The organism is Thauera sp. 2A1, from assembly GCF_009469595.2.
Taxonomy (GTDB): domain Bacteria; phylum Pseudomonadota; class Gammaproteobacteria; order Burkholderiales; family Rhodocyclaceae; genus Thauera.
This window is the reverse complement of the sequence record NZ_SSXV01000031.1, coordinates 1-54,084: the sequence shown is the minus strand read 5'-3', so window position 1 is coordinate 54,084 and position 54,084 is coordinate 1. Positions and strand designations below refer to the sequence as shown.

Here is a 54,084-nt window from a genome sequence, read left to right as displayed (position 1 = left end):
CGGGCTTTGACGATATTCGCCGCCTTACCCCGCTGTGCCGCCTCATATCCGCTTCCTGTTCGTCAGGCCAGCGCTTTGCCTTCGGCTTCCTCCAGATTCGCAGTTACCCGCGACACCCTTGCCGTTCAGCTAACTCTTCCCCTTGCCGGGCGAGTAGAGGACTTTCACCTCCAAGTGGGTGCGCCCTGCCGGGCGCACGAAAAAAAACGCCGGCTTGCCGGCGTTCTTGTTTGTCGGGGCGCACGCACAGTGCGCCGCAGACCGGCCTTACGCCAGCGCCTTGCCGACGATCTCCTGCACGTCGGCAGAAAGCCCTGGCGCCGCCAGCACCCGCTCGAGCTGTGGCCGGATGCTGGCCTGCAGGGCGGGCGTGTAGTGCCGCCAGTTTTCCAGCGCCCTCGCCATGCGCGCGGCCACCTGCGGATTTTTCCGATCCAGTTCGATCACCTGCTCGGCCCAGAAGGCGTGGCCGCTGCCGTCCGCCGCATGGAACTCGGCGGCATTGGCACGGAAGAAGGTGCCCAGCAGCGCATACACCTTGTTGGGGTTCGACAGGCTGAACGCCGCATCGGACAGCAGCGCCCGCACCCTCGCCAGCGTCGGCGCTGCGGCGTCATCCCAGCGCCAGGCACCGGCCTGCAGCGCGAACCACTTGTCGAGCACCAGCGCATCGCCGCGATAACGCTCGTGGAATGCGGCCAGCGCGGGCTCGCGCGCCGGGCTGGCACTTTGCACCAGCGCAGCGAGCGCGCCGAAGCGCTCGGTCATGTTGGTCGCCGCCGCATAGCGCGCACTCGCCGCCGCCAATCCGCGCGCGTCGCCCGCCGCCGCAAGATAGCGCAGCGCGAGATTGCCGAGCGCCCGCCGACCGGCGTCGGCAGGGTGATAGCGGTAGGGACCGGGAACGTGCATCGACTCGACCAGCCTCAGCCAGTGCTCGGCCAGCACGCCGCCCAGCGTGCGCATCGTCAGAACCAGGGCCGCGCGCAGCGCGGCGGGATCGGCTGGCGCCATGCGCTCGAGCAGATAGCTCTCGGTCGGCAGCGAGGCCGCCTGGGCGCGGAAGGCGGGGTCGAGCGCGGGATTGTTCAGCAGCGCGCGGAATGCGGCGATGAAGGCTTCGGGCACCGCACCCGCCTGTCCGCCGGCGAGCCCGAGGATCACGCGTTCGGCGTAGCGCTGGGCCGCGTCCCAGCGGTTGAACGGGTCCGCGTCATGGGCCATGCGGAAGGCCAGGCGCGCGTCGTCCTCGTCCAGTTCCAGGATCACGGGCGCCGAGAAGCCGCGCAGCAGCGAAGGCACGGGCTCGGCGTCCAGGCCGGTGAAGCGGAAGCGCTGCTCGGCCTCGGTCAGCGCCAGCACGCGAGTGCCGGCACCCGCCTGCGATTCCCCTTCGAGACGCAGCGCGCGGTCCCGGCCGTCGGGGCCGATCAGGCCGACGGCGACGGGGATCACCAACGGCTGCTTTTCCGGCTGGCCGGGGGTGGGCGGCGTGCGCTGCGCCAGCGTCAGCGTATAGCTGCCAGTGGCCGCATCCCACTCGCCGCGCGCGCTGACGCGCGGCGTGCCGGCCTGTTCGTACCAGCGCATGAACTGGTCGAGGTCGACGCCGTTGGCCTCCGACAGCGCCTCGACGAAGTCGTCGCAGGTCACCGCTTGGCCATCGTGGTAGCTGAAATACAGGTCCATGCCGTTGCGGAAGCCCTCCGGCCCCAGCAGGGTGTGCAGCATGCGGATGACTTCGGCGCCCTTCTCATACACCGTGGCGGTGTAGAAGTTGTTGATCTCCTGATAGCTGTCCGGGCGGATCGGGTGCGCCATCGGCCCGCCGTCCTCGGCGAATTGTGCCGCGCGCAGCACACGCACGTCGTCGATGCGCTTGACTGCGCGCGCGGAGGCCGCACCCGCGGGCCCGGCGGCCTCACCTGCCACCCTCGCCAGCATGTCGGCCGAGAACTGCTGGTCGCGGAAGACGGTGAGACCTTCCTTGAGCGTGAGCTGGAACCAGTCGCGGCAGGTGACGCGGTTGCCGGTCCAGTTGTGGAAGTATTCGTGCGCGACCACGCTCTCGACGTTCTCGTAATCGACGTCGGTGGCGGTGTCGGGCTTGGCGAGGATGAACTTCGTGTTGAAGATGTTCAGCCCTTTGTTCTCCATCGCCCCCATGTTGAAGTCGCCCACCGCGACGATCATGAAGCGGTCGAGGTCGAGCTCCAGGCCGAAGGTCTCCTCGTCCCAGCGCATCGAGTGGATCAGCGAATCCATCGCGTGCTCGCTGCGATCGAGGTTGCCCTCTTCCACCCACACCTGCAGCAGCACCTCGCGGCCGGACGCCGTGGTGACCGTGCGCTCGAGCGCAACCAGCTTTGCCGCCACCAGGGCGAAGAGGTAGGACGGCTTCGGGAAAGGATCTTCCCACTTCGCGAAATGCCGGCCCCCGGGCAGTTCGCCCTGTTCCAGCAGGTTGCCGTTGGACAGCAGCACCGGGCATTCGGCGCGGTCCGCCTCCAGGGTGACGGTGTAGCGCGCCATCACGTCGGGGCGATCGGGGAAATACGTGATGCGGCGGAAGCCCTCGGCTTCGCACTGGGTGAAGAAACCGCCGTTCGACAGATACAGGCCGGACAGCGTGGTGTTGGCACGCGGATCGATGCGGGTGACGACTTCCACCACTGCACGCTCGCCAGCGGCGTCGATCTGCAGCACGCCGTCGGCCTCGCGCACGGCCTCTGCCGGCAAGGCTGCGTCATCGACCTTGAGCGAAATCCGCTCCAGCGCCTCGCCCCACAGCAGGATGGGTCCCTCGTCCACGGCGGCAGGATTGCGCGCGCACACCATGCGGCTGGTCACCAAAGTGGCGTCGGGGTCGAGCTTGAAGTGCAGGTCGATGCTTTCGACCGTCCAGGCCAGCGGCCGGTAATCCGCGCGCTGGATCGTTGGGGCGTGTTCAGTCTTCATTCTTTCTCCGTTGTCCGCCGCGGCCAGGCGGGCGGCGCGGCAAGTGTACGCCTGCAGCGTGCGCAGCGCACGGTACGAATCGGCACGGGGAAGCGGTCGGCGCTGAGCCGGCTCAGGGCGTGGCGGCCCTGTCGGCGACCAGGATGTCTCCTGCCGACTGGGCCAGCACGTGCTTGGTGACGCTGCCGAGCAGCATTTCCTCGACCAGGCCGAGGCCGCGCTTGCCGATCACGATGAGGTCGCAATCCTGCTCCTGCTCCTGCTCGAGGATCTGGCTGCTGGCGTCGCCATGCAGCACCAGCCGACGCACCGGCGCCTCGCTCAGCCCCGCCTCCGCGACCAGCTCGCCCATGCGCACCAGCGCATCGCGCTTGGCACTCGCGCGCATGGAAGTCAGCGCCTGGTCGTTGACGCCGGCGAGGCGTAGCCGACCTTCGAAGGGCACCTCGAACGCATGCAATATCACGATGTCGGCCTGCGGCGCCACCGCCCGCGCAAGCTGCAGCGCGGCCACGGCGCGCGCGGAGAAATCGACCGGTACGAGCACGCGGCGGTAGGGCTCGTGCGCCATCTGCTTGACCACCAGCAACGGACGATGGGTCTTGCGCAGCACACGCTCGGTGGTCGAACCGATCAGCAGTTCGCGCATGAAGCCGGCACCGCGCGCGCCCAGCACCAGCATGTCCGCATCGATCGCGTCCGCATGGCTGGCGATCTCGGCCAGTACCGGCCCCACGGACAAGTGCAGGTCGGGCGCGACTCCATGCCGCGCGGCCAGCTCGGCCGCAAGCCGGTGCAGGTCGTCGCGCACCTCGTCCATCAGGCGGCTCTGCACTTCGGACTGCGCCCCCGAGAAAAGCTGCCGCAAGGAGTCGATCGCCCCCACGCTCACCACATGCTGCAGCGACAGCCGGGCCTTGCTCCCGGTTGCCATGAGCGCCGCCCGCATCGCGGCATGGCGGGCCACGGCTGACAGATCGGTTGCAGCAAGGATGGTACGCAGCCTCATCATGACTCGCTCCCTGGTGAGTGAGTGGGGCATGCCTGGCGTAAATGAGCTTCGTCACGCCTGAAGAAGCGCCGCAACACCAGTTTTTCCGCCTCGACCGCGCACAGCAGCACGACACCGAACCCAAGGATGCGCAGCCACACATCACCGCCGAGCGGTTCGGTGCCGAACAGGCCCTGCATGGCCGGGAGATAGGTGAACATCGCCTGGCAGACCGCCAGCATCACGATCGCCAGCAGGACATAGCGATTGCCGAGGAAACCGTCGCGACTGAGCACCGAGGCGTAAAGGTTGCGCACATTGAAGAGGTAGAACACCTCCCCCATCAGCAGCGCGTTCACCGCCGCGGTGCGGGCGGCCTCCAGGCTGGCGCCGCGGGCGACTTCCCACAGGAACAGGCCCATGCCACCCGCAACGAGCAGGAAGCCGACGAACACGATGCGCCATGCCAGCAGGCCATTGAGCAGCGGCTCGTCCGGCGCGCGCGGCGGGCGCGTCATGATGTCGGCCTCGGGCCGTTCGAAGGCCAGCGCCAGTGCCAGCGTGACCGCAGTGACCATGTTCACCCACAGGATCTGCACCGGCGTGATCGGCATCGTGAGCCCGAACAGCACCGCACAGAACACCATCGCCGCCTGGCCGATGTTCGTCGGCAGGATGTAGGCGATGGCCTTGCGCAGGTTGTCGTAGACCGTGCGTCCCTCCTCGACGGCGGCGGCGACCGAGGCGAAGTTGTCGTCGGCCAGCACCATCTCGGCCGCCTCCTTGGCCGCTTCGGTGCCCTTGTGGCCCATGGCCACGCCGACATTCGCACGCTTGAGCGCAGGTGCGTCATTGACACCGTCGCCGGTCATCGCCACCACCTCTCCCCTCGCCTGCAGCGCCTGCACCAGGCGCAGCTTGTGCTCGGGGCTCGCCCTGGCAAAGATATCGACGTCCCTCACCACCTCGGTGAGGCGAGCATCGTCCAGGCGCTCGATCTCCGCGCCGGTCAGCACGCGGACGTCGGCCGCGAGGCCCAGTTGCTGGCCGATCGCACGTGCAGTGGCCGCGTGGTCGCCGGTGATCATCTTCACGCGCATGCCGGCGGCGAGGCAGCTCGCCACTGCCTGCACTGCCTCGGGGCGTGGCGGATCGGTGATGCCCAGCACCGCGAGCAGGGTGAAGCCGCCCGCCTCCACGTCCGCGAAGGTCAGCGTGCGCTCGCCGCCGGTCGCACTTCGCTCGGCGACCGCGAGCAGGCGCATGCCCGCACCCGCAGCCTCGTCCATTGCCTGCTGCCAGGCATCCGCATCCAGCGGCGACGGTTCGCCGTCAAGCCGGCGGCTGACAGAGCACAACGCCAACACGCGCTCCGGCGCACCCTTGAGCATCACCCGCGCCTTGCCCTGGTGATCGTGATGCAGCGTGGCCATGAAGCGGTGCTCGGATTCGAACGGAATCACGTCGTCGCGCGGCAACGCCTCGCGCTCCAGGCGCGGATCGCTGCCGGCCTTCAGCGCCAGCGTCATCAGCGCCCCTTCGGTCGGATCGCCCACCATGCGCCACTGGCTGTCGTGCAGGCTCAGCTCGGCATCGTTGCACAGCAAGCAGGCGCGGCCGATGTCGGCAAGCAATGGCGCCTCGGTGACGCCGAGTTCGCGCCGCTCGCGCTCGAAGCCCCCCTGCGGCGCATAGCCGGTGCCGGTGACGCCGACCTCGCCATCAGCGCAGATCACACGCTGCACCGTCATTTCATTGCGCGTCAGGGTGCCGGTCTTGTCCGAGCAGATCACCGTGACCGAGCCCAGCGCCTCGACCGCCGGCAGGCGCCGGATGATGGCCCGGCGCCGTGCCATGCGCTGCACGCCGATGGCAAGGGTGATCGTCATGACCGCCGGCAGTCCCTCGGGGATCGCCGCCACCGCCAGGCCGACGGCGGCGATGAACATGTCGCCGGCACTGTAGTCCCGGATCTGCGTGCCAAATACGAACGCGGCCACCGCAATGGCAAGGATGACCCAGGTCAGGAACTGGCTGAATCCAGCCATCTGGCGCAGCAGCGGCGTGCTCATGCCCTCCACCGCGCCGAGCAGCGTGCTGATGCGGCCGATCTCGGTTGCCGCGCCCGTCGTCACCACCACCCCCACACCCTGCCCGTAGCTCACCAGCGTGCCCGAGAAGGCCATGGAGGTGCGATCGCCGAGCGGCGCATCGGCGGAGACCGGCGCGATCGACTTGTCGACGCCGAGCGACTCACCGGTGAGCGCCGCCTCCTCGATGCGCAGGCTGCGCACGTCGAGCAGGCGGAGGTCGGCGGGGACGCGGTCGCCCGAAGCGAGGAACACGATGTCACCCGGCACCAACGCATCGGCGGCGACCTCCTGCCGCCGCCCATCACGCAACACATGGGCATGCGGCGCGAGCATGTCGCGGATGGCGTCGAGGGCACGCTCGGCCTTGCCCTCCTGCAGGAAGCCGATGACCGCATTGATCACCGTCACCCCGAAGATGACCGCGGCGTCGACCAGATGGCCCAGCAAGGTGGTCACGACCCCGGACACCAGCAGGACGTAGATGAGCACGTTGTGGAATTGCAGCAGGAAGCGCATCAGCGCACCGCGCCGCGGCGGCGGCGGCAACGCATTGGCGCCGCACAGGTGCAGCCGGCGCACGGCCTCGTCCGAGCCGAGGCCGGCGTGGGGCGAGGTGCGCAGGGCGAGCAGAACGGCCTCCGTCGCTTGCGCGTGGCAGGCCGATGGCTTGTCGAAAGGGGTGTCTGGGTTGAAGTCGGTCATTGGCAGGCGCGTCCGGTCGCGCAGCGGGGTTCCGAAAACCCCGGCGGCGGCGCCCCGGCGCCCATGCGCCGCGACGACTTGCGACCACTATCCTTCAGGCATCGTCATGGATGCTAACCGCAATCGGGCGGGAAAGTTCCCGCCGTGCGCCCTGAGCACCTCAGCCGCCTCAGGCCTTTGGCCGTTCCGGCATCAGCACGATGCAGGTTCGCGCGAGGCGGTCGTGCAGGAACTGGCGGTCGCGATCGAAGAACGCCCACAGCACGCCGACGCCCAGCAGCAGCACCGAGGGCCAGGCCAGCGCGTAGCGGAGCCAGCCTTGTGCCGCCCCCGGCGAACGGCCGTCGGCCGCGTTGACGATCCTGAGGCGCCAGGTCTGCATCGCGAGCGTCTGCCCATGGCGCGTCCAGTACCAGACGAAGTAGCCGCCCAGCACCACGAAAATGTGCAGCCACGCGAACCAGCCCGGCGGCGCAATGCCTGCCGCGACGCCCAGCATCAGGTAAGGCACGAGGAAGGTGAGCGCGAGCACGCCGAGCAGCAGCAGGCATTCATACAACATGCTGGCGAGACGGCGCCGCAGGCCGGCAAGTTCCGCCACGGCACGCTCTGCGGCAGGCGGCGCGGCCGGCATCTGCCGCGGTGCGGCTCGGGGAGTTTTTCTTTTCATGCCGATGGCGAGGAGGGAAGCGGTTGCCCGCGCGGGAATCGACCGCCAAATCCGGGACAGGCGCGGCTGCGACCCACGCAGTCTTGCAGCCTTGACCAAAACCCTGGGGGCCGGTAACGTTCGGCGTTTCTCCAAACGTTTTGTAGAGCGAGTTTGCAATGGTGTTGACCGGGGCGGAAATTGTAGTCAGGTGCCTGCAGGAAGAAAAGATCGAATACGTGTTCGGCTACCCCGGTGGCGCAGTGCTCTACCTGTATGACGCCCTGTTCCAGCAGGAAGAAGTGCGCCATGTGCTGGTGCGCCACGAACAGGCCGCCGTGCATGCCGCCGACGGCTACGCGCGCAGCACCCAGAAGGTGGGTGTGGCGCTGGTCACCTCCGGCCCTGGCGCGACGAATGCTGTCACCGGCATCGCCACCGCTTACTGCGATTCGATCCCGCTCGTCATCATCTCCGGCCAGGTGCCCACCGCGGCGATCGGCCAGGACGCCTTCCAGGAAGTCGACACGGTCGGCATCACGCGTCCATGCGTGAAGCACAACTTCCTGGTGCGCGACGTACGTGACATCGCCAGCACGATCAAGAAGGCCTTCTATCTGGCAAAGACGGGCCGCCCCGGCCCGGTGCTGGTCGATATCCCGAAGGACATCACCATCGCCAAGTGCGACTTCGAGTATCCGAAGGAAATCTCGATGCGCTCGTACAACCCGGTGGTGCGTGGCCACCAGGGCCAGATCAAGAAGGCGGTGCAACTGCTGCTCGAAGCGAAGCGGCCGATGATCTACACCGGCGGCGGCGTGGTGCTGGCCGACGCCGCCGAACAACTGACGCGCCTGATCCGCCTGCTCGGCTATCCGGTCACCAACACGCTGATGGGCCTCGGCGGCTATCCGGCGAGCGACCGCCAGTTCCTCGGCATGCCTGGCATGCACGGCACCTACGAAGCCAACATGTCGATGCATTACTGCGACGTGCTGCTGGCCGTAGGCGCCCGCTTCGATGACCGCGTCATCGGCAATCCGGCGCACTTCGCGGAAGAGCCGCGCAAGATCATCCATGTGGATATCGACCCGTCATCGATCTCCAAGCGCGTCAAGGTCGACGTCCCCATCGTCGGCGACGTCAAGGAAGTGCTGGACGAGATGATCCGCCAGCTCGAGGCCGGCGCCGCCCGCCCGAATGCCGACCACCTCGCGACCTGGTGGAAGCAGATCGAGGAATGGCGCGGTCGCAACTGCATGGCCTACAAGAACTCGGACGAGATCATCAAGCCGCAGTTCGTCGTGCAGAAGCTGTGGGAAGTGACCGGCGGCAACGCCATCGTCACCTCCGACGTCGGCCAGCACCAGATGTGGGCGGCGCAGTACTACCCCTTCGAGCAACCGCGCCGCTGGCTCAATTCCGGCGGCCTCGGCACCATGGGCGTCGGCCTGCCCTACGCGATGGGTGCCCAGCTCGCGCACCCGGACGCGCAGGTCGCCTGCATCACCGGCGAAGCCTCGATCCAGATGAACATCCAGGAACTGTCGACCTGCAAACAGTTCCGCCTGCCGATCAAGATCTGCAACCTGAACAACCGCTACCTGGGCATGGTGCGGCAGTGGCAGCAGATCTTCCACGGCGCGCGCTACTCCGAGTCGTACATGGATTCGCTGCCCGACTTCGCCAAGCTGGCCGCCTCCTACGGTCACGTCGGCATCCGCGTCGATCGCCCTTGCGACGTCGAGGACGCGCTGCGCGAGGCCTTCGTCAAGCACAAGAACGAGCTCGTGTTCCTCGATTTCCAGGTGGATCAGACCGAGAACGTCTATCCGATGGTGCAGGGCGGCAAGGGTCTCACCGAGATGATCCTGTCCGCCGAGGATCTGTAACCGCCTGCCCGCTGCGCACCCCACCTGCATTCCGGATCTCACCCAACATGCGTCACGTCATCTCCCTCCTGATCGAAAACGAATCCGGCGCGCTGTCGCGCGTCTCCGGCCTGTTCTCTGCTCGCGGCTACAACATCGAGTCGCTCACTGTCGCGCCGACCGAGGATGCCTCGATGTCGCGCATGACCATCGTCACCTCCGGCTCGGACGAGATCATCGAGCAGATCACCAAACAGTTGAACAAGCTCGTCGAGGTGGTCAAGGTCGTCGACATCTCGGAGGCAGCGCATATCGAGCGCGAACTGATGCTCATCAAGGTGCGCGCCACCGGCAAGGACCGCGAGGAGGTCAAGCGCACCGCCGACATCTTCCGTGCCCGCATCATCGACGTCACCGACGCGTCCTACGTGGTCGAGCTGACCGGCAACCAGGCCAAGCTCGACGCCTTCGTGGGCGCGATCGACCCGGCGCTGATCCTCGAGACGGTGCGCTCGGGCGTTTGTGGCGTCGGCCGCGGCGACCGGGTGCTGAAGCTTTAACCTCCGCCCTCCTGCAGCCGGTGACCGAGGCGCCCCCGGTCGCACGCTGCCCCTCCCCCTCATGCAAGCCTGAAAGGAAAACCATGAAAGTTTATTACGACAAGGACGCCGACCTCTCCCTCATCAAGGGCAAGCAGGTCACCATCGTCGGCTACGGCTCCCAGGGCCACGCCCACTCGCAGAACCTGCGCGATTCCGGCGTGAACGTCACCGTCGGCCTGCGCAAGGAAGGCAGCTCGTGGGCCAAGGCCGAAGCCGCCGGCCTGACCGTCAAGGAGATCGGCGAGGCGGTGAAAGACGCCGATGTCGTCATGATCCTGCTGCCGGACGAGACCGCACCGCAGGTGTACCGCGACGACGTCGAGCCCAACATCAAGAAGGGTGCAGTGCTCGCCTTCGCGCACGGCTTCAACGTGCACTACAACCAGATCGTGCCGCGTGCCGACCTGGACGTGATCATGGTCGCGCCGAAGGGCCCGGGCCACACCGTGCGCTCCGAATACCTGCGTGGGGGCGGCGTCCCGACCCTGATCGCGGTGTACCAGGACCGCTCGGGCAAGGCCAAGGACATCGCCCTGTCGTACTCGGCAGCCAACGGCGGCACCAAGGGCGGCGTGATCGAGACCAACTTCCGCGAAGAGACCGAGACCGACCTCTTCGGCGAACAGGCCGTGCTGTGCGGCGGCGCCGTCGAGCTGGTGAAGATGGGCTTCGAGACCCTGGTCGAAGCCGGCTACGCGCCCGAAATGGCCTATTTCGAGTGCCTGCATGAGCTCAAGCTGATCGTCGACCTGATGTACGAGGGCGGCATCGCCAACATGAACTACTCCATCTCCAACAACGCGGAGTATGGCGAGTACGTGACCGGCCCCGAAGTCATCAACGAGCAGTCGCGCGCCGCCATGCGCAACGCGCTCAAGCGCATCCAGACCGGCGAGTACGCCAAGCAGTTCATCCTCGAGGGCCGCACCAACTACCCGAGCATGACCGCCTACCGCCGCCTGAACGCCGACCACCAGATCGAGAAGGTCGGTGCCACGCTGCGCGACATGATGCCGTGGATCAAGGCCAAGGCCCTGGTCGACAAGTCGAAGAACTGATCGCTTCGCCAAGCATCGATGCCGGCCCCGCTCGCGGGGCCGGTTTTTTTTCGTCCTCCGCCCGCATCCTCCATCCCGGGCAAGGGGCGCTGCGACGTGCGCATGCGCTAGAATCGAAGTCCCGCACCTATCGGTCCCGAAACTGTGGCGCACCTAGACCGTTCCCCCCTGATCCCCCTCGAAAAGCGCAGACGCGGCATCTACATCCTGCCCAACCTGTTCACCACTGCCGCACTGTTCGCCGGCTTCTTCGCCATCGTGCAGGCGATGAACCTGCGCTTCGAGGTCGCCGCGGTGGCGATCTTCGTCGCCATGGTGCTCGACGGCCTGGACGGCCGCATCGCCCGCCTGACGCATACGCAGAGCGAATTCGGCGCGCAATACGACTCGCTGTCCGACATGGTGTCCTTCGGCGTCGCGCCCGCCCTCGTGATTTACGAATGGGCGCTCAAGGACATGGGCAAGATCGGCTGGATCGCCGCCTTCATCTACTGCGCCGGCGCCGCACTGCGCCTGGCCCGCTTCAACACCAACATCGAGGTCGTCGACAAACGCTTCTTCCAGGGGCTGCCGAGCCCGGCCGCGGCGGCGCTCGTCGCCGGCCTCGTCTGGGTGTCGATCGACAACGGCGCAAGCGGTGACGACCTGCGCTGGTATGCGTGCGCGCTCACCGTGTTCGCCGGCCTGTCGATGATCAGCAACGTGCTGTTCTGGAGCGGCAAGAACATCAACCTGCGCAAGAGCGTGCCCTTCATTGTCGTGATCGCGCTGGTGCTGGGCTTCGCGCTGGTGTCGACTTATCCGCCGGGGGTGCTGTTCGGCCTCTTCCTCGCCTACGCCGCGTCGGGCTACATCCTGTGGATCTGGAACCTGAAGAAGAAGCCGGCAGCTGGCGAATCCACCCCGCCCAATCCGTCCACCGGCTCCACAGACGAGCCGCGAGCGTAATCCTCTTCCCATCCGACCCCGGGAGCCGATCATGAAAAAAGACCCGTTGATCATCTTCGACACGACCTTGCGTGATGGCGAGCAGAGCCCCGGCGCGTCGATGTCGCGTGACGACAAGCTGCGCATCGCCCGCCAGCTCGAACGCATGCGGGTCGATGTCATCGAGGCCGGCTTCGCCGCCGCCTCCAATGGCGACTTCGACTCCGTACGCTCGATCGCCGAGGCGATCAGGGAATCCACCGTCTGCTCGCTGGCGCGCGCCAACGAGAACGACATCCGCCGTGCCGGCGAGGCGATCCGTCCGGCGGCGCGCGGCCGCATCCACACCTTCATCGCCACCAGCCCGATCCACATGGAGAAGAAGCTGCGCATGACGCCAGACGAGGTGGTGGCGCAGGCGGTCAAGGCAGTGGGCTGGGCGCGCGAATACACCGACGACGTCGAGTTTTCCGCCGAGGATGCCGGCCGGTCCGAAATCGACTTCCTGTGCCGCATCTTCGAGGAAGTCATCCGCGCCGGCGCAAGGACGATCAACGTCCCCGACACGGTGGGCTACAACGTGCCGGAGCAGTATGCGGCGACGATCCGCACGCTCATCGAGCGCGTGCCCAATTCCGATCAGGTGATCTGGTCGGTGCATTGCCACAACGACCTCGGCCTCGCGGTATCAAACTCGCTCGCCGCAGTGATGGCCGGCGCGCGCCAGGTGGAATGCACCATCAACGGCCTGGGCGAGCGCGCAGGCAACGCCTCGCTTGAAGAGATCGTCATGGCGGTGCGCACGCGCGCCGATGTGTTCCCGGTCGAGACGCGCATCGACACCACGCAGATCGTGCCCGCCTCCAAGCTGGTGTCGCAGGTCACCGGCTACCCCGTGCAGCCGAACAAGGCCATCGTCGGCGCCAACGCCTTCGCTCACGAGTCCGGCATCCACCAGGATGGCGTGCTCAAGCACCGCGAAACCTACGAGATCATGCGCGCCGAGGATGTCGGCTGGGGCGCCAACAAGCTGGTTCTGGGCAAGCACTCCGGCCGCAACGCCTTCCGTGCGCGGCTGCAGGAACTCGGCATCACGATCGGCTCCGAGGAACAGCTCAACAACGCCTTTGCCCGCTTCAAGGAACTCGCCGACAAGAAGCACGAGATCTTCGACGAAGACCTGCACGCGCTGATGCGCGACGAATCGGTGACGCCGGAAGCCGAACATTTCCGCCTGATCGCCAGCCGCTTCCACTCCGAGACCGGCGAAAAGCCGCAGGCCGAAATCACCCTGACGGTGGGCGGCAGCGAGCAGAGTACCTGCGCAGAAGGCTCGGGTCCGGTGGATGCGGCCTTCAAGGCGATCGAGTCCATCGTCGACAGCGGCTGCGAGCTGCTCCTGTATTCGGTCAACGCGATCACCACCGGCACCGACGCGCAGGGCGAGGTCACGGTGCGGCTGGCGCGTCAAGGTCGGGTGATGGACGGCCAGGGCGCGGACACCGACATCATCGTCGCCTCCGCCAAGGCCTACCTGAACGCACTGAACAAGCTGCACGGCGGCGGCCACAAGCTCAACCCGCAGGTGTGACGTCTGCTTCGCCGTCTGATCCGGACGCCGAAACGATACGCGGGCTGATCGCGGCCCGGTCCGCTCTCACAAGCGGAGGCCGGACTGCCTGCCGGCTCGGAGCGGACCTGGTCACGCTCATCGATTGAGGGGCGCGACCAGGTGTGCGATTGCCGCGCCCCGGCTAGGATTGCCGCTGGCGGGAAGGCGCGGTTGCGCGCGCGTACATGATCACGCACACACACAGCACGACGGCAAGCACCGCCTCGGCAATGGCGAGCGGCCCGACCAGGCCAGGATCACGGGCGCGCAGCACGCCCTCGACGACGTACAGCAGCGACATCATCGACATCCACTGATACGTGTAGCGCTTGCCGCGCAGGATGCCGAACACCGCCGGCAGCAACGGCACCACCTTCAGCATCATCCACGAGCCGCCGGGCCGCAGCGGCGCGAGCCACGCTTCCCACAGCACGCACAGCACGATCAGCGCCAACAGGCTGGCACTCGCCAGCAGCGACCAGGCACGCGCGCTCATGGCCGCACCGCCAGCCTGAGGGCCGTCTCGGCCAGGCGGCGCCCCTGCGCCTGCGCCAGCGCAATCTCGTCCGCGGTCAATAGCGGCGATCCGTCGGCACCGGACACGTGGCTTGCCCCATAGGGCGTGCCGCCGCTACGCGTGGCGTTCAGCGCCGGCTCGGTGTACGGGATGCCCATCAGCAGCATGCCGTGGTGCAGCAGAGGCAACATCATCGACATCAGCGTGGTCTCCTGCCCGCCGTGCTGCGAAGCCGTCGACGTGAAGACGCAGGCGGGCTTGCCGGCCAGCGTGCCGTTGACCCAGTCGCCGGCCAGGCCATCGAGGAAATACTTCATCGGCGCGGCCATGTTGCCAAAGCGTGTCGGACTGCCCAGCGCCAGCCCGACGCACTCGCGCAGATCCGCCGCCTCCACGTAGGGCGGGCCGCTGGCCGGAATGTCGTCCTCCACCGCCTCGCACACGGTCGAGACGCGCGGCACGGTGCGCACGCGCGCGGCGGCGCCCGGGACCTGGTGAATACCGAGAGCGATCTGCTCGGCCAGTGCGCCCACCGATCCGCGGTGGCTGTAATACAGCACGAGAATTTCCTGCATGAGTTCGGGGAGCGACGATCGAATGGGGCAAAAGATGAAAGGAGCGGCAGTGGTGCCGATAGAATGCGCGGCATTATACCCGTGCCCCGTCACCTGCCCCCGCACGCCAGCCCTCCATGAGTCACGCCGCCCTGCGCGATTTCCTGCGTCTTTTCGCCGAACGCTTCACCGCCACGCGCTGCCCGCAGGTGGCCGGAAGCCTCGCCTTCACCACCCTGCTCTCGCTGGTGCCGCTGGTCGCCGTCACGCTGGGCGTGTTCGGCAACCTGCCGGGCATGGACGCCCTCGGCGCCTCGCTGAAGAGCTTCCTGCTGCAGAACCTGCTGCCGGAGCGGGCCGGCCGCATCATCGCCACCTATGCGCTGCAGTTCTCGCAGAAGGCGGGCCAGCTCACGCTGATCGGCACCGGCCTGCTGGCCGTCACCGCCCTGCTGCTGCTGGGGACGATAGAAAAGGTCTTCAACCTCATCTGGGGAGTGCGCCGGCCGCGGCCGATGCTGATGCGGCTCACGGTGTCGTGGTTCGTGCTGACGATCGGCCCCATCGTGTTCGGCGCGAGCGTCATCGCCACCGGCTACCTCGTCACCACCTCGATGGAATGGGCCGGTCATCTGCCGTGGCTGGGCGAAATCGCGGCGCGCATCCTGCCGCCGCTGCTGCTCGGCGCACTGTTCAGCTTCCTGTACTTTGCCGTGCCCAACCATCCGGTGCGACCGCTGCACGCCCTCATCGGCGGCATGGCAGCGGCCTTGGTGTTCTTCCTCATGCAGCGCGCCTTCGGTATGTTCATCGCCAGCTTTCCGACCTACACGCTGATCTACGGCACCTTCGCGGCGCTGCCGATCTTCCTGATCTGGCTCTACCTGTCATGGACGGTGGTGCTGCTGGGTGCCCTGGTCTCGGCCATGCTGCCGGCCTTCCTCGAGCGCCAGCGCATCACCCGCCCCTTCCCCGGCGATCGCGCCTGGGCGGCGATCGGCATGCTCGCTGCCCTCGCGCATGCCCAGCAAACGGGCAAGCCGGCGTCCTTCACGCTGCTGCGGGGCAGTACCGGACTTGCCGAGCATGCGGCGGAAACACTGCTCGAGAACCTGCGCGAAGCGGGATGGACCACGCGCACCGAAGACGGCGACTGGGTGCTGACCCAGGCTGCCCGGCGCATCCACGTCCGCACGGTGATCGAGCGTTTCGCGCTGGATCCTCAAGCCTGGCTGGCGGTGGCCGGCGATGGCGCTGCGGCCGCGGCGGCGCGACGGCTCGAGGAGGCGCTGGCCACCGCCGACTTGCGCCTGGACGAGCTGCTGCAGGCCTCGCCCGAAGGCCCTGCCAACCCTGCGCATCAAAGCGCGTAGGGATCGGTCTCGTACTGGAACATCTCGACGTTCGCAGTCTGCATGTCGAGACCGAGCGCTCTTCCCTGGGCCACGTACAGCGACGCTCCGTCACGCACGAAGACGAAGCGTCGCGACTTGTACGTGCCGGCCGGCGCAAGGATCACCGGATGGGCGCGCAAGGGCGCCATCGCCGGAAGCATCAACCCCGGCGCGGCGCTGTGCACCTCGCTGCCGCGAAAACCAAGCTGGATCGATGCGAACCCGAGCGACAGGATCTGCAGGCCCAGCTCGACCTGATCGGGATTGTCGCTGCGCGCCCAACGCACCAGACTGACCGTCCAGGGCTCAGTCGCGTGGCGCCGCAGCGCAACGACCATGCCCGCCTCGATCACGCCGGCCACCCCGGAGACACACATGATCGCGTAGCCGCCTGGACTCTCGTTGAGCACCATCCACTGGGCGATGCGCGCCGCCTCGATTTCGCCGCGTCCGAGTTCCCACAGCGCCCGCAGGCCCACGCATACCTGCACGGTGTACTGATACCTGCGCCGGGGCAGCTCCCGCATCGGAGACATTACCCACCGGTCGCGCAAGCGCCGCAGCAGCGAAAGCATCTCCCCCGGCGCAAGTCCGAAAGGCAGCCCGGCCACGTCCGGCGCGAGGGCTTCGCCATCGACCTCCAGGCTGCTCAGCTCCGCCTCCATCATGCACGCCTCGAGCCATTCGATGTGATCACGTGCATGCGACACCAGCGGCGCGGGGCTGAAATAACGTACCGCCCCTCCCTCAGGCGGCGGACGCCGTGCGACCGCCACTGGCGCATGGTCGGCAGACGGGTCGATCCAGTAGGCGGCGGATGCCGGCGCGACGGGCTCCAGCGACAACTGCGCATGCATCGCCGTCGCGTCGAGGTAATCGAACAACCAGGACGATTCGCGCGGCGTCAGGCTCTCCGGCTGCGCGACGGTTGCCGCCAACATGCGCCGATACAGGAACAGGCGCCGCGCAACCGCCGCATCCAAATCCTGCGCGGGCACGCCCGCGTCGACGCCGCTCAAGGCATGCGCCCTGCGCCAGAACCCGTCCGGCGCCGCCGCCCCCGACATGGACAGGACAATGTGAGCCTCGCACACCAGCACGAAGGCCTCTCCCACTGCGTCCTCGGTCGCGCCCCGTCCCAGGCGCAACCAGCGCGACTCGCGAAGCTTCTGGACGCTCCACAGGGCTGCGGCGATGTCGCACAAGAGCCCCACCAGCGCTTCGGCTGCCATGTGGAGCTCGCGCGACAAGGGCAGGCCGGCCGTGAGGAGCTGCGGACGCAACCTGCCGGCGGCATCGAGCGCCCTTTCCGCCATCTGCAGCAGGACTTGCGCATCGCGTTGCTCTGCCCCTTCAGGCAGGCCGCCGAGGTGCGCGCGCAAGGCACCGAGCTCCGCCATCATGTCCGGGTCGGGCTCGGCCGCAAGCCATTCGATGATGGCATCGGCTGGTTCGTGATTGCGCGCGGAGTCTGCCATGAGCGAAAACGGGTGCGGGTGACGAGAAGGCCGAACAGGCCGCGGGGGGAAGACCGATTGCATTCAAGGCGATTGTATTCAAATTGCCGGTCAAGCGCGTCGCGCGCGTGCTGCGCCGTATGCCCGAGCGCCGCATCGGGCGACAGGAAACTTATTGCCGATCCGGACATTTTGTCGTAAGCTCACGGGCTTTTCGCATCTACCTATTCAGGAAAATCAGATGGTCGTCATTCGCCTTGCCCGTGGTGGCGCCAAGAAGCGCCCGTTCTACAACATCGTTGCGGCCGATTCCCGCAACCGTCGTGACGGTCGCTTCATCGAGCGCGTGGGTTACTACAACCCGGTGGCTTCTGGCGCCGAGAAGAATCTGGTCGTGAACGCAGAGCGCCTGGCCTACTGGGAGCAGAACGGCGCCCAGCTCTCGCCGACGGTTGCCCGTCTGGTCAAGCAGGCCGCCAAGGCCGCCTGAAAGCGGACCGACGGCTCCACCGAGCGGTCGCGAGCATGATCGTACTGGGGCGCATCGTCGCCCCTTTCGGCGTTCAGGGCTGGGTCAAGGTTCATCCCTTTGGCGACGACCCTGCGGCATGGAAGAAGATGCCCCAGTGGTGGTTCTCCGAGCGAGATGACGCCCCGGATGAGCAATGGAAGCCGGTCACGCTGACCGGCTTCAGATTGCACGGCAAGGGGCTGGTTGCCGCCTTCCGCGAAGTGCCGGACCGCAATGCCGCCGAGGCGGCGGACGGTTTCTACATCGGCGCGCCGCGCGAAGCCCTGCCCAAGCCCGCCGAAGACGAGTATTACTGGGCCGACTTGGTCGGCATGGCGGTCGTGAATCAGGCCGGCGATGCCTTGGGCAGCGTCTCGTCGCTGGTATCGACCGGCGCGCACGACGTGCTGCAGGTGCAGGACGGTGAAGGAGAGGACGCGGTTGAGCGGCTGATCCCGTTCGTCGCGGCCTACATACTGGACGTGAACCTCGAAGCCCGGCAGATCCGGGTGGCGTGGGAGAAGGATTGGTGACGGCGACAGTGGCGGGCGGCACGCGCCGCTACGACGTCATCACGCTGTTTCCGGAAATGTTCGCCGCCCTCACCGGCAGCGGCATCACCCGGCGGGCGAGGGACCGCGCGCTGTACGAGATCGCGTTCCACAACCCGCGCGACTTCGCGACCGATGCGCATCGCACGGTGGATGACCGGCCTTATGGCGGCGGGCCCGGCATGGTCATGCTGGCCGAACCATTGCAGAAGGCGATCCGCCAGGCGCGTGAGGCTCAGGCCGCAGCGCTGGGCAGCGGTAGCGGCAAACTGATCTACCTGTCGCCGCAGGGCCGCAGGCTGGACCAGGCGCTGGTGATGGAACTGGCACACCGTCCGGGCCTGATCCTGCTGTGCGGCCGCTATGAAGGCATCGACCAGCGGCTGATCGACCGCGAGGTGGACGAGGAAATCTCGCTCGGCGACTTCGTGCTGTCGGGTGGAGAACTGCCAGCGATGGTGATGCTCGACGCGATCGTGCGCCAGTTGCCCGGCGCCCTGAACACCGCAGACTCGGCGCAGGAGGATTCCTTCGTCGATGGGCTGCTTGACTGTCCGCATTACACGCGGCCGGAAGTATATGAAGACGAACGGGTGCCCGACGTGCTGCTGTCGGGCAACCACGCAGCAATCCGCCGCTGGCGGCTCAAGCAGGCGCTGGGTCGCACCTGGCAACGCCGCCCCGACCTGCTGGCCGGGCGGGTATTGAACAAGACAGAATTGAACCTGCTTGAGGAATTCAGGCAGGAGCAAGCCGGAGCCCAAGGCAGCTGCATCGCCTGAAAGCTCGACGACAAACGGCGCGCATCAGGTGGCGACCTGCTCTGCGGCCAGGCCGAGGCGACAGACCGAGGCCAACGACATTGATGGAGTTAATGCAATGAACCTGCTTCAGCAACTCGAACAGGAAGAAATGGCCCGCGTCATGCAGGGCAGGACCATCCCCGAATTCGCGCCGGGCGACACGGTGATCGTCCAGGTGAAGGTGAAGGAAGGTACGCGCGAACGTCTGCAGGCGTACGAAGGCGTGGTGATCGCGAAGCGCAACCGCGGCCTGAACTCGTCCTTCATCGTCCGCAAGATCTCCTCGGGCGAAGGCGTGGAACGTACGTTCCAGACCTACTCGCCGCTGCTCGCCAACATCGAGGTGAAGCGCCGCGGTGATGTGCGTCGTGCCAAGCTGTACTACCTGCGCCAGCGCTCGGGCAAGTCGGCACGCATCAAGGAAAAGCTGGACTACAAGGCTGCCGCTGCGAAGAAGGCAGCGCAGCAGGGCTGATCGCAGCACCTCAGCCTGTCGTACGAAAAGAAACGGGCCTTCGGGCCCGTTTCTTCGTTTGCACCCTGCCCTTCAGGGCGGGCCGTCAGCGCGCGATCCATCGCTCAGCGGCGATCCACCATGTACAGCATCAACGCTGCGGCACCAAGGAACAACACGCTGGGCGTGACTGCGGCCAGGCCGCTGTTCCATGCGTTGATGACGCCGAGATTCGAGAACAGGCCGTTCAACAGGTGGAAGGTCACCCCGAGCATGACGCCGAGGAAGACCTTCATGCTGACGTTGCTCATGCGGTCGTGCGTCAGCGCGAAAGGCAGCGCGAGCGCCATCATCACCAGCACCGCGAGCGGGTAGACCAGCTTCTTCCACAGCGCGATCTCGTAGCGGTCCGCGTTCTGCTGGTTCTCCTTGAGATGCTGCCGGTAAGCCCACAGGTTGGCGACCGACATGCGCTCGGGCACCACCATCAGCACGCTCAGCACCTCCGGCGTGAGTTCGGAGCGCCAGATGAACTCGGGCACGTCCTCGACCTCCGTCCGCTCCTCGAGGAAGCGGGTGCGCACCACGTCGAGGAAGCGCCAGCGGCCGTCACCGTCATAAACGCCACGCTTGGCCTCTGCAAGCGAGGCCAGCCGGTAGCCCTCGTCGAAGGTGTAGATGCGCACCTTTTCCAGGCTGCGGTCGGGCAGCAGCGTGCGGACGTTGATCACCATCGGCCCATCCTTCACCCACAGCCCGGTGCGCAGTTGCTGCGACACCGCCGAATGGGTGGCGGTCAGCCGCCATTGCTGCGCCGCGCTCTCGGCCGGTGGCGCGATGTATTCGCCAAACACGAAGGTCATTGCCACGAACAGGCTGCCGATCAGGCCGAGCATGCGCAGCATGGCAGCCGTCGACAGCCCCGACGCACGCATCACCGTGATCTCCGACTGGCGTGCGAGCGCGGTCAGCGCGTAGAGCGTGCCGATCAGCACCGCCACCGGCATCAGCTCGTACACCCGGCCGGGGATCAGCATCGCCACATAGGCCAGGGCGTGATGCACCTCGTAGCCACCCTTGCCCACGTCCTCGAGCTCGTTGATGAAGTCGAAGAAGGCGAACAAGCCCAGGAAGGCCACCAGCACGATCGCGGTCGCGCCATAGATCTCGCGCGCGAGATGGCGGAACAGCACCTTGTTCATGCGCGCGCCCGCCAGAACGGTGACACCGCCAGGCGGCGATAGAACATCAGCGTCAGCAGCGCGAGCACGACCAGATGCGGCAGCAGCATGCCGGGAACGACCCCCAGCCTGCCCTGCGCAACCCAGGACTGGCACACCGAAATTGCGTTGCTGTAGATCAGGTAGGTGAGCAGGGCGAACAGCAGGTTGTTGGCGCGGCCAGCTCGCGGATTGACGAAGGACAGCGGTATCGCCATCAATGCCAGAAGCACCGCCGCCAGCGGCATGCCGATACGGCCGACGAGTTCACCGAGGCTGCGCGCGTCGCCCTCGCGCAGCAGCTCGGCGGTGGGCATCGAGCGCGTGCGCGTCGGTTTCGCCGCGAGCTGGGGCTGCTCGATCTGCACTTCGTAGCGCTCGAACTCCATCACCCGGTACTCCGGCGTCCCCGGCTCACCGTCGTAGCGACGCCCCTTCTCCAGCACCACGAAGCGCCGGCCCTCGGCGTCGTTGTGCAGGAAGCCCTGGGACGAGGCGATGACGGTCAGCCGGCCACGACCCTCGTCACTGACGAACACGTTGCGCACGCGCCCATCCTCGCCAGCGCCAGTCTCGACGAAGAACACCCGCCGCGCCCCTGCGGATTCACGGAACACGCCCGGCGCCACGCGCTGCGTGTCGTCGCGGCTCTCGAGCTGGTCCTTGTAGTCGGCGCTCTTCTGCTGCGCCCACGGCGACAGGAACAAGGTGCTGCCGGCGATGACCACCACCAGCGGCAAGGCAAACCGCAGCACCGGGCCGATCCAGGCGGTGAGCGGCACGCCGGCGGCGAACCACACCACCATTTCGGAATCGCGGTAGCTGCGCGACAGCGACACCAGCACGGCGATGAACAGGGTGAGCGTCAGCACCGTGGGCACTTCCGACAGCGCGCCGAACCCGATCAGCGCCAGGACCGCATCGGAGGGGACGCGCCCGCCGGCCGCCTGGCCAAGCAGACGGATCAGCACCGTGGTGATCAGGATCGCGAATAGCGCGACGAACACCGCCGCGGCGACCTGGGCGAATTCCCTCTGCAGGGCGCGACGAAAGATCATCGCGCAGGGCCTGTCGGCGGCGTCGAAGGCGCCGCGAGCAAGAGAGGGAAGAGTTTCTGGATGAGCATGAGCCTGGCTTTTTGACGGTTCCGCCGCGAACGCGCCATAATCGGCAGGAGCCCGAAACACGCGCCATTGCAGGGGAAAAAGCGCATGGAATTTACCATAAAGACAGCCGCCCCGGAGAAGTTCCGGGCCGGCATCCTGGTTGCCGCGGCCTATGCCGACGGCGTCCTGCCCGCCGCCACGGCGGCACTCGACAAGGCCTCGGATGGCCGCATTGCCGCCCTGCTCAAGCGCGGCGACCTCGACGAAAAGGCGGGCTCCACCCTGCTGCTACCCGAGCTGCCCGGCGTCGCCGCCGAGCGGGTGCTGCTCGTCAGCCTGGGCAAGCGCGACGACTTCGGCGACAAGCCCTATCGCGATGCCCTCGGCGCGGCGGCCAAGGCGCTCGCAAGCGGTGCCGCGAAGGACGCCGGCGTGCTCATCGCCGATGTCGATCTGGAAACGCGATCGCTGCCATGGCGGCTACAGCAGGCCGCGCGCATCCTCGCCGACGGCGCCTACCGCTTCGACGCACTCAAGTCGGGCAAGGACGCCAGGAAGGAGCGCGGCGCCCGGAAGTTCGCCCTCGTCATCGCCGGCAAGGTCAGCACGGCGCTGGAGACCGCGGTGCAGCGAGGCCAGGCGATTGCCGAAGGCATGGCGCTGGCGAAGGATCTCGGCAACCTGCCCGGCAACGTGTGCACGCCCAGCCATCTCGCGCATACCGCGACGGAACTGGGCAAGCAGTTCAAGTTCGACGTCGAGGTGCTGGACCGCGATGGCATCGAGAAGCTCGGCATGGGCTCCTTCCTGTCGGTGGCGCGCGGCAGCCATGAACCGCCCCGGTTCATCGTCATGCATTACAAGGGCGGCAAGGCCAAGGCAAAGCCCATCGTGCTCGTCGGCAAGGGCATCACCTTCGACACCGGCGGCATCTCGCTGAAGCCTGGCGCCGAGATGGACGAGATGAAGTTCGACATGTGCGGCGCCGCCAGCGTGCTGGGCACCTTCAAGGCCATCGCGCGCATGGGCCTGCCGATCAACGTCGTCGGCCTCATCCCCGCCACCGAGAACATGCCAGGCGGTCGTGCGACCAAACCGGGCGATGTCGTCACCTCGATGTCGGGCCAGACCATCGAGGTGCTGAACACCGACGCCGAGGGCCGCCTCATCCTGTGCGACGCACTGACCTACGCCGAGCGCTTCAAGCCGGCCTGCGTGATCGACATCGCCACCCTGACCGGCGCCTGCGTGATCGCGCTGGGCAAGATCCCCAGCGGGCTGCTCGCCAACGACGACGACCTGGCGGCCGAAATCCTCAAGCGCGGGACCGAATCGGGCGACCGGGCCTGGCAGTTGCCGCTGTGGGAGGAATACCAGGAGCTGCTGAAGAGCAACTTCGCCGACATGGGCAACATCGGCGGCCGCTACGCCGGGACCATCACCGCCGCCTGCTTCCTCGCGCGCTTCACCAAGGCGTACAAGTGGGCGCATCTCGACATTGCCGGCACGGCGTGGCTGTCGGGCGACGCCAAGGGCGCCACCGGCCGCCCGGTGCCGTTGCTGTCGGAGTTCCTCATCGGGCGCGCCGAGGCAAAAGGAAGTTGAAGACGGTGGCGCCGCGGGTGCAGTTCTACCACAACACGCCCGACCGCCTCGCGCTGGCAAGCGAGCTGATCGGGCGGGCGCATGCCGGCGGCCGCCGGGCCATCGTGCGCCTGCCCGATGCGACCAGCCTGCGCAAGCTCGACCAGATGCTCTGGACACAGGAGCCGCTCGCCTTCATCCCGCATGTGGGCATCGACTCCGCGCTCGCCGCCGAGACGCCGATCGTCCTCGCCGCCGCTGAAAGCGCGAGCCGCTGGCCGCATCAGGACATGCTGTTCAACCTTGCCGCCGACATGCCGCCTGACATCGAGACGTTCCGCCTGGTGGTCGAGATCGTCGGCCAGAGCGAGGAGGAGAAACAGCCTGCGCGCATGCGCTGGGCGGCCTACAAGCAGAAGGGGCTGGCCCTGAAGGCCTTCGACGCCGAGCGCAGGGAGGCGATGTGAGAGACGAGTTGCAGCCACCGCAAGACGACGAGCTCGAGCGCGCCGACGCCCTGCTCGATCAGGCCGACGCGCTGCTGCGCCGCCACCGCGGCAGCGCACCGCGCACGCCCCCGCCGGCTACGTTCCCTTCCGCCGCTCTTGAAGCCGAAACCCGCCTCGAGCCCTTCGCGCTCGAGGACGACGACGATCTGCCGATCCTGACGGACATCGTCGACGGCCTCGAACTCGCCGACATCACCAGCATCGCCGACGTGGCCGACCTGGCCGATCTCGCCGATCGCGAACTCGCCACCCCCGCGGTGCCGGTGCTCGACGATTTCGCCGCCGCCCCCCGCCCTGCCTTCGCTGGCGATGCGATGCACTTCGCCGCCGCCGCGGAAGATGCCGCCTCGCTCGAAGCGCAGCCGCTGGAGGATCTTGTGGAGGGCACGCCGGACAAACGATCCGCAGACGAGCCGCCACCGCCTCCATCCGCCCAGTTGGGGGCAGCGCCGCTGGCAGGCGCTGCGCCATCGACGATCGCGGCGACAGAACCGCCTCGGTCCGCCGTGCCATCGGCTCCCCTGGCGCCCCCCATGGCACCTCCGCTGGCGCCGCCCTTTTCACCTGCACTCTCACTCTCACAGCCGCCGGCGCTGAGCCCGGCGGATGAGCACGCCCTGCTCGTCTCCGCGCGCGCCGCGCTGATCGAGGAGCTCGTCGAACTCGACACCGAGATCGCCCGCTCGGTCGAGTCCTGGCTCGAGGACGAACTGCCGCAGATCGTCACGCGCGAACTCGACAGCCTGGCAGAACGCATCCGCACCGAAGCGATTGCGCAATTGCGCGCCACCCTGCTTCCCGCCTTGTCCGAGCGTATCGCCCATCGCATCGACAAGCTCGTCGACTGAAGCCTGCGCCGAGCCGGGGCGGCCGCGGGCCATCCGCTATAATCCGCGCTTTGCCTTCACGCGCGTAGAACACCATGGAACTGGCCAAGAGCTTCGAGCCCGCCGACATCGAACGTCGCTGGTACCCGGAATGGGAATCCCGCGGCTACTTCGACGCCGGACTCGACAAGTCGAACCCCAACGCCTTCTGCATCCTGCTGCCGCCGCCCAACGTCACCGGCACGCTGCACATGGGGCACGGCTTCAACCAGACGATCATGGACGCGCTCACCCGCTACCACCGCATGCGCGGCGACAACACGCTGTGGCAGCCGGGCACCGACCACGCCGGCATCGCCACGCAGATCGTCGTCGAGCGCCAGTTGGACGCCCAGGGCGTCAGCCGCCATGACCTCGGGCGCGAGAAGTTCCTCGAGAAGGTGTGGGAGTGGAAGGAATACTCCGGCGGCACCATCACCCGCCAGATGCGGCGCCTGGGCACCAGCCCCGACTGGAAACGCGAACGCTTCACGATGGACGAGGGTCTGTCGAAGACGGTTACCGAGACCTTCGTGCGCCTGTACAACGAGGGCCTGATCTACCGCGGCAAGCGCCTGGTGAACTGGGACCCGAAGCTCGGCACCGCGGTGTCCGACCTCGAGGTGGTGTCCGAGGAGGAGGACGGCAAGCTCTACCACATCCTGTACCCCTTCTCCGACGGCCCGATCGGTGACCTGCGCGGCCTGACCGTCGCCACCACCCGCCCCGAGACCCTGCTCGGCGACGTCGCGGTGATGGTGCATCCCGAGGACGAGCGCTACGCCCACCTCATCGGCAAGACCGTTGCGCTGCCGCTCACCGGCCGCCACATCCCGATCATCGCCGACGACTACGTCGACCGCGAGTTCGGCACCGGCTGCGTGAAAGTCACGCCGGCGCACGACTTCAACGACTACGCGGTGGGCCAGCGCCACAAGCTCGACATGATCGTCGTGCTCAGACTCGACGGCAGCGTGCCGGCCGTGGCGGAGCGTTACACGACCGACGGCATCAGCCTCGACGGCGTGGCGATGCCCGCCGGCGTGGCCGGACTGGATCGCGTGCCGGCGCGCGATGCCGTCGTCGCCGAACTGGAAAAGCTCGGCCTGATGCTCGAAGCCAAGGCACACAAGATGCAGGTGCCGCGCGGCGACCGCACCGGCGTCGTGATCGAGCCCATGCTCACCGACCAGTGGTTCGTCGCGATGTCGAAACCGGGCGCAGACGGCAAGTCGATCACCGAGAAGGCGCTCGAAGTCGTCGCCTCCGGCGAGATCAAGTTCTACCCCGAGAACTGGGTCAACACCTACAACCAGTGGCTCAACAACATCCAGGACTGGTGCATCTCGCGCCAGCTGTGGTGGGGCCACCGCATCCCGGCCTGGTACGACGAGGAAGGCCGCATCTACGTCGCGCAAAGCGAGGAAGTGGCCATCGCCAACTGGAAGGCCGACCTCGAAGCCGAGATCGCCGGCCTGCAGGCCGAGGTCGCCGCGCGCCAGAGCCAGGGCCAGACTGCCGAGCAGTACCCCGAGCTGGCCGAGCGCCTGTCGGTGCTGCACGCTCGCTACGAGGAAGGCAGGCTGCGCCAGGAAGACGACGTGCTCGACACCTGGTACTCGTCCGCGCTGTGGCCGTTTTCCACGCTGGACTGGACGGCCGAGTGGCCGGGCAAGAGCAACGACGCGCTCGACCTCTATCTGCCCTCCACCGTGCTGGTCACCGGCTTCGACATCATCTTCTTCTGGGTGGCGCGCATGGTCATGATGACCAGGCACATCACTGGCAAGATCCCGTTCAAGCACGTCTATGTGCATGGCCTGATCCGCGACGCGGAAGGCCAGAAGATGAGCAAGTCCAAGGGCAACGTGCTCGACCCGATCGACCTCATCGACGGCATCGCGCTCGACGAACTGGTGAAGAAGCGCACCTTCGGCCTGATGAACCCGAAGCAGGCGCAGAGCATCGAGAAGAAGACGCGCAAGGAATTCCCGGAAGGCATCCCCGCCTTCGGCACCGACGCGCTGCGCTTCACCTTCGCCAGCCTCGCCAGCCCGGGGCGCGACATCAAGTTCGACCTGGCGCGCTGCGAGGGCTACCGCAACTTCTGCAACAAGCTGTGGAACGCCACCCGCTTCGTGCTGATGAACACCGAAGGACAGGACTGCGGCCTGGGCCAGCATGCTGCCGACCAGTGCGCGCCCGGCGGCTACCTCGACTTCTCCTTCGCCGACCGCTGGATCGTCTCCCGCCTGCAGCGCACCGAAGCAGAAGTGGCGGAGCAATTCGAAGCCTACCGCTTCGACCTCGTCGCGCGCGCGGTGTATGAATTCGTGTGGGACGAGTACTGCGACTGGTACCTGGAACTCGCCAAGGTGCAGATCCAGAATGGCACGCCCGGCCAGCAGCGCGCCACCCGCCGCACCCTGCTGCGCGTGCTCGAGACGGTGCTGCGGCTGGCCCACCCGCTGATCCCCTTCATCACCGAAGAGCTGTGGCAGACGGTGGCGCCGCTCGCCGGCCGCAAGGACGGCGACAGCATCATGCGCGTGCGCTACCCGCAGGCGGACATGGGACGCATCGACGAGGTCGCCGAGGCCAAAGTCGCCGAGCTGAAGGCGATGACCTACGCCTGCCGCAACCTGCGCGGCGAGATGAACATCTCCCCCGCGCAGCGCCTGCCGCTGGTGGCCGCCGGCGACAAGGCGGCGCTCGCCCTGTACGCGCCCTACCTCGCCGGCCTGGCCAAGCTCGCCGAAGTGCAGATCGTCGACGAGATCGGCGCCGACGAGCTCGCCCCGGTCGCGGTGGCCGGCGAAACCCGCCTGATGCTGAAGGTGGAAATCGACGTCGCCGCGGAGCGTGAGCGCCTGGGCAAGGAGATCGCCCGCCTCGAAGGCGAGATCGGCAAGGCCGAAGGCAAGCTCGGCAACGCCAGCTTCGTCGATCGCGCCCCCGCCGCCGTCGTGCAGCAGGAACGCGACCGCCTCGCCGGCTTCAAGGCCACGGTGGACAAGCTGAAGCCGCAACTGGCCAAACTGGGCGGCTAGAAAAAACCTGCTCGCGCTGCGAACCACAGGCACAAGCATGAGCGGGCGGGGTATTCGTGGCGCAGGCGAGGACTGTCCGAGGCCAAAGGCCGAGTTCCGCAGCCTGCAGAACGAATACCCCGCCCGCTCATGCGTTTAGCAGCACAACACGAGCTCAGGGTCGCCAAAAGCAACGGGCTGCCCGAATCACCGGGCAGCCCGTTTCACATCCAGCCTCTGAACCGCAAACGACCTACTTCCGCTTCAGGAAGAACTCATACGCCTTGTCCGTCGTCTCGCCCTGCTTCACCAGCTCATTGCCCGTCTGCCTGGCGAACGCCTGGAAATCCTTCACCGAGCCCGGGTCCGTCGCCAGCACGCGCAGCACCTCGCCGCTCGTCATGTCGTTCAACGCCTTCTTGGCGCGCAGGATGGGCAGCGGGCAGTTGAGGCCGCGCGCATCCACTTCCTTGTCGAAATCCATCGATGTTCCCTTGTTTCCGCTTGCGCCAGGCGTGGCGCACAGGCCCCGGATTCTAGAGGATGGCCCAGCCAGCCGATAGCTCGCACGTCACGCCGCCGCGCCGCGCGACCGATCACGGTCAGGAGCCGCCAAAGCGCTCCTTGTCCCGCTTCTCGTCGCGGTAGCGCTGCTTGAGCTCGCGCAGGCGCGCGTCCACCGCCGACAGCTCGTAGAAATCGGCATCGGCCTCGCGCCGCGCGATCTCGAGCTGCTCGATGGCCGCTGGCAGGCTGCCCTGCAGCGCATAGACCTCGGCCTGCGCACGGTGCTGTGCGGTCCGCTTGCCCAGCGCCTGGTCGGCGCGCGACAGCAGTTGCCACAGGCGCACGTCGTCGCCGCGGGAATTGAGCAACTGGCGCACGCCGCTCGCCGCCGCAGCCGGCATGCCGGAGAGGATCTGCGCGTCCGCCAGCGCGTAGCCGACGCTGCGGCTGCCCGGGAAACGCTTCTGCGCCGTGCTCAGCAGGCGCACCGCCCCCGCACCATCCTTGCGCGCCAGCAGGATTTCCGCGCCGAGCTGTTCGATGAAGGAAGATGGCGGCGCATCGCCGCGCAGCTTGTCCAGCATCGCCTGCGCTTCGTCGAGGCGACCGGCGCGCATCAGCGCCCGCGCCAGCCCGTAGCGCTGCGTCGCATCGCGCGGTTGCTGCGCAAGCCGGCTCTCGAGATCCTTCACCGCGTCCGCGGGCAATCCCGCCTGGGCGCGCAGCTTGGCCTGCACGTAGCCGAAATCCGACGAATCCAGCACCTGCCGGTAGCGCATCGACGACACGCGGTTTTCCATGTCGGCAATGCGCTCGAAGGTCAGCGGGTGGGTGCGCAGGTAGGCCGGCGCATTGTTCTCGTACAGGCGGGTGCCACGCTGCAGGCGTTCGAAGAAGCTCGGCATGCCGCGCACGTCGAAGCCTGCACCTTCGAGGACCTGCAGGCCCACGCGGTCGGCCTCGCGTTCGTAGTCGCGGGTGTAGCCCAGTTGCGACTGCAGCGCACCCGCACTGCCCGCCGCGATCGCCGCCTCGCTGACCTGCGAACTGCTGCGCGCCGCCAGCACCGCGATCAGCAGCGAGGCCAGCATCGCCATGCCCGCCTGGCTCTGCTTGCCGACGATCTGCGCAATGTGGCGCTGGGTGACGTGGGCGATTTCGTGACCGAGCACCGAGGCGAGTTCCGACTCGCTCTGCGCCGCCAGGATCAGGCCCGAATGCACGCCCACATGGCCGCCCGGCAGCGCGAAGGCGTTCAGCGTCGGATCCTTGATCACGAAGAAGTCGAAATCCTGCAGCGGCTTGTCACTGGCCGCCACCAGCCGGTGGCCGAGGCGATTGACGTACTCCTCGATCTCCGGATCGTCCAGGTAGGCGGCATCCTTCCAGCGGATTTCGCGGATGATCTCGTCACCGATGCGGCGCTCGGCCGCCGTCGACAGATCGGACGTACCGACGTCGCCGAGATCGGGCAGATCCACGGCGCGGACGGGGAAAGCGAGCGCAAGGCTGAGCAGGAGGGCGAGGGGTCGGCGCATCATCGGCTGCTATGATACCCGCCCGCAGCGCGGCGTTCCCCTGGGCATGTATCCTCGTGTAGCAGTCGGGGGCGTCGTCGATGCAGCCCCCGCCCATCCTCACGCAACAACCGCCATGAACCTGCCCCAGCCGCCCCACCTCACTCATTTCGACGCCGACGGCCAGGCCCACATGGTCGATGTCGGCGACAAGGCCGAGACGCGCCGCGTCGCCGTCGCCAGCGGCCGCATCCTGATGCAGCCCGCCACCTTTGCGATGGTCCGCGACGGCAGCGCGAAGAAGGGCGACGTCATCGGCATCGCCCGCATCGCCGCCATCCAGGGCTCCAAGCGCACCAGCGAACTGATCCCGCTCTGCCATCCCATTCCGCTTACCCGCGTCGCCGCCGAGTTCGATCTGGACGAACCGGCATCGGCGGTGCGCTGCACCGTGACCGCCGAAACGGTCGGCCGCACCGGCGTCGAGATGGAAGCGCTGACCGCCGTCAGCGTCGCGCTGCTCACCATCTACGACATGTGCAAGGCGGTCGACCGCGGCATGCGCATCGAGGACGTGCAGTTGATGGAAAAGCGCGGCGGCAAGTCGGGGCACTGGGTCGCCCCCGGCCAGAGCTCGGCTGGGGGCTGACGGCGGCCGCCGTCACCGTGGCGAAGGAAAGAACAACTGCTCGCCGCCGATGCGGTAGGAGGCGATGGCTTCGCGGCCTGCATCGGACGTCAGCCAGTCGATGAAGCGTTCGGCGGCGGCCTTCTTCACATGGGGATGCCTGTCCGGATTCACCAGGATGGCACCATAGGGGTTGAACAGCTTGGGGTCGCCGGCGTACAGGATGGCAAGATTCTGGCGGTTCTTGAAGTTGGCCCAGGTGCCACGGTCGGACAAGGTGTAGGCATCGACCCCGGCAGCCATGTTGAGCGTCGGGCCCATGCCGGTGCCCGCCTCCTTGTACCAGGACTGTCCGACCGGCTCGATGGCCGCCGCCTTCCAGAAGCGCAGCTCCGCCGCATGCGTGCCGCTCTTGTCGGCGCGCGAGATGAAGGTCGCGGCCTTGCCGGCGATGCGCCTGAAGGCGTCGGAGGTGTCGCTCGACGCCCTCACCGCCGCCGGATCGGCAGTCGGGCCGACGACGACGAAGTCGTTGTACATGACGTCGCGCCGATAGCTGCCGTAACCCTCGGCGACGAACTTGTCCTCCGCGGCGCGATCGTGCACCAGCAGCGCGTCCGCATCGCCGCGCCGCCCGACGTCCAGCGCCTGGCCGGTGCCGAGCGCCACCACCTTCACCGAGATGCCGCTCGTCTTCTCGAAGATCGGCAGGATGTGGGCAAACAGGCCGGATTGCTCGGTCGACGTCGTCGATGCGAGCACGATGGACTCCGCGGCTGTTGCCGCTTGCGCCGCGCCGGCAAGCACGACACCGAGGACCGCGACACGGATGCGTTTCAGAAGCTCATGCGCCATGGCAGTTCTCCCTGGATGAAGCGCCGCGCCTCGTCGGACTGCGGCCGCGAAAAGAAGCGTCGGGTGGGCGTGTGCTCATGCACGCGTCCGCCCGACATGAACACGATGTCATCGGCCAGCCGGGTGGCCTGGCCCAGATTGTGCGTCACCATCAGGATGCGCGTACCGTCGGTGCGGATCTCGCGCACGATGCGCTCGACCTCGGCGGTGGCGGACGGGTCCAGGCTGGCGGTGGGCTCGTCGAGCAGCAGCAGCCGCGGCCTCGTGAGCCACGCACGCGCCAGGGCAAGGCGCTGCTGCTCTCCGCCGGAAAGCAGCCGGGCACTGTCGTGCGCGCGATGTGCCAGCCCGACGCGCTCCAGCACCGCCATGCCGCTGCCGCGGCAGTCGTGGCGCGACAGGTTCAGCGGCTTGAGCCCCAGCACCGCATTCGCCAGCACCGAGGCACGCAGCATCATTGGATTCTGGAACACCATCATCACGCCGCGCTCGGGCCGTGCGCCGCCTCCCCAGTCGAGCGTGCCGCTGCATGGCACGAGCAGGCCGCACAAGGCGCGCAGCAGCAGCGTCTTGCCAGCGCCATTGGGGCCGAGCAGCACGGTGATGCCCTCGTCACCGAGGTCCAGGTCGACTCCCGAGAGCAGTTCGCGACCATTGGGCGCATGGCACAGGCCGCGGACGCGGATCGGGAACATGGCGCCGCCGCCCGGCCCGCCGCTCATCCGTAACGCCTCATGGCCCAGTGCCGCAAACCGAAGGCGACCGCGTTGAGGGCCAGGATGAGCGCGATCAGCACGATGCCCAGCGCGATCGCCAGCGGCAGATCGCCCTTGCTCGTTTCCAGCGCGATCGCGGTGGTCATGACGCGGGTGGCACGGTCGATGTTGCCGCCGACGATCATCACCGCGCCCACTTCGCTCATCGCCCGCCCGAGGCCGGCGAGCACCGCGACCAGCAGCGAATGGCGGCAGTCGTGCAGCAAGGTGGTGACGCTCTGCCACCAGGTGAAGCGCATCACCTGCAGTTCCTCTGCATAGCGCTGCCAGGCATCCTCCACCACCTGGCGCGCGATCGCCGCCATCAGCGGCACCACGAGCAAGGTCTGCGCGGCAACCATGGCCAGCGGCGTGTACAGCAGGCCGAAGGCGCCGAACGGTCCCGAGCGCGACAGCAGCAGATACACGACGACCCCCACCACCACCGACGGCAGGCCCATCAGCGCGTTGATCAACACCGATACCCCGGACTTGCCGGGAAAACGCCCGACGGCGATGCAGGCACCCAGCGGCAGGCCGATCAGCGTACCCAGCACCACCGCGCCACCGCTCACCTGCAGCGACAGGCCGACGATCTCCGCGACGCGGTGATCGAAGGTGGCGAGCAGCCTGATGGCATCGGTGAGCGTGCTGGCAAACATCAGGCGAGAATAACGGAATCGTGCCGCAGGCGCCCATGCGCAGCAGAAGCCGCGCTGGCCGTGACCCTAGGCGCCGATCGCGGTCAAGCCCGCTCCCACGACACCGGTCCAGCGCTGCATCCACGTAGGACCGGGTTTGACCGCGACCGTCAACCACCCCCCTTCTGCATCGCCCGGTCCAGGCGCCGCAGCAGATCACGCCGCTCCGCTTCGTCGCCACGCAGGAAGCGATAGCGGGCAATCAGTTGTGGCAGCTCGAAGAGCCCCAGCCGCCTGACGCCCGCGGGCTCGATGTCGATCTGCAGCACACAGCCGCCCGCCTCGACCGCGAAGCTGCGCTCAGCAGCGCTCCCGGTCGCGCCGGGCCAGGCCTGGCGCAGGTCGCGCTCGAAGCCGTGCGCCGTGGCGGTCAGCGTGCGCTCGAACGCGGCCGGCACCACGTCGGACAGGAAGGCCACGCGCGCTCCCCGCTGGCCTCAGCCGCCGGCGATCGGCGGCCACACCGCCACCTCGTCGCCCTCCTGCAGCCGGCGGCGCGAGCGCTCGGCGGGCGGGACGAACAGGCCGTTGACCAGCACCAGATGTGCGCTGCGTTCCGGAACCTGATAGCGCCGGATCACCTCCGCGACCGAGACGCCTTCGTCCACGTCGAGCTCGATGCGGTTGTGGAGGCTGCCGGCCGGCAGGTAGTCGGACAGCGAAGCGAACAGCTTGAACGCGATCTTCATGCCGCAAGTGCCGCTCAGCGCGCCAGCGCCATCGGCTGCGTGCGCGCGACGAAGGCCTCGACGAAGCGCAGCGGCGCGGCAAGCAGACTGTCCTTCCAGGGGCCGAGGCGCACCTTGCCGTGAATCAGGCCGCGCAGAGCGCCCACATGCTCGGTGAGGCCGATGGCGGTGGCGCCGATCATCACGTCGTCACGAAACTGCAGGCTGAGGTAGCGATGGCGCGCTTCGTCGACATGCTCCACCCCGGCACCACCCTGCCCAGGCTCGGCGCCCCACCACTGGCCGAAGGAGGTCGAGATCAGCCCCAGCGTGTCGAGCACGTTCACCGCCAGCACGCCGTTGAGGCGGGCGTTGCGCCCGGCCATGTTGAGCGCGGCGATGCGCGCCTGGTCGGCGGCATTGGGCTGGATGGCGGCCACCAGATGCTCGCCGGTGAACAGATCGGGCGCCTCGGCCACGTCGCCGGCAGCGAAGATGCCCGGCACGCTGGTTTGCAGGCGGTCGTCGACAAGCACCCCCTTGGCCACATGCACGCCGGTATCGGCGAGAAAACCCACGTTGGGCGCGACACCTGCGGCGGCGATCAGCGCATCGCAATCGAGCACGTCACCGGTGCTCAGCGTCACCCGCAAGGGTGCGCCATGACCACCGTCGATGCGCTTGACGCCGGACGAGGTGACGACGCGGATGCCCTTGCCCTCGACCCAGCGCTTGATCATGCCGCCCGCCTGCGGCGTCATCATGCGCGGGACCATGCGATCGCCCATCTCCACCACGGTGAGCACCACGCCCCGCTTGGCCAGCGCCTCCATGATGATGCAGCCGATGAAACCGGCCCCCAGTTGCAGCACGCGCGCCCCGGGCCGGGCCAGGCCCGCGATGGCGCGCGCGTCCTCCAGCGTCCAGCAGGTCTGCACCTCGGGCAGGTCGATGCCGGGGATGGAAGGCCGCACCGGATGCGAGCCGGTCGCGATCAGCAGCCGGTCGTAGTCCTCGAAATGCCCGTCGTCGAACAGCACGCGACGCTTGGCGGTGTCGAGTGCCACTGCGCGGCCGCGAAACTGCCGCACACGGACGGCATCGAAGTGATCCGCCGACTTGCGCAGGTAGGTGCCGGATTCGTCGATGTTGCCTTCGAGCAGGTAGGGGATGGCCATGCGCGAATACGGCGGCGCGTCCTCGCAGCCGACCATCACGATCTCGTCCGCCGGCGAAGCATGGCGCAGCGTTTCAGCGGCCACGACACCTGCGGGGCCATTACCCAGGATGAGGTGCTTCATCTCGAATCCTCGACGCAAGACTCTCCCGCTCCGCCCTTGCGGGCGGAGGCGGAGATCGACAGGGGTGGTCCTTCAGAGCCCGAGGCGGGACAGCGTCTCGGGTTTCGGCACGCCGTCCGGCGTCCACCCACGCACCTGGTAGTACTCGGGCAGCATCCTGTCCAGATGGTTGACCATGCCCTTGGCGGGACCGGTCTTGGCCGGTTCGCTGGTCAGCCGCGGCGGCAGGTTGTCATCCTTGGCGGTGAAGCCGGCAGCGTTGTTGAACTGCCGCTCCATGTTCCAGATGCGCTCGCCCACCTCGTTGAGCTTGTCCATGCTCCAGTCGCCCTCGCAGGCGGCAGCGAGCTGCGGCTGCACGTCGGCAAGCGTCCAGGCGAAACTGGTGAACACGCAGATGCCGGCCGAGTCGAACACTGCGGTGGCGTCCTGGAAGGCCTTGACGAGCTCGGCCTTGCCTTCGGTGACGTGCGGATCGGTCTTCACCGGAATGCCGAGCACCTCGGAGGCGACCGTGTAGCCGCGCAAATGGCATGCCCCGCGGTTCGAGGTCGCGTAGGCCAGGCCCATGCCCTGGATGCCGCGCGAGTCGTAGGCAGGGAATTCCTGTCCCTTCACGGTCATCGACAGCTCGGGATGACCGTACTTGGTGCACAGCCGCTTGGAGCCCAGGGCGATTTCCTTGCCGAAGCCTTCGCCCAGGGCGGTCATCTCCGCCAGCCTTGCCAGCGCCTGGGCAGAGCCGAACGGCGCCTCGAGGCCGATCTGCTCCTTCGTGATCACGCCCATCTCGTACAGCTCCATCGCCGCACCGACGGTGGCACCGAAGGAGATCGGATCCATGCCCTGCTCGTTGCACAGCAGGTTGGCGTACTGCAGCGCCTCAAGGTCGCCGACGCCGTTCGCCGCCCCCAGCGCCCACGCCGCCTCGTACTCGAGGCCGCCGGAAGCGCCCCAGTACTTGGGATTGTTCTTGACGGTGAAATGGCCCTTGTCGATTTCCGAGATGCGGCCGCAGGCGATGGTGCAGCCGAAGCAGGCGGCATTGGTCACCAGGTGCGGCTTGCCGTCGGTCGGTCGCTTCTCGTGCATCGCCTCGGCGGAAATCTTGCCGGCGTCCTCGAACTGCACGTCGCGGTGGTTGCGGGTGGGCAGCGCGCCGATCTCGTTGATCACGTTCATCAGCACCTGGGTGCCATATTTCGGCAGGCCCTGGCCGGTGACCGCGTTGTCGGCCAGTACCTTCTTGGCGTCATTGGTCGCCTGCATGAACGCGCCGAAGTCGCGGATGCCGGACACGCCCTTCGTGCCGCGCAGCGCAACCGCCTTGAGGTTCTTCGACCCCATCACCGCCCCCACGCCCGAGCGCCCGGCGGCGCGGTGCAGGTCATTGACGATGCAGGCGTAATAGACCTGATTCTCGCCGGCACGTCCGATCGACGAGATGCGCACCAGCGGATCCTGCAGCTCGTGCTTGATGGTCTCCTCGGTCTCCCAGCAGCTCTTGCCCCACAGATGCGACGCGTCGCGCAGTTCGGCACGGTCGTTCTCGACGTGCAGATACACCGGCTTCGGCGCCCGGCCCTCGAAGATGATCATGTCCCAGCCGGCGAACTTCATCTCCGCGCCGAAGAAGCCCCCCGAGTTCGAACAGGCGATGGCGCCAGTGAGCGGTCCCTTGGTCACCACGGTGTAGCGGCCACCGGTGGATGCCATCGTGCCGGTGAGCGGCCCGGTGGCCATGATCATCTTGTTGTCGGGGGACAGCGGATCGACCCTGGGGTCGATTTCCGACACCAGGTATTTGGTCGCCAGTCCGCGTGAGCCCAGATACTCCTGTGCCCACTCCATGTTGAGCGGCTCTTCCCTGCAGGTTCCGCCGGCGAGGTCGACCCTCAGGATCTTGCGATTCCAGCCCATGATCGTCCTCCGTCAGGCCGTGGCCGAAGCCGGCGTGTTGACCTTGCCCGCCCACGCACGCATGCGGTCGAGCCCCGTCCAGTCGGCATCGATGTAGGTGATCGCACCAGTCGGGCAAGCCTTGGCACAGGCCGGATCGCCCGCGCACAGGTCGCATTTCTGCACCTTGCCGCTGTCCTGGTTGTAGTTGATCGTGCCGAACGGACAGGCGATGGTGCACACCTTGCAGCCGACGCAGGTATCCTCGAACACCATCTTCGCGCCGGTGGCGAGGTCGATGCGGATTGCATCCACCGGGCAGGCGTTCAGGCACCACGCCTCGGTGCACTGCGTGCACGTGTAAGGCACCTTGCGCCCTTCATGCTCGAAGCTGAACACCTTGATGCGCGACTTGCTGGGATTGATGACCCCGGTGTGCTCGTAGGAACAGGCCATCTCGCACTGCAGACAGCCGGTGCACTTCGCGGGGTCAATGTGCAGTGATTTCCACATCGACGGTCTCCTCGGACTCGTTATCCGCCGGCACGCGACGGCGATTCGCCGCGCGCACCGGGTGTCGTGATGCGCCCCACAGAGAGGGCGTCCGTGCTTTTCAGAATACTCGCCGACTCGAAGCCGTCAACCGGGGGAAAACCCTTCGGCGTCCGCCCTCGGCCACATCGGGTTAGCATGCGGGAACAACACGATGTCTGCAAAAAACGACACCAAGGAGGAGATCCAGATGCCCATATCACGCCGCGCTCATTCACGCCCCGGCATCACACGACCGCAGCACCACGGCTTGCGCCCCATCGCTCATGCTCTGTCGGCCTGGGGCCTCGTCCTCGCGGCGCCCTTTGCCCACTCGCAGGCGACGCCGGAAGCGGGCGGCACAACGCCCCCGGTGTCGCAGGTGATGGCACCCGTCATCATCACCGGCAGCCGCGTCGAAACCTCAGCCTTCGATGTGCCCTATTCGGTCGAAGGCGTCGACGTCGGCAGCGTGACCAACGAGAGCCTGCGGGTGAACGCCTCCGAAGTGCTGTCCGGGGTTCCGGGCGTGGTCGTGCTGAACCGCCAGAACTACGCGCAGGACCTGCAGATCTCGGTGCGCGGCTTCGGTGCGCGTGCCGCCTTCGGGGTACGTGGCGTCAAGCTCATCGCCGACGGCATCCCGGCGACCAACCCGGACGGCCAGGGGCAGGCGGCCACGTTCAACCTCGACACCGCCGAACGCATCGAGGTGCTGCGCGGCCCCTTCGCGACCATCTATGGCAACCACGCCGGTGGCGTGATCCAGCTCTTCTCGCGCGACGGCAAGGGTGCGCCACGCCTGCGTGCCGGCCTGCTCGGCGGCCAGCACGGCACGCTGAAGTACGACCTCGGCGCCGAAGGCGAAGTGAATGGCATCGGCTACGTGCTGGACGCCTCCCATTTCGAGACCGACGGCGAACGCGATTACAGCGCCGCCAGACGCGATCAGGCCCTCGCCAAGATCACGCTGGCGCCCGACGAGGACAGCAAGCTGACGCTGCTCGCCAGCGGCCTGCGCCAACCCTTCACCGACGATCCGCTCGGCATCCGGTGGGAGACCTATCAGCGCGACGCGAGAGCGGTCGAGCAGGTGGCCCTCGATTACCGCACGCGCAAACGCATCGAGCACATCCAGGGCGGCGCCACCTACGAGCGGCGCTTCGGCACCGACCGCCTGCAGCTCACCGCCTATGCGGGTGAGCGGAGCGTGACGCAGTACCAGTCGATCCTGAAGAGCCTTCAATCATCGCTCAACCACCCCGGTGGCGTGGTGGATTTCGACCGCAGTTTCTATGGCTTCGGCGCCCGCTGGATCGCCGAACGCGCGCTGGGCAGCGGCCACCTGACGGTGACCACGGGCCTCGACTACGACCGCTCGGAGGACGACCGCCAGGGCTACCAGAACTTCTTCGGCAGCTTGCTGGGCGTGAAAGGCGCCCTGCGCCGCAACGAGATCGACACGGTGACCAGTACCGATCCCTACCTGCAGGCGGTGTGGCGTCAGGGCGACTGGGATTTCACTGCCGGCGTGCGCCATAGCGAGGTGAAGTTCAAGGTCGACGACCGCTATATCGTCGGCATCAATGGCGACGACAGCGGATCGCTCACCTTCCGCAAGACCACGCCGGCAGTGGGCGTGCTGTGGCGTGCGACGCCGCTGCTGAACCTGTACGCGAGCTTCGGCACCGGCTTCGAGACACCGACGCTGAACGAGCTCTCCTACCCGGCGAATCGCGGCGGCTTCAACTTCGACCTCAAACCCTCGCACAGCCGCCAGGCCGAGATCGGCGTGAAAGCCTACGTCGGCGAAGCGACGCGAGTGAATGCGGCGCTGTTCCAGATCCACACCGACGACGAGATCGTCGTCGCCGGCAGCGAGGGCGGGCGCACCTATTACGCCAACGCCGGCAAGACGCTGCGCCAGGGCATGGAAGTGGCGGTCGAGAGCAAGCTCGGCCGCACGCTGACGGCACGGGGCGCCGTCACCGCGATGCGGGCAATCTACGACGAAGCCTTCACCAGCGGAGGAACCGTGGTGCCCGAAGGCCGCCACCTGCCCGGCGTGCCGGCGCTCACCGCCTATGCCGAGCTGGGCTGGAAACCGGTCGACGGCCTCAGCACCGCAGTGGAAGGCATTCACCGCAGCCGCATGTTCGTGAACGACCTGAATGACGAGCACGCCGCGCAGTCCTACACCCTGATGAACCTGCGCCTGAGCGCCGAACAACGTTCCGGACCGTGGACCATCACGGAATTGCTGCGCCTGGACAACGTCTTCGACCGCAAGTACATCGGCTCGGTCATCGTCGGCGACCGCAGCGGCCGCTTCTACGAGCCGGGACCGGGACGCAACCTGTTCGGCGGCGTGCGCGTCAGCTACAGCTACTGAACTGAGCCCCCGCCGTCGAGGCGGGGGCTGCGCCTCATTCGTCGCCCGATGCCTGCGGCTTCTTGCGCCGCAGCACGAGCGGGGAACCATCGTGCGCACGCTTGACCATCCAGTTCGCCAGCGCCGAATCCATGTAGTCGGCGTGACCGGGGAACCAATCCACCAGCGCGCGCGCAAGGTCGCGGCCCACCTCGACGTTGCCGGCGGCCACCAGCTCCTTCACCTCGAGGCAAGACGCCATCACCTTGTCGTGCTCCTCGACGTGGCAGTCGCGCGCGGGAAAGCCGTCGGCGCTCATCCACTCCTTTTCCTGGTCGAAGTGGCGCGTGGCGTGGTCGATGAAAGCGTCCAGCGCGGCAGGAAACTGCTCATCGCTCACGGTCAGCATCGCGTCGACGCATTCGACGAATTCCCGATGCGTGTCGTCCATGGCGGCATAGCCGAGCAGGTAGTGGTCGTCCCACTCGAATTCAGGCGTCTGACTCATCTTGATGTTCCATTAATTTCAATCACTTCAGCGCAGAACGCGCAGTCTCCACGCGCGTATCCTGCGCTCGTCAGGGCAGGATTGTGCCGCAGGACGGCAGGAGGAAAACAGCAAAATCTCGAAAAAAATCGCGCGGGGCGAGCACGCCGGGTTGGCCGCCCCCTGTCCTTGAAGGCGGTTCAGGACGCCTTCATGATCGCCGCCGGAATCCTGTCCAGCGGCAGCACGCAGTCGGCGGCACCGAGGCGGATCGCCTCCTTCGGCATGCCGAACACCACGCAGGTGGATTCGTCCTCGGCGACCGTGCTCGCGCCGGCGTCGTGCATCTCCTTCAAGCCGCGCGCGCCGTCGTCGCCCATGCCGGTCATGATCACGCCGATCGCATTGCGACCGGCAAACTTCGCGCAGGAGCGGAACAGCACGTCCACGGACGGGCGATGGCGGTTGATCAAGGGGCCGTCGACGACTTCCACGGTGTATTGCGCGCCGCTGCGCGCCAGCATCATGTGCTTGCCGCCGGGCGCGATCAGCGCCCGCCCCGGCATCACGCGGTCGCCGTGGCGCGCCTCGCGCACCTCGAGCGCACACAGGGCATTGAGACGCTCGGCGAACATCGCGGTGAAGCGTTCCGGCATGTGCTGCACGATGACGATGCCCGGGCACACCGCCGGCAGCCGGGTCAGTACCGCCTCCAGCGCCTGGGTGCCGCCGGTCGAGGTGCCGATGGCGACGATGCGCTCGGTGGTGCGGACCATGTTCGCGCCGCTGCCCAACCCGGCGCTGATCACCGCGTCGGCGCTGAGCTTGGGCGCGGGGGGCTGCGGCGCGGTGCGCGGCACCAGCCGGCTGGCGTTCGCCCGCGCCGCTGCGCGCACCGCCTGCGCGACATCGTTGGCGCTGTCCTCGAGGAACTGCTTCACCCCCATCTTGGGCTTGGTGATGATGGAAGCCGCCCCCGCAGCCAGGGCCTGCATCGTCGCCGCGGCACCCGCCTCGGCAAGCGAGGAGCAGATCACCACCGGCGTCGGGCGCTCGGCCATGATCTTCTTCAGGAAGGTCAGGCCATCCATGCGCGGCATCTCGATGTCGAGCACGACGACATCGGGCCAGTCGCGCGCCATGTGGGTCATTGCGAACAACGGATCGGACGCGGCGCCGACCACCTCGATGTCGGGCTCGCGCTCCAGCGTCTGGCGCACCGTCTGCCGCACGACGGCGGAATCGTCGACGATGAGGACCTTGATCCGGCGCGTCATCGCGCCACCCCGCCATGCAGCGACGCCGCCCCGCTCGCCCGGCCGCCATGCTGGCGCAAATGCTGGCGATGCGGCGGACGGGCATACAGCGTGGGCCGCAGCGGCGCCAGATCGTCGGTGATGCCGCTGAGCGTCTCGGAATGGCCGACGATGAAGGTGCCGTCCTCGCGCAGGTGCGGGAGCATGTTGCCCACCACCTTGCGCTTGGTCTCGTTGTCGAAGTAGATCATCACGTTGCGCAGGAAGATCACGTCGAACTGCCCCAGTTCGCGGGTCTCGGGCGCAACGAGGTTGATGTGGCGGAAGTCGACGCGCTGGCGCAACTGCGGCGACACGAGGAAATTGCCTTCCTGGCTGCGCACACCCTTCAGGCAGTATTTCTTCAGCAGTTCCGGCGGGATGCCACGGCCGCGCTCCATCGGGTACAGCCCGGCGCGCGCGCGTTCGAGCACCGTCAGGCTGATGTCGGAAGCGACCACCTCCCAGTTGGCCGACAGCCCCAGCGTTTCGGCCAGCACCATGGCGATGGTGTAGGGCTCCTCGCCGCTCGACGAGGCCCCGCTCCACACGCGGAAGCTGCGGCCGCGCCGGCTGGCCGCGAGCTCCTGCAGGTAGTCGAAATGCGCCGCCTCGCGGAAGAAATAGGTTTCGTTGGTGGTCAGCAGATCGACCATCAATTGCAGCTCTTCGGCGTGCTGGCCGCTAGACACCAGCCGGTAATACTCGCCGAAGCTCCCCAGGCCGTGATGGCGCAGGCGGCGCGACAGCCGGCCGACGACCAGCGGCTTCTTGGTGTCGGCCATGCTGATGCCCGCCAGGCGGTGGATCAGCTTGCGGAACAGCGCGAATTCCTCGTCGGAGAGGACTGTCGTTTCCATGTGTTTGAACCTGCCTCAGAACAGTTCGACGCTGGACTTGGGCGGACGCCGCTGCAGCGATTCGGCATAGGCGAGCTCGGCCTCCACCGCTTCGCGCGCGCTCGCCATCGTGCTCGACATGCGGCGACACCACGCGTCTCCCGTGGCCGGCACGAACAGCAGCTTCCGCGAGCAGGCACCGAGAAAATCGGCAGCCACCAGCTCGATGCCCTCGCGCGCCAGCCAATCGCGCGCGAACTCGGCATTGCGCGCGCCGATCCCCGAGGCGGCAATGCCGCTGACGATGGTGCCGCCGCCAAAAGCCTTCGCCTTGAGGCGGTGGCGTGCCCCGCCGCGGTTGAGGATGCCGTTGAGCAGCACCTCCATCGCGTAGTCGCCCGACAGCAGCGTGTCGACGTCGGCGCTGCCATCACGCCGGCGCATGTTGGGCAGCATGAAGTGGTTCATGCCGCCCACGCCCACCGCCGGGTCGTACAGGCAGACCGCGACGCAGGAGCCGAGCAGCGTGGAGAGCGGCCGCTGCATCTCCACCGCCCATTCGCCCGGGGCAATGCCGTGCGACATGCGCTCGATCTCCTGCGGCTTGAGTGCGTTCCATTCGATCATGTTGGCTCCGGCTGCAGGCTCAACGAGCGGCGTTGGCGCAGCGCCTTACCACGCGCCCGCGTAGCGGCGCGCGCGTGCGGCATCGACACCGCCTGCGACGGTGAAGAAGCCCATCAGCTCCTGCAGTTGCCCGGCCTGCCCGCCCAGCTCCTCGGCGGTGGCCGCCAGCTCTTCCGAGGCCGACGCGTTCTGCTGCGTCGCCTTGTTCAACTGGCCCATCGCGTTGTTGATCTGCCCCACCCCCGCCGTCTGCTCATGGCTCGCCGAGGCGATCTCCTGCACCAGGTCCGAGGTCTTGTTGATCGACGGCACGATCTCGTCGAGCAGCCTGCCCGCGCGCTCGGCCAACTGCACCGAGTTGCCCGCCAGCTCCCCGATCTCCTGCGCCGCCACCTGGCTGCGCTCGGCCAGCTTCCTCACCTCCGCCGCCACCACCGCGAACCCCTTGCCGTGCTCGCCCGCACGCGCCGCCTCGATCGCCGCGTTGAGCGCCAGCAGGTTCGTCTGGTACGCAATGTCGTCGATGATGCCGATCTTGCCCGCGATGTTCTTCATCGCAGCCACCGTCGACTTCACCGCCGCGCCGCCCTCGCCCGCCTCGCTCGACGCCTTCGTCGCCATCGAGTCGGTGATCTTCGCGTTCTCCGAGTTCTGGTTGATCGACGCGCTCATCTGCTCGATCGACGCCGAGGTCTCTTCCACGCTCGCCGCCTGCTCCGAGGACGACTGCGACAGGCTCTGCGCGGTGGCCGACACCTGCCCCGCCGCATTGGTCAGCGCGTCGGCCGCGCCGCGCACCTGCTCGATGATCTCGGCCAGCTTGTCCAGCGACTCATTGACCGCGCCCTGCAGCACCCGGAAGTCGCCCGCGTAGTCGTCGGTGATCTTCTGCGTCAGGTCCCCGCCCGACAGCGCCACCATCACCCGCTTCACTTCGTTGATCGGACCGATCACCGCGTCCAGCGTCGCATTGACCCCTTCGACGATGCAACGGAAGTCGCCCTGGTGGCGGCTCGCGTCCGCACGCGTCTCCAGCCGGCCTTCCACCGCCGCCCGCGCCAGCATGTTCGCGTCCTCGATCAGCGCCTTGATGTTGGCCCGCACCTGCTCCACCGTGTCGTTGATGAAGCGCTTCTTGCCCGGGAACTGCTCGATCGGCGCGTCCATGTTGCCCCGACCGAACTCCCCGAAGCACGCCATCGCCTTCTTCTTCACCGCAATGTGACCGAACACCATCCCATTGACCCCGTGCGCCATCGTCGCGTACGCGCCCGCAAAGCGCCCCTCGTCGATGCGCACGTCGATGTCGCCCAGGTCATGCTGCTCCGACATGTGCCGCATGTCCGCGATCAGACCCGACAGCGCATCGATGCAGGTGTTCAGGTTGTTCTTCACCGCATTGAAATCACCGTTGTAGTTGTCCGTGATCTTCGGCGGAATGTCCCCGCGCGCGATCCGGTCCACATACTGTGCCGCCACGTTCAGCGGCCCGATCACCGCGTCCAGCGTGTCGTTCACACCCTGCACGATGCGCTGGTAATCCCCCTGGTGGCGCGATGCGTCCGCCCGCGTGCCCAGGCGTCCTTCGACCGCCGCCTGCGACAGCAGCGCCGCGTCGTCGATCATGGCGTGCAAGTTGGCCTGCACCTCGGCGAGCGCCGATTCGATCTCGCCCAGCTCGTTGAGGTTGCGCACCTCGATCTTCTCGTCCAGCCGGCCCAGCGCGATGCGATGCGCCGTCTCGGCGTTGCGCCGCAGGCCGCGCAGCAGGCCGGTGACCTGCAGGCCGAAGACGACGGCCGCCAGCAGCACGGCGAGCGTCATCACCACCGCGATGACGAACTGCCTGGCAGCCGCGTCGTGGCGGGCGTCCGCATGTGCCATCAGCTCGCCGGCGATGCGGTCCTCTTCGCCTTTCAGCAGATCGATCTTGCGCGTGATGGTGTTGAACCAGGTCGCCGGCTCGATGCCGAAACCGCCGGTTTCCATGCGCTCCAGCGCGACCCCGCGCATGCGCGCGGTCTCGCGGCCGTGCTCGCTGTCGAGCACCGCCTGCAGCGCATCGGTCCAGGCCTTGGGGGCCATCGAGCGGAAGTTGGACAGGTAGGTGTCCTGTGCGGTGAGGATGGTGATGATGCGACGGCGCAGGCTCACGTCGGCGGGCCCGTCCGAGGCGAACAGGCCGTTGACCGACGCGCGCTCGCGCCCGGCCTGCTCCTTGGCCAGCACGAACATCAGGTATGCCGACATGCCGCGCGAGAGCTGCACGTCCTCGGCGGCGTTGGCGGCGATCTCCACCGCGGCGACCAGGCCTTCGATGGTGCCGGTGTAGTAAGCGAAGGAGTCCGTGCCGCTCAGGCCGAAGCTGGTGATCCTGCCGCGCGTACCCTGCAGCTCGCCCAGCCGCTGCTGCGCCGCCGACACCGCCTTCAGGATGGCGTCGCCCAGCACGGCCGGGTCGGCCGTCACCAGCCACGCATCCAGCGCCTCGCGCGCCTTGTCGGTGCTCGCCTGCTGCTGTGCCAGCTCTGGCGTGAAGCGGGCGCCGCGCGAACCGATGTAGCCCGCCGACAGCCCGCGCTCCTTCTGCAGCTCGTGCACCACGCCGTTGATGCGAACCGACAGCGCGGCGTATTGCGTGCCGCGGGCCATCGCCTCGCTGGCGTGCCACTGCGTCATCACATCGCGAACGGCGTAGAGCAGCACCGCCGCGATGACCAGCGCAAAGAGTAGGAACAGGCGCAGGCGGATCGACCGCCAGCCGTAGGTTTGTGTGCTCATTTCATGAATTCCAGAGATCGCGAACGACCCACTCCGCCGCAAGGCGGAGCCGGGTCACTGGTCGTCGTTGCCGGTGTCGTGGCTCATGCCCGCGAGCATGGTCATCTCCTCGGTCGACAGCACCCGCTCGACATTGAGGATGATGACGAAGTCACCATTCACCTTGCCCATGCCCTGGATGAAGTCGGCCCGGATGCGGGCACCGAAGCTGGGCGGCGGCTCGATGTCGCCGCGCGGGATCTCCAGCACCTCGTTGACCGCATCGACGATGACGCCCAGGTCCTGCCGGTCCTCGCCGCTGCCGAGCTCGACGATCACGATGCAGGTGCGCCGCGATACCGCCGACGTGCGGCCGCCGAAGCGGGCCGACAGGTCGATCACCGGCACGACCGCGCCGCGCAGGTTGATCACCCCGCGGATGAAGGCCGGCATCATCGGGATCTCGGTGATGCTGCCGAACTCGATGATTTCCTTGACGTTGAGGATGCCGAGCGCGAAGACCTCGCCACCCAGGCTGAAAGTGAGATATTGCTGAGGGCTGTCATCGACGACAGCCTGGGGTCTGGTCTGTGCCACCATCTGGCTCATGGCCTTGCTCCTGCGTGTCGGTGCCGGGTCAGAATTTCTCGAAGTCGCTCTCGGTGAAGCTCACCGGCTTGCTGCGGTTGGCGCGAAGCGCCGCTTTCGCCGGCTTGTGCAGCGGGGTGACCACCTCCGCTGCCGGACGGCGGGCCTGCGCAGGCACCTGCACCGGGCGCGCGAAATGCGCGCCGCCTGCGACGGTGAAGAAGCCCATCAGCTCCTGCAGTTGTCCGGCCTGCCCGCCCAGTTCCTCGGCGGTGGCCGCCAGTTCTTCCGAGGCCGACGCGTTCTGCTGCGTCGCCTTGTTCAACTGGCCCATCGCGTTGTTGATCTGCCCCACCCCCGCCGTCTGCTCATGGCTCGCCGAGGCGATCTCCTGCACCAGGTCCGAGGTCTTGTTGATCGACGGCACGATCTCGTCGAGCAGCCTGCCCGCGCGCTCGGCCAACTGCACCGAGTTGCCCGCCAGCTCCCCGATCTCCTGCGCCGCCACCTGGCTGCGCTCGGCCAGCTTCCTCACCTCCGCCGCCACCACCGCGAACCCCTTGCCGTGCTCGCCCGCACGCGCCGCCTCGATCGCCGCGTTGAGCGCCAGCAGGTTCGTCTGGTACGCAATGTCGTCGATGATGCCGATCTTGCCCGCGATGTTCTTCATCGCAGCCACCGTCGACTTCACCGCCGCGCCGCCCTCGCCCGCCTCGCTCGACGCCTTCGTCGCCATCGAGTCGGTGATCTTCGCGTTCTCCGAGTTCTGGTTGATCGACGCGCTCATCTGCTCGATCGACGCCGAGGTCTCTTCCACGCTCGCCGCCTGCTCCGAGGACGACTGCGACAGGCTCTGCGCGGTGGCCGACACCTGCCCCGCCGCATTGGTCAGCGCGTCGGCCGCGCCGCGCACCTGCTCGATGATCTCGGCCAGCTTGTCCAGCGACTCATTGACCGCGCCCTGCAGCACCCGGAAGTCGCCCGCGTAGTCGTCGGTGATCTTCTGCGTCAGGTCCCCGCCCGACAGCGCCACCATCACCCGCTTCACTTCGTTGATCGGACCGATCACCGCGTCCAGCGTCGCATTGACCCCTTCGACGATGCAACGGAAGTCGCCCTGGTGGCGGCTCGCGTCCGCACGCGTCTCCAGCCGGCCTTCCACCGCCGCCCGCGCCAGCATGTTCGCGTCCTCGATCAGCGCCTTGATGTTGGCCCGCACCTGCTCCACCGTGTCGTTGATGAAGCGCTTCTTGCCCGGGAACTGCTCGATCGGCGCGTCCATGTTGCCCCGACCGAACTCCCCGAAGCACGCCATCGCCTTCTTCTTCACCGCAATGTGACCGAACACCATCCCATTGACCCCGTGCGCCATCGTCGCGTACGCGCCCGCAAAGCGCCCCTCGTCGATGCGCACGTCGATGTCGCCCAGGTCATGCTGCTCCGACATGTGCCGCATGTCCGCGATCAGACCCGACAGCGCATCGATGCAGGTGTTCAGGTTGTTCTTCACCGCATTGAAATCACCGTTGTAGTTGTCCGTGATCTTCGGCGGAATGTCCCCGCGCGCGATCCGGTCCACATACTGCGCCGCCACGTTCAGCGGCCCGATCACCGCGTCCAGCGTGTCGTTCACGCCCTGCACGATCTTGCGGAAGTCTCCCTCGTGACGGCTGGCATCGGCACGGGTGGCCAATTTCCCCGCCACGGCCGCTTCGGACAGCAGGGCCGCGTCGGCAATCATCGTCTTCACGCTGCCTTGCACGCCGGCAACTGCACGCACGACTTGGCCCACTTCATCCCTGGCGTCGGACTTGAGATCGAAACTGAAATCGCCTTTCGCCATTTTCCCGGCAGCTTCGAGCACTTCGCCGACCGGACGCGTGATCGAACGCGTGATGAAGATCGCAAAGCCGATCCCGGCGACGAGTGCGGCGGCGGCCAGCGCGAGCACCATCCTGACGCCATCGTTGGCCTGCTTTTCTGCTGCCTGTCCGGTCTCCTGCACCCGGCCGGTCTGGTAATCGATGAACTTGTTGATTGCATCCCGGTAAGGGACGAAGGCCGCTCGGTACTGCGGGAAGAACTCGGCGGCGCGGTCAAAGGCGCGCTGATCGATCAGCGTCTCCAGATTGTGCTGCACGCTCACGAACCCCTGCCGTGCAGCCTTGACACTCTCGAGCAGTTGAGCGCCTTCTTTCGCAAAGCTCATGCCGCTCAGCTTTTCAATGTCCTTGGCAATCTTCTGCCGTTCGCTCTCGGTCTTTTCCCGAAAGCCTCGCAGTGCGGCGTCGTTCTGCAGCGCCGGGATCATCATGTTCCGGTGCTGTATGCCTATCTCGCTGAGCGCATCGATCATGTCGTTGGCGACTGCGACCTTCACGGCCCTGTCCGTGACGAGATGGTTGATGCTGCCCTGCAGCGCCTCCAGTCGCAGACTGCCCACGACAGCAGTGACGACCAATAACGCAAGCACGATGGCAAAGGCGATACCAAGCCGGATGCCGATTCTGAGGTTCTTCATGATGAACTCCGGGTCGCTCGGACCAAGGAAGTGAGGTAGCGGTTCGTGGTAGCAGGTCGGGCAGGGCGCGGCTTCAGGTCGCCGCCGCGGCAAGGAGGGCTCCTTCGGCGCGCTGCGCCTCGCGCGACGCACAGCGCTGCACCAGCGCCTGCACGTCGAGGATCAGTGCCACTTCACCACTACCGAGGATGGTCGAGCCGCCGATGCCACGGATGTTGCGGAAGAGGTTGCCGAGCGGCTTGATGACGGTCTGGAACTCGCCCATCAACTGGTCGACGACGATCCCGGACTTGATGCCGGCATACTGCACGACGACGACGTTCTGGCGCGCCGGCGGCTCGCCCACCATGCCGAACAAATGGCGCAGGCGCACCAGCGGCAGCACTTCACCGCGCAAATTGACGTAGTCGCGGACGCTGCCGTCTGCGCCAAGCTCGATGCACTCGACCACGCTGTCGAGCGGAATCACATAGGCGGCATTGCCCACGCCGACGAGGAAACCGTCGATGATGGCCAGGGTCAGCGGCAGCCGGATCGCGAAACGCGAGCCCTTGCCCGGCTCGGAGCTGACATCGACGCTGCCACGCAGGCCCTGGATATTGCGCCGCACCACGTCCATGCCGACGCCGCGGCCCGAGATGTTGGTGACCTTCTCGGCCGTGGAAAAGCCCGGCTCGAAGATCAGGGTGTATACCTCGGCGTCGGACAGCGCCTGGCCCGGCTGGACCAGGCCGCGCTCGACGGCCTTGGCCAGGATGCGCTCGCGGTTCAGGCCGGCGCCGTCGTCGGCCACCTCGATGACGATGCTGCCCGAGTCGTGGAAGGCGTTGAGTTCGAGCCGGCCGCGCGCCGCCTTGCCACTGGCCTCGCGCGCCGACGGCAGCTCCAGCCCATGGTCCATGGCGTTGCGCACCAGGTGCATCAACGGGTCGCCGATCTTTTCCACCATGGATTTGTCGAGCTCGGTGTCGCCACCGCTGATGCTCAGTTCGATCTCCTTGCCCATCTCGCGCGAGGTGTCGCGCACCACGCGGTGGAAGCGATTGAAGGTCTCGCCGATCTGCACCATGCGCAACTGCAGGGCAGCGTCGCGGATGCTTTCCACCAGGCGGCCGGTGAGCGAAGTCGCCTCGATGAGTTCGCCCACCCCCGTCCTGCCGGCCAGCAGGTTGACGCTGGCACCTGCGATCACGAGTTCGCCGACGAGGTCGATGAGACGGTCGAGCTTGTCGGCCTGGATGCGGATCAGGCGTGCTTCGGCGGCCTTCTTCTCGGTCACCTGCTTCTGCCGGGCGACGGCCGCGTCGACGAGTTCGGCCTGCACCACCTTGCGCTCGACGAGGATCTCGCCGATGGGCTGGGATGTCACCGCCGGCGCCTCGCCGGATTCCCCGCCGCCCGCAGGCACGGCCGTCTGCTGGCGCAGGCCGTCTTCCAGTTCGTCCTGCGTGAGGGCGCCGATCCTGACGAGGATCTCCCCCAGGCGCATGCTGTCTTCGGGCAGCGTATTGATCAGCGCGATGTAGTCGCTCAGACGGCTGTGCGGCGGCAGGATGTTGAGCGTGCAGTCGTCGCGCACGAAGTCGAACACGCGCTCGATGGCCGCCTTGTCGGCGCCGGAGGCGAAGCTGATCTCGAAGCCGAGATAGCAGGTCTCCGGATCCATGTCGGCCGCCTCGGGCATCGCATCGGCGATGGTTTCCAGATGCACGATGCGGCCGATGCTGCCGAGATAGCGCAGGAAGGACAGCGGATCCATGCCGTTGCGCAGCACGTCGGCGCCGAAACGGACCGAGATGTGCCAGCAGTCGCTCTCGACCGCGCCGCCGCCGCTGGCCTCGAGCAGCACCGGCGGCACGCTGGGCAGGCCGGCGCCGCCCTCGTTCGACAGCCAGTCGCGTTGCAGGTGCGCGAGCAGCGCATCGCCGTCGGCGGCCAGTTCCGCGTCGGGACCGGCCGCGCCCGACTCGAGCACGCCGAGCAGGTTGCCGATGTGGTCGGCGCAACCGAGCAGCAGCGCGATGAGGTCGGCATCGGCATTGATCGCATGCTCGCGCAAGCGATCCAGCACGTTCTCGACCACATGCGTGAACGCCACGATGTAGCTGCATTCGATCACGCCCGCGCCGCCCTTGATGGTGTGCGCGCTGCGGAAGATCGCGTTGAGCGTGTCGTCGTCGCCCGGGGAGTTCTCGAGCTGCAGCAGCGCGGACTCGAGCGCGGCGATCTGCTCGCGGCTCTCGGTGACGAAGACGGAGGTGATTTCGTCCATGAAGGGGCTTCCGGATCAGGCGCCGTGCGCCGGGATCAGCAGCGGATCGCCGAAGTCGGCCGCCACGTTGTAGAACTCGATGAGCTCGCGCACCGCCTCGCCGTGAGCGACGATGCGCGCCTCCTTGCCGAGCCGCCGTGCCTCGCGCTTCACCAGCATCAGCAACTGGAAGCCCGCGGTGTCGATCTCGGCCACGCCCGACAGGTCGATGTCGAGCTGTTCGGGAGCGGCGGCGAGCGCGTCGATGAACTGCTGCTTCTGCGCGGCGGCGTGATAGATCGTGAGGTCCTCGCCGATGGCGACCCTGTGGGGTTTCTTCTTGCGTGCGGGCATGGTGGGCCTCAGAAGAGTTCGATCCGTGCGCCCGCGTTGCCCGCAGCCACGGCACCCGGCCGGCCGACTGCGTCGTGGTGCGTCGCGCGCTGCTGCTCCATCACGTAGCGCGCATAGATCTCATCGAGGTGCTGGGCCATCGGCGTGTAGGCAGCGTCCGGCTGGTCGCCGTGCTCCAGGCGCGCGGCGAGGATGCCGAGGTGCTCGTCGAGGCGGCGCAGGGCATCGCCGGTGTGTTCGATCTGCTGCCGGGTGACATCCTGGAACTGGACGCTGGCGAGCGCGTCCATGAACATCGCGGCCAGTTCCTCGCTGCTGGCGCGCACCGTCTCCATCGCGCTCGACTGCGTGTGCAGGATGTCCTCGTAGCTGCGGCCGAGCTCGGCCAACTGCTCGGCGAACTGTCCCAGCGCCGCACGCTCCGTCTCGAGGTCGGTGGTGGAGAGCTTCTGCTGCAACTGCGTCTCGATCGTCGAGGCCACGCCGAGGATGCCCTGGTTGATCGACAGCACCGCCTTCTCGGTTTCAGCGGACAGCTTGCGTACCTCGTCGGCCACCACCGCGAAGCCGCGCCCCGCCTCGCCCGCGCGTGCCGCCTCGATGGCGGCATTGAGCGCCAGCAGGTTGGTCTGCGCAGCGATGTCCTTGATCAGCTTGGTGAGCGACTCCAGCGAACGGGCCTCGGCGACAACCTGCGCCACCCGCTCCTCGTCGGCGAGCGCCTCGCGGATGCGGGAGTCGATGTAGCCCTGCATCTCGCCGATGATCTGCTGGTTGCGCGCGATCCGCGCCTCGGAATCGTGCGCCATCTCGGCCTGCTCATCCGAGCGCGCGGCAACGAAGGCGTTGAGCCGGCCAACCACGCTGTCGATGGTCTGCAGCCGCTCGCTGATGTCGAAGGCGGCCTTCTCGGTCTGCTCGACGACGCTCTCCAACTGCTTGCGCATCACCTCGTTGTACGCGGGGACCTCGCGCAATTCGCGCGCGACCTCGCCGGCCACGACGCTCTCCTGTTCGCTGTGGCTCGCCAGCTCCGCCAGGCGCACGCGCTGGCCGAAGCTCGGGTCGCGGAACACCGCGAGAGACACAAGGCTGATGCCGACGTAGGCGGCGATCACCAGCAGCACCGAGCCGATGGCGTTGCCGAAAGGTTGCGACACCCCCAGCATCGGCAACAGCGTGCCGTTGAACCATTCATTGAGCGCAAACACGCTGACGCCGGCGCCGACCGCAATGGCCGCCAACATCATCAGCGAGCGTCGCTGGAAGACCTTGGAGTCCATGATCAGCGGATGACCAGCTTGATGGTGTTGAGCAACTCCTCGGCAGAGGCCGGCTTGACGATCCAGCCCGACGCGCCGGCGGCCTTGGCCTCGGCCTTCTTCGACTGTTGCGACTCGGTGGTGAGGAAGAGGATCGGCAGGAAGCGATAGGCGGGCAGCTTGCGCACTTCCTTGATGAAGTCGATGCCGTTCATGCCGGGCATGTTCAGGTCGGTGATCAGCAGATCGACCTTGATCCCGGCCTGGAACGTCTTCAACGCATCGAGCGCGCTCGGCGCCTTCTCGACCGCATAGCCAGCCTTGGTGAGGACGCCCGAGATCGACAGGAGGATCGTGGCCGAGTCATCGACGAGGAAGATCGTTTTCATGATTGCGTTGAGCGGTTGCCAGAGAGGGGATGAACGGAAAAAGTTGCCGCATGAAACCAGATGCCAACGGTCACAGATTTGACCGTCGTCTAGCCTTGCCCACTTGCTCAGGGGTGTTCGCGGCGTTGCGTGACGTTTGCCACACCCGTGCCTTGGAGCGTCTGGATTGGGTATCGGCGCGGCCGCCAGGATCTGTAGCCCCATCCTGGGGCGCAGGGTGCCCTGATGGCGCCAAGGCTGCGCGGGGATGGGCGCGAAAAGTGCGCGGCGCGCGCGAAGGATGCGCAGTGCTGCGCCGCGGCGGCAGGAACCGCCACCGGAAGAAGGCCCGCGAAGCCCGCGGCGCCCTGGAGGAAAGCTCAGTCCCGGGTCACGAGGAGGATCACGGCGCCGCTTGCAACAGGCCTTCGATGATGGGGAAGAGCTCTCTCTCCTCGAAGCGCACGTGGTCGATCAGTGCCTGCCCCGTCTCGGCTTCGCGTTCGCCTCGTGCCGCATCGGCAAACAGCCCCCTCAGCGCCGCATGCTCGCGGAGCAGTCGCTCGGCAAGCGCAGCCTCGCCCCGCTCGCGCAACAAGGGGACGAACCTTGCTTCCTCTTCAGCGAAATGCGCGGCAAGCGCATCCTGCTCCGCACCCAGAACCGCGCTCGCACCGCCTTCCAGCAGCCTGCGGCCGACGCGCAGCGCGGTGTGATGTTCCCGTGAAAGCTGGGCGAGACGAGGATCGCGTTTCATGACGTTCACCGTGGTGCGGATTGCAGTTGCGCCGCCTGCAGGCGCCCGATGGAGCCGATTGTTGCCGCTGGAGACACGCCGCACGAATCGCATGGGCATCGAGTAGGGGACGGGGTCACCCCCGTCGCCCTCTCACACCACCGTACGTGCGGTTCCGCATACGGCGGTTCATGAAAGACACTGGAGCCGTCGCGTCGTATCGAGCAGCGACACCAGACCCAAAC

The 54,084-nt window shown here is 67.2% G+C and carries 47 protein-coding genes; 16 read left to right on the top strand and 31 right to left on the bottom strand.

All coding sequences use genetic code 11. The features are described 5' to 3' along the window. Positions 1 to 267: 267 nt before the first annotated feature. From pepN to GH664_RS20600, 4 genes are all read right to left on the bottom strand, one after another. Complete coding sequence (pepN, locus tag GH664_RS20615; protein WP_153169996.1) at positions 268 to 2,958, bottom strand: aminopeptidase N; 2,691 nt, start codon at positions 2,956 to 2,958, stop codon at positions 268 to 270. A 112-nt stretch (positions 2,959 to 3,070) separates the two neighbouring features. Then, a complete protein-coding gene (locus GH664_RS20610) occupies positions 3,071 to 3,970 on the bottom strand; it encodes a universal stress protein (RefSeq protein ID WP_153169995.1) in 900 nt (299 codons plus the stop codon). Beyond that, positions 3,967 to 6,744 (bottom strand): cation-transporting P-type ATPase, encoded by a 2,778-nt coding sequence (locus GH664_RS20605; RefSeq protein ID WP_153169994.1) that lies wholly within the window; start codon positions 6,742 to 6,744, stop codon positions 3,967 to 3,969. The genes GH664_RS20610 and GH664_RS20605 overlap by 4 nt, the downstream gene beginning before the upstream one ends. Before the next feature lie 169 nt (positions 6,745 to 6,913). Continuing rightward, the gene (locus GH664_RS20600) at positions 6,914 to 7,414 is read right to left on the bottom strand and encodes an RDD family protein (RefSeq protein WP_153169993.1); all 501 of its coding nucleotides are present in this window, start codon (positions 7,412 to 7,414) and stop codon (positions 6,914 to 6,916) included. A 158-nt stretch (positions 7,415 to 7,572) separates the two neighbouring features. On the opposite strand from GH664_RS20600, the gene GH664_RS20595 reads away from it, so the two are divergent. The 5 genes from GH664_RS20595 to GH664_RS20575 all read left to right on the top strand — a co-directional run bounded on the left by GH664_RS20595 (position 7,573) and on the right by GH664_RS20575 (position 13,442). Continuing rightward, positions 7,573 to 9,285, top strand: a complete 1,713-nt coding sequence (locus tag GH664_RS20595) for an acetolactate synthase 3 catalytic subunit (RefSeq protein WP_153169992.1) — start codon at positions 7,573 to 7,575, stop codon at positions 9,283 to 9,285. Positions 9,286 to 9,332: 47 nt separating this feature from the next. Further along, positions 9,333 to 9,824, top strand: coding sequence for an acetolactate synthase small subunit (gene ilvN, locus GH664_RS20590; RefSeq protein ID WP_153169991.1), 492 nt, complete (start codon positions 9,333 to 9,335; stop codon positions 9,822 to 9,824). A gap of 83 nt (positions 9,825 to 9,907) precedes the next feature. Continuing rightward, positions 9,908 to 10,924 carry a ketol-acid reductoisomerase gene (gene ilvC, locus GH664_RS20585; protein WP_153169990.1) on the top strand — a complete coding sequence of 339 codons (1,017 nt, stop codon included), beginning with the start codon at positions 9,908 to 9,910 and terminating at the stop codon, positions 10,922 to 10,924. A gap of 144 nt (positions 10,925 to 11,068) precedes the next feature. Continuing rightward, complete coding sequence (gene pssA, locus GH664_RS20580) at positions 11,069 to 11,872, top strand: CDP-diacylglycerol--serine O-phosphatidyltransferase (RefSeq protein ID WP_153169989.1); 804 nt, start codon at positions 11,069 to 11,071, stop codon at positions 11,870 to 11,872. Between the two features lie 31 nt (positions 11,873 to 11,903). Beyond that, positions 11,904 to 13,442, top strand: a complete 1,539-nt coding sequence (locus tag GH664_RS20575; RefSeq protein WP_153169988.1) for a 2-isopropylmalate synthase — start codon at positions 11,904 to 11,906, stop codon at positions 13,440 to 13,442. A gap of 163 nt (positions 13,443 to 13,605) precedes the next feature. On the opposite strand, the gene GH664_RS20570 is transcribed toward GH664_RS20575, so the two are convergent. Both GH664_RS20570 and wrbA read right to left on the bottom strand, forming a co-directional pair. After that, the gene (locus GH664_RS20570) at positions 13,606 to 13,959 is read right to left on the bottom strand and encodes a DUF2069 domain-containing protein (protein WP_153169987.1); all 354 of its coding nucleotides are present in this window, start codon (positions 13,957 to 13,959) and stop codon (positions 13,606 to 13,608) included. Beyond that, positions 13,956 to 14,555, bottom strand: coding sequence for an NAD(P)H:quinone oxidoreductase (gene wrbA, locus GH664_RS20565; RefSeq protein WP_153169986.1), 600 nt, complete (start codon positions 14,553 to 14,555; stop codon positions 13,956 to 13,958). Before wrbA ends, GH664_RS20570 begins: the two co-directional genes overlap by 4 nt. A 116-nt stretch (positions 14,556 to 14,671) precedes the next feature. On the opposite strand from wrbA, the gene GH664_RS20560 reads away from it, so the two are divergent. Beyond that, complete coding sequence (locus GH664_RS20560; protein WP_153169985.1) at positions 14,672 to 15,907, top strand: YihY family inner membrane protein; 1,236 nt, start codon at positions 14,672 to 14,674, stop codon at positions 15,905 to 15,907. Here GH664_RS20560 and GH664_RS20555 read toward each other — a convergent pair. Further along, a complete protein-coding gene (locus GH664_RS20555) occupies positions 15,895 to 17,406 on the bottom strand; it encodes a hypothetical protein (protein ID WP_153169984.1) in 1,512 nt (503 codons plus the stop codon). The two genes, GH664_RS20560 and GH664_RS20555, sit on opposite strands and share 13 nt — an antisense overlap. Before the next feature lie 220 nt (positions 17,407 to 17,626). On the opposite strand from GH664_RS20555, the gene rpsP reads away from it, so the two are divergent. The 4 genes from rpsP to rplS all read left to right on the top strand — a co-directional run bounded on the left by rpsP (position 17,627) and on the right by rplS (position 19,725). After that, positions 17,627 to 17,875 (top strand): 30S ribosomal protein S16, encoded by a 249-nt coding sequence (rpsP, locus tag GH664_RS20550; protein ID WP_153169983.1) that lies wholly within the window; start codon positions 17,627 to 17,629, stop codon positions 17,873 to 17,875. Positions 17,876 to 17,910: 35 nt separating this feature from the next. After that, complete coding sequence (gene rimM, locus GH664_RS20545; protein ID WP_153169982.1) at positions 17,911 to 18,429, top strand: ribosome maturation factor RimM; 519 nt, start codon at positions 17,911 to 17,913, stop codon at positions 18,427 to 18,429. Beyond that, entirely contained in the window at positions 18,426 to 19,229 is an 804-nt protein-coding gene (gene trmD / locus GH664_RS20540) for a tRNA (guanosine(37)-N1)-methyltransferase TrmD (RefSeq protein ID WP_228111645.1), read from the top strand. Before rimM ends, trmD begins: the two co-directional genes overlap by 4 nt. A gap of 97 nt (positions 19,230 to 19,326) precedes the next feature. Further along, positions 19,327 to 19,725, top strand: coding sequence for a 50S ribosomal protein L19 (gene rplS / locus GH664_RS20535; RefSeq protein ID WP_153169980.1), 399 nt, complete (start codon positions 19,327 to 19,329; stop codon positions 19,723 to 19,725). A gap of 104 nt (positions 19,726 to 19,829) precedes the next feature. On the opposite strand, the gene lptG is transcribed toward rplS, so the two are convergent. Both lptG and lptF read right to left on the bottom strand, forming a co-directional pair. Then, complete coding sequence (lptG, locus tag GH664_RS20530) at positions 19,830 to 20,906, bottom strand: LPS export ABC transporter permease LptG (RefSeq protein WP_153169979.1); 1,077 nt, start codon at positions 20,904 to 20,906, stop codon at positions 19,830 to 19,832. Next, complete coding sequence (lptF, locus tag GH664_RS20525) at positions 20,903 to 21,982, bottom strand: LPS export ABC transporter permease LptF (protein WP_153169978.1); 1,080 nt, start codon at positions 21,980 to 21,982, stop codon at positions 20,903 to 20,905. The genes lptG and lptF overlap by 4 nt, the downstream gene beginning before the upstream one ends. Before the next feature lie 153 nt (positions 21,983 to 22,135). Between lptF and GH664_RS20520 the strand changes: the two genes are divergently transcribed. The 4 genes from GH664_RS20520 (at position 22,136) to GH664_RS20505 (ending at position 28,039) form a co-directional block, all read left to right on the top strand. Further along, a complete protein-coding gene (locus GH664_RS20520) occupies positions 22,136 to 23,635 on the top strand; it encodes a leucyl aminopeptidase (protein WP_153169977.1) in 1,500 nt (499 codons plus the stop codon). Positions 23,636 to 23,640: 5 nt separating this feature from the next. After that, positions 23,641 to 24,081 carry a DNA polymerase III subunit chi gene (locus GH664_RS20515; protein WP_153169999.1) on the top strand — a complete coding sequence of 147 codons (441 nt, stop codon included), beginning with the start codon at positions 23,641 to 23,643 and terminating at the stop codon, positions 24,079 to 24,081. Continuing rightward, positions 24,078 to 24,971 (top strand): hypothetical protein, encoded by an 894-nt coding sequence (locus GH664_RS20510; protein WP_153169976.1) that lies wholly within the window; start codon positions 24,078 to 24,080, stop codon positions 24,969 to 24,971. The genes GH664_RS20515 and GH664_RS20510 overlap by 4 nt, the downstream gene beginning before the upstream one ends. 74 nt (positions 24,972 to 25,045) lie before the next feature. Then, positions 25,046 to 28,039 carry a valine--tRNA ligase gene (locus GH664_RS20505; protein WP_153169975.1) on the top strand — a complete coding sequence of 998 codons (2,994 nt, stop codon included), beginning with the start codon at positions 25,046 to 25,048 and terminating at the stop codon, positions 28,037 to 28,039. A gap of 232 nt (positions 28,040 to 28,271) precedes the next feature. On the opposite strand, the gene GH664_RS20500 is transcribed toward GH664_RS20505, so the two are convergent. Continuing rightward, complete coding sequence (locus tag GH664_RS20500) at positions 28,272 to 28,502, bottom strand: sulfurtransferase TusA family protein (RefSeq protein ID WP_153169974.1); 231 nt, start codon at positions 28,500 to 28,502, stop codon at positions 28,272 to 28,274. A 118-nt stretch (positions 28,503 to 28,620) separates the two neighbouring features. Next, complete coding sequence (locus tag GH664_RS20495) at positions 28,621 to 30,066, bottom strand: M48 family metalloprotease (RefSeq protein ID WP_153169973.1); 1,446 nt, start codon at positions 30,064 to 30,066, stop codon at positions 28,621 to 28,623. Positions 30,067 to 30,178: 112 nt separating this feature from the next. Here GH664_RS20495 and moaC point away from each other — a divergent pair, with 112 nt between their 5' ends. Further along, positions 30,179 to 30,691, top strand: coding sequence for a cyclic pyranopterin monophosphate synthase MoaC (moaC, locus tag GH664_RS20490; protein ID WP_153169972.1), 513 nt, complete (start codon positions 30,179 to 30,181; stop codon positions 30,689 to 30,691). A 12-nt stretch (positions 30,692 to 30,703) separates the two neighbouring features. On the opposite strand, the gene GH664_RS20485 is transcribed toward moaC, so the two are convergent. The 8 genes from GH664_RS20485 to GH664_RS20450 form a co-directional block, all read right to left on the bottom strand. Further along, positions 30,704 to 31,525, bottom strand: coding sequence for a substrate-binding domain-containing protein (locus GH664_RS20485; protein WP_153169971.1), 822 nt, complete (start codon positions 31,523 to 31,525; stop codon positions 30,704 to 30,706). Continuing rightward, complete coding sequence (locus tag GH664_RS20480) at positions 31,507 to 32,247, bottom strand: ATP-binding cassette domain-containing protein (protein ID WP_228111644.1); 741 nt, start codon at positions 32,245 to 32,247, stop codon at positions 31,507 to 31,509. Before GH664_RS20480 ends, GH664_RS20485 begins: the two co-directional genes overlap by 19 nt. Beyond that, the gene (locus GH664_RS20475) at positions 32,244 to 32,942 is read right to left on the bottom strand and encodes an ABC transporter permease (protein ID WP_153169970.1); all 699 of its coding nucleotides are present in this window, start codon (positions 32,940 to 32,942) and stop codon (positions 32,244 to 32,246) included. The genes GH664_RS20480 and GH664_RS20475 overlap by 4 nt, the downstream gene beginning before the upstream one ends. A gap of 149 nt (positions 32,943 to 33,091) precedes the next feature. Beyond that, positions 33,092 to 33,400, bottom strand: coding sequence for a hypothetical protein (locus GH664_RS20470; protein WP_153169969.1), 309 nt, complete (start codon positions 33,398 to 33,400; stop codon positions 33,092 to 33,094). 18 nt (positions 33,401 to 33,418) lie between these two features. After that, a complete protein-coding gene (locus GH664_RS20465; protein WP_153169968.1) occupies positions 33,419 to 33,670 on the bottom strand; it encodes a MoaD/ThiS family protein in 252 nt (83 codons plus the stop codon). Positions 33,671 to 33,684: 14 nt separating this feature from the next. Then, a complete protein-coding gene (locus tag GH664_RS20460; RefSeq protein ID WP_153169967.1) occupies positions 33,685 to 34,950 on the bottom strand; it encodes an NAD(P)/FAD-dependent oxidoreductase in 1,266 nt (421 codons plus the stop codon). Between the two features lie 72 nt (positions 34,951 to 35,022). Next, positions 35,023 to 36,870 carry an aldehyde ferredoxin oxidoreductase family protein gene (locus GH664_RS20455; protein ID WP_153169966.1) on the bottom strand — a complete coding sequence of 616 codons (1,848 nt, stop codon included), beginning with the start codon at positions 36,868 to 36,870 and terminating at the stop codon, positions 35,023 to 35,025. A gap of 12 nt (positions 36,871 to 36,882) precedes the next feature. Beyond that, the gene (locus tag GH664_RS20450; RefSeq protein WP_153169965.1) at positions 36,883 to 37,362 is read right to left on the bottom strand and encodes a 4Fe-4S dicluster domain-containing protein; all 480 of its coding nucleotides are present in this window, start codon (positions 37,360 to 37,362) and stop codon (positions 36,883 to 36,885) included. Positions 37,363 to 37,555: 193 nt separating this feature from the next. Here GH664_RS20450 and GH664_RS20445 point away from each other — a divergent pair, with 193 nt between their 5' ends. Next, positions 37,556 to 39,772, top strand: coding sequence for a TonB-dependent receptor family protein (locus GH664_RS20445; protein ID WP_368857362.1), 2,217 nt, complete (start codon positions 37,556 to 37,558; stop codon positions 39,770 to 39,772). Between the two features lie 34 nt (positions 39,773 to 39,806). Here the strand turns inward: GH664_RS20445 and GH664_RS20440 are convergent, their stop codons facing one another. The 12 genes from GH664_RS20440 to GH664_RS20385 form a co-directional block, all read right to left on the bottom strand. After that, complete coding sequence (locus tag GH664_RS20440) at positions 39,807 to 40,259, bottom strand: hemerythrin domain-containing protein (RefSeq protein ID WP_153169964.1); 453 nt, start codon at positions 40,257 to 40,259, stop codon at positions 39,807 to 39,809. Between the two features lie 179 nt (positions 40,260 to 40,438). Then, positions 40,439 to 41,515, bottom strand: coding sequence for a chemotaxis response regulator protein-glutamate methylesterase (locus GH664_RS20435; RefSeq protein WP_153169963.1), 1,077 nt, complete (start codon positions 41,513 to 41,515; stop codon positions 40,439 to 40,441). Beyond that, on the bottom strand, positions 41,512 to 42,393 hold the full coding sequence (locus GH664_RS20430) for a protein-glutamate O-methyltransferase CheR (protein WP_153169962.1): 882 nt from the start codon (positions 42,391 to 42,393) through the stop codon (positions 41,512 to 41,514). The genes GH664_RS20435 and GH664_RS20430 overlap by 4 nt, the downstream gene beginning before the upstream one ends. Positions 42,394 to 42,408: 15 nt before the next feature. Next, positions 42,409 to 42,999 carry a chemotaxis protein CheD gene (locus tag GH664_RS20425; protein ID WP_153169961.1) on the bottom strand — a complete coding sequence of 197 codons (591 nt, stop codon included), beginning with the start codon at positions 42,997 to 42,999 and terminating at the stop codon, positions 42,409 to 42,411. 45 nt (positions 43,000 to 43,044) lie between these two features. After that, positions 43,045 to 45,780, bottom strand: coding sequence for a nitrate- and nitrite sensing domain-containing protein (locus GH664_RS20420; RefSeq protein WP_153169960.1), 2,736 nt, complete (start codon positions 45,778 to 45,780; stop codon positions 43,045 to 43,047). 54 nt (positions 45,781 to 45,834) lie between these two features. Next, positions 45,835 to 46,368 (bottom strand): chemotaxis protein CheW, encoded by a 534-nt coding sequence (locus GH664_RS20415; RefSeq protein ID WP_153169959.1) that lies wholly within the window; start codon positions 46,366 to 46,368, stop codon positions 45,835 to 45,837. Positions 46,369 to 46,396: 28 nt separating this feature from the next. Beyond that, the gene (locus tag GH664_RS20410; protein ID WP_153169958.1) at positions 46,397 to 48,868 is read right to left on the bottom strand and encodes a methyl-accepting chemotaxis protein; all 2,472 of its coding nucleotides are present in this window, start codon (positions 48,866 to 48,868) and stop codon (positions 46,397 to 46,399) included. A 73-nt stretch (positions 48,869 to 48,941) separates the two neighbouring features. Continuing rightward, complete coding sequence (locus GH664_RS20405; RefSeq protein ID WP_153169957.1) at positions 48,942 to 51,140, bottom strand: chemotaxis protein CheA; 2,199 nt, start codon at positions 51,138 to 51,140, stop codon at positions 48,942 to 48,944. A 15-nt stretch (positions 51,141 to 51,155) separates the two neighbouring features. Continuing rightward, positions 51,156 to 51,473: a lipid asymmetry maintenance protein MlaB gene (locus GH664_RS20400; RefSeq protein ID WP_153169956.1), complete on the bottom strand. Its 318-nt coding sequence runs from the start codon at positions 51,471 to 51,473 to the stop codon at positions 51,156 to 51,158. A gap of 8 nt (positions 51,474 to 51,481) precedes the next feature. Then, positions 51,482 to 52,756, bottom strand: coding sequence for a methyl-accepting chemotaxis protein (locus GH664_RS20395; protein WP_153169955.1), 1,275 nt, complete (start codon positions 52,754 to 52,756; stop codon positions 51,482 to 51,484). Between the two features lie 2 nt (positions 52,757 to 52,758). After that, positions 52,759 to 53,124 (bottom strand): response regulator, encoded by a 366-nt coding sequence (locus GH664_RS20390; RefSeq protein WP_153169954.1) that lies wholly within the window; start codon positions 53,122 to 53,124, stop codon positions 52,759 to 52,761. A 382-nt stretch (positions 53,125 to 53,506) separates the two neighbouring features. Continuing rightward, positions 53,507 to 53,860 (bottom strand): hemerythrin domain-containing protein, encoded by a 354-nt coding sequence (locus GH664_RS20385; protein ID WP_153169953.1) that lies wholly within the window; start codon positions 53,858 to 53,860, stop codon positions 53,507 to 53,509. Between the last annotated feature and the right edge of the window lie 224 nt (positions 53,861 to 54,084).

What these genes read in the sequence shown, in the direction of transcription:
- pepN (WP_153169996.1), bottom strand. Translation starts at nt 2,958, where the DNA reads ATGAAGACTGAACACGCCCCAACGATCCAGCGCGCGGATTACCGGCCG.
- GH664_RS20610 (WP_153169995.1), bottom strand. Translation starts at nt 3,970, where the DNA reads ATGATGAGGCTGCGTACCATCCTTGCTGCAACCGATCTGTCAGCCGTG.
- GH664_RS20605 (WP_153169994.1), bottom strand. Translation starts at nt 6,744, where the DNA reads ATGACCGACTTCAACCCAGACACCCCTTTCGACAAGCCATCGGCCTGC.
- GH664_RS20600 (WP_153169993.1), bottom strand. Translation starts at nt 7,414, where the DNA reads ATGAAAAGAAAAACTCCCCGAGCCGCACCGCGGCAGATGCCGGCCGCG.
- GH664_RS20595 (WP_153169992.1), top strand. Translation starts at nt 7,573, where the DNA reads ATGGTGTTGACCGGGGCGGAAATTGTAGTCAGGTGCCTGCAGGAAGAA.
- ilvN (WP_153169991.1), top strand. Translation starts at nt 9,333, where the DNA reads ATGCGTCACGTCATCTCCCTCCTGATCGAAAACGAATCCGGCGCGCTG.
- ilvC (WP_153169990.1), top strand. Translation starts at nt 9,908, where the DNA reads ATGAAAGTTTATTACGACAAGGACGCCGACCTCTCCCTCATCAAGGGC.
- GH664_RS20575 (WP_153169988.1), top strand. Translation starts at nt 11,904, where the DNA reads ATGAAAAAAGACCCGTTGATCATCTTCGACACGACCTTGCGTGATGGC.
- GH664_RS20570 (WP_153169987.1), bottom strand. Translation starts at nt 13,959, where the DNA reads ATGAGCGCGCGTGCCTGGTCGCTGCTGGCGAGTGCCAGCCTGTTGGCG.
- wrbA (WP_153169986.1), bottom strand. Translation starts at nt 14,555, where the DNA reads ATGCAGGAAATTCTCGTGCTGTATTACAGCCACCGCGGATCGGTGGGC.
- GH664_RS20560 (WP_153169985.1), top strand. Translation starts at nt 14,672, where the DNA reads ATGAGTCACGCCGCCCTGCGCGATTTCCTGCGTCTTTTCGCCGAACGC.
- GH664_RS20555 (WP_153169984.1), bottom strand. Translation starts at nt 17,406, where the DNA reads ATGGCAGACTCCGCGCGCAATCACGAACCAGCCGATGCCATCATCGAA.
- rpsP (WP_153169983.1), top strand. Translation starts at nt 17,627, where the DNA reads ATGGTCGTCATTCGCCTTGCCCGTGGTGGCGCCAAGAAGCGCCCGTTC.
- rimM (WP_153169982.1), top strand. Translation starts at nt 17,911, where the DNA reads ATGATCGTACTGGGGCGCATCGTCGCCCCTTTCGGCGTTCAGGGCTGG.
- rplS (WP_153169980.1), top strand. Translation starts at nt 19,327, where the DNA reads ATGAACCTGCTTCAGCAACTCGAACAGGAAGAAATGGCCCGCGTCATG.
- lptG (WP_153169979.1), bottom strand. Translation starts at nt 20,906, where the DNA reads ATGAACAAGGTGCTGTTCCGCCATCTCGCGCGCGAGATCTATGGCGCG.
- lptF (WP_153169978.1), bottom strand. Translation starts at nt 21,982, where the DNA reads ATGATCTTTCGTCGCGCCCTGCAGAGGGAATTCGCCCAGGTCGCCGCG.
- GH664_RS20520 (WP_153169977.1), top strand. Translation starts at nt 22,136, where the DNA reads ATGGAATTTACCATAAAGACAGCCGCCCCGGAGAAGTTCCGGGCCGGC.
- GH664_RS20505 (WP_153169975.1), top strand. Translation starts at nt 25,046, where the DNA reads ATGGAACTGGCCAAGAGCTTCGAGCCCGCCGACATCGAACGTCGCTGG.
- GH664_RS20500 (WP_153169974.1), bottom strand. Translation starts at nt 28,502, where the DNA reads ATGGATTTCGACAAGGAAGTGGATGCGCGCGGCCTCAACTGCCCGCTG.
- GH664_RS20495 (WP_153169973.1), bottom strand. Translation starts at nt 30,066, where the DNA reads ATGATGCGCCGACCCCTCGCCCTCCTGCTCAGCCTTGCGCTCGCTTTC.
- moaC (WP_153169972.1), top strand. Translation starts at nt 30,179, where the DNA reads ATGAACCTGCCCCAGCCGCCCCACCTCACTCATTTCGACGCCGACGGC.
- GH664_RS20485 (WP_153169971.1), bottom strand. Translation starts at nt 31,525, where the DNA reads ATGGCGCATGAGCTTCTGAAACGCATCCGTGTCGCGGTCCTCGGTGTC.
- GH664_RS20480 (WP_228111644.1), bottom strand. Translation starts at nt 32,247, where the DNA reads ATGAGCGGCGGGCCGGGCGGCGGCGCCATGTTCCCGATCCGCGTCCGC.
- GH664_RS20475 (WP_153169970.1), bottom strand. Translation starts at nt 32,942, where the DNA reads ATGTTTGCCAGCACGCTCACCGATGCCATCAGGCTGCTCGCCACCTTC.
- GH664_RS20465 (WP_153169968.1), bottom strand. Translation starts at nt 33,670, where the DNA reads ATGAAGATCGCGTTCAAGCTGTTCGCTTCGCTGTCCGACTACCTGCCG.
- GH664_RS20460 (WP_153169967.1), bottom strand. Translation starts at nt 34,950, where the DNA reads ATGAAGCACCTCATCCTGGGTAATGGCCCCGCAGGTGTCGTGGCCGCT.
- GH664_RS20455 (WP_153169966.1), bottom strand. Translation starts at nt 36,870, where the DNA reads ATGGGCTGGAATCGCAAGATCCTGAGGGTCGACCTCGCCGGCGGAACC.
- GH664_RS20450 (WP_153169965.1), bottom strand. Translation starts at nt 37,362, where the DNA reads ATGTGGAAATCACTGCACATTGACCCCGCGAAGTGCACCGGCTGTCTG.
- GH664_RS20445 (WP_368857362.1), top strand. Translation starts at nt 37,556, where the DNA reads ATGTCTGCAAAAAACGACACCAAGGAGGAGATCCAGATGCCCATATCA.
- GH664_RS20440 (WP_153169964.1), bottom strand. Translation starts at nt 40,259, where the DNA reads ATGAGTCAGACGCCTGAATTCGAGTGGGACGACCACTACCTGCTCGGC.
- GH664_RS20435 (WP_153169963.1), bottom strand. Translation starts at nt 41,515, where the DNA reads ATGACGCGCCGGATCAAGGTCCTCATCGTCGACGATTCCGCCGTCGTG.
- GH664_RS20430 (WP_153169962.1), bottom strand. Translation starts at nt 42,393, where the DNA reads ATGGAAACGACAGTCCTCTCCGACGAGGAATTCGCGCTGTTCCGCAAG.
- GH664_RS20425 (WP_153169961.1), bottom strand. Translation starts at nt 42,999, where the DNA reads ATGATCGAATGGAACGCACTCAAGCCGCAGGAGATCGAGCGCATGTCG.
- GH664_RS20420 (WP_153169960.1), bottom strand. Translation starts at nt 45,780, where the DNA reads ATGAGCACACAAACCTACGGCTGGCGGTCGATCCGCCTGCGCCTGTTC.
- GH664_RS20415 (WP_153169959.1), bottom strand. Translation starts at nt 46,368, where the DNA reads ATGAGCCAGATGGTGGCACAGACCAGACCCCAGGCTGTCGTCGATGAC.
- GH664_RS20410 (WP_153169958.1), bottom strand. Translation starts at nt 48,868, where the DNA reads ATGAAGAACCTCAGAATCGGCATCCGGCTTGGTATCGCCTTTGCCATC.
- GH664_RS20405 (WP_153169957.1), bottom strand. Translation starts at nt 51,140, where the DNA reads ATGGACGAAATCACCTCCGTCTTCGTCACCGAGAGCCGCGAGCAGATC.
- GH664_RS20400 (WP_153169956.1), bottom strand. Translation starts at nt 51,473, where the DNA reads ATGCCCGCACGCAAGAAGAAACCCCACAGGGTCGCCATCGGCGAGGAC.
- GH664_RS20395 (WP_153169955.1), bottom strand. Translation starts at nt 52,756, where the DNA reads ATGGACTCCAAGGTCTTCCAGCGACGCTCGCTGATGATGTTGGCGGCC.
- GH664_RS20390 (WP_153169954.1), bottom strand. Translation starts at nt 53,124, where the DNA reads ATGAAAACGATCTTCCTCGTCGATGACTCGGCCACGATCCTCCTGTCG.
- GH664_RS20385 (WP_153169953.1), bottom strand. Translation starts at nt 53,860, where the DNA reads ATGAAACGCGATCCTCGTCTCGCCCAGCTTTCACGGGAACATCACACC.